The sequence below is a fragment of the Cellulomonas sp. genome, assembly GCF_017744555.1.
Taxonomy (GTDB): domain Bacteria; phylum Actinomycetota; class Actinomycetes; order Actinomycetales; family Cellulomonadaceae; genus Cellulomonas.
Map to the genome: position 1 here is coordinate 1 of NZ_JAGIBD010000030.1, position 43,545 is coordinate 43,545.

Below are 43,545 nucleotides of genomic sequence, written 5' to 3' on the forward strand. Positions count from 1 at the left end.
GAGCTGCCCGGCGGACACACGAACGGCCCCGAGCCGAAGCTCGGGGCCGTTCGTGCTCGCTGTCTCAACGAGTGTCCGGAGGGGGACTTGAACCCCCACGCCCTTTCGGGCACTAGCACCTCAAGCTAGCGCGTCTGCCATTCCGCCACCCGGACGGGTGGGACCGTCGGAAGCCCGTGGGCTCCCTCAGGTGCGGCATGAAAGATAGCACGGTGCGGCGCGCAGGCATGCATCGGCCCAGCGGTGCAGACTGGCGGCTACGGCACCCCGGAGGCCACCGGCTGCCACCACCTCACGCACAGCCGGGAGCCCAATGTCCGACCTGAGCAGCATCTCCGCCAGCCGGCCGCCCGCGGGCCGGAAGGTGGCGGGTGCTCGCCGGAACCCGAACGCGTACGGGATCGAGCACACGGCTCCGCGGTGGCTGCGGAACATGGCGGGCGTCTCGTGGCGGCTGCTCGTCGTGGTCGCCGCCGTCGGGCTGATCTTCTACGCGACGTCGCGGGTGCAGCTGCTGTTCATCGCGGTGTTCCTCGCGTTCGTGTTCACGGCGGTGCTGCGGCCGTTCGTCGAGGTGCTGTCGCGCTTCATGTGGCGCGGGCTGGCCACGGCGTTGTCGATCCTCGGCGGGATCCTGTTCTTCGTCGGGCTGCTCACCTACGTGGCGTACTCGATCGCGAACCAGTGGAAGGACCTCACCGAGCAGTTCAGCGACGGCATCGGTCAGATCACCGACTTCCTGGAGAACGGTCCGCTGCCGTTCAAGATCACGAACGAGCAGATCGCCGAGTGGATCAGCACGGCGCAGCAGTGGGTACAGGACCACGCGGGTGACCTCGCCGGTCAGGCGGCCGCCGGGGCGGGGTCGGTCGTCGAGATCTTCACGGCGCTGGCGCTGGCGATCTTCTGCACGATCTTCTTCCTCGCGCGCGGCCGCGAGATGTGGACGTGGTTTCTCAACCAGCTGCCCGTCCGGGCACGCGAGACGTGGAAGACCGCGGGCGGGGCGGGCTGGTACACGTTCTCGGGCTACACGCGCGGCACGGTGATCATCGCGGTCACGGACGGCATGCTCGCGTTCATCCTGCTGACGGTCCTGCAGGTGCCCCTGTCCGCACCGCTCGCGGTGCTCGTCATGATCGGTGCGTTCATCCCGCTGGTCGGTGCGCCGGCGGCGATGATCATCGCGATGATCGTGGCGCTGGCCGCGAACGGGCTGCTGTCCGCGGCGCTCGTCGGTCTCGGCATCGCGCTCATCGGCCAGCTCGAGGGGCACGTGCTGCAGCCGTTCGTCATGGGCAAGCAGGTGTCGTTGCACCCCGTGGTCGTCGCGCTCGCCGTGACGTGCGGGACGCTGACCGCCGGGATCCTCGGCGCGATCATCGCCGTGCCGCTGGTCGCGGTGGTGTGGGCGATCTTCTCCCGGCTGCGGACGCTGGAGCCGCCGATGGAGGAGGACGAGGCGGACGACGACGTCGAACCCGTCGACGACACCGAGAAGATCGACGACAAGGCCTCCGTCAAGGAGCCCTGAGGGTCACTGGAAGTCGCGCGACGAGCTCCGCACCCGCAACGACATCGGGACCAGGTGCTCCGCGACGAGGTTCGTCGCGCCGTCCTGCCGCTCCAGCCGGCCCCGCACGACGAGCGCCTTCGACGTGCGTGCGACCCGCCGGAACCGCTGCCACAGGCCCGCCGAGCAGACGATGTTGAGCAGCCCCGTCTCGTCCTCCAGTGACAGGAACGTCACCCCGCCCGCGGTCCCTGGCCGCTGCCGGTGCGTCACGACCCCGGCGACGGCCACCCGGCGGCCGATCTCGTGGCGGTACGCCTCCTCGACGCGCAGCACCCCTGCGGCGTCGAGGCCCTCCCGGACGAACTGCGTCGGGTAGGAGTCGACGGACACGCCAGTCGCCCACACGTCAGCCGTCGCGACCTCGACGTCGCTCAGCCCCGGCAGCATCGGCGCCGCGACCCCCACCGAGACGCCGTGCAGCGTGTCCGGTCCCTCCTGCGCGAGCGCCCCGGCCGCCCACAGAGCCTCCCGGCGCGTGACGCCGAGGCAGTCGAGCGCCCCGGCGGTGGCGAGCGCCTCGAGCTGACCGGTGGTCAGCTGCACCCGGCGCACCAGGTCCCGCAGGTCCGCGAACGGGCCGCGCTCCCGGCGCTCGTCGACCAGGCGCTGCGCGACGTCCTCCCCCACCGACCGCACCGAGGCCAGCCCCAGCCGCACCGCGAGCGACCGGCGGACGTCGGACGCGACCGACGTCCGCACACCCGCCGCCGGCGCCCGGCCCGTGCCGCTGGGTGACGGGACCAGCAGCGGCTCGCCACCCTCGGGCGTCGGTCCGGTGCGCTCCACGCACGCCTGCACGTCGGACACCTGCACGTCGGGACGCAGCACCTCGACGCCGTGCCGGCGGGCGTCCGCCGACAGGCTCTGCGGCGAGTAGAAGCCCATGGGCTGCGCCGCGAGCAGCCCCGCGTAGAACGCGGCCGGGTGGTACACCTTCAGCCAGGCGCTCGCGTACACGAGGAAGGCGAACGAGTACGCGTGCGACTCCGGGAAGCCGAAGTCGGCGAACGCCTTGAGCTTGTCGAAGATCTGCAGACCGACGTCGCGGCTGATGTCGTGCTTCGCCATCCCCGACAGCAGCCGCTCCTTGAGCGCCTCCATCCGTTCCGTCGACCGCTTCGAGCCCATCGCCCGGCGCAGCTGGTCGGCCTCCGCCGGGGTGAAGTCCGCGACGTCGATCGCCATCTGCATGAGCTGCTCCTGGAACAGCGGCACGCCCTTGGTCTTCGCGAGCGACTTCTCCAGCAGCGGGTGCAGGTAGCTCACAGGCTGCCGGCCGTGCGCACGCTCGATGTACGGGTGCACCGAGCCGCCCTGGATGGGCCCGGGGCGGATGAGCGCGACCTCGATGACGATGTCGTAGAACGTGCGCGGCTGCAGGCGCGGCAGGGTGCCCATCTGCGCGCGGGACTCCACCTGGAACACCCCGACGGTGTCCGCGGCGCTCAGCAGGTCGTAGACCTTGGGGTCCTCGTCGGGCAGGTCGTGCAGGTCGAGCTTGCGGCCCTCGTGCTGCTCGATGGACGTGAACGCGATCCGCAGCGCGGTGAGCATGCCGAGGCCCAGCAGGTCGAACTTCACCAGCCCCGCGTCGGCGCAGTCCTCCTTGTCCCACTGCAGCACCGTGCGACCCGGCATCCGCGCCCACTCGACGGGGCACACCTCGATGACCGGGCGGTCGCACATCACCATGCCGCCCGAGTGGATGCCCAGGTGACGCGGCAGGCGCAGGAACCGGTCGGCCAGGTCGATGACGTGCGCGGGGATCTCGTCGAGGTCGCTCGCCGCCGGGGGCAGGAGCGCAGGGACGACGTCGTGCCCGTCGGCCGTCGCCAGGCCCGGCACCTCGGTGCCCTTGGGGGCGCGCAGCACGGTGCGCTCCGCCGGCCTCGGGGCCAGCGGCGCCGGGGGCGGCTCCCACGTGTGACCCCACATCGACGCCCGGTTGCGCGTGCGCTCCTGCCGCGGCGTGGTGATCGAGGTCGGCGGCGCCGTCACCGGACCGACATGCCCGGCGTGCGGGCGGGACCGTCGTCCGCCGTAGCCCAGGGTCGGGGTCCACGTCGCCTCGCTCGCGCCATGCGCCGGGTCGGGTTCTGGGGGCGCCGCCGCCTGCGTCACCGCGGGCGACGGGCGCAGGCTCCCCCAGCGTTCGATGGACGACGCCCACGCGTCCTGCTGCCCGGCGTCGTAGCCCAGCGCTCGTGCGGCGTCCCGCACGGCCGACCGCGGCCGGTAGGAGATGACGTTCGCGACCTGAGCGGCGTGCGTCCGGCCGTGCTTCGCGTAGACGTACTGGATGACCTCCTCGCGGCGCGCGGACTCGATGTCGACGTCGATGTCCGGCGGCCCGTCCCGCTCGGGGGCGAGGAACCGCTCGAACAGCAGCCCGTGCTTGACGGCGTCGACCGCGGTGACGCGCAGCGCGTAGCAGACGGCCGAGTTGGCGGCCGACCCGCGGCCCTGCGCGAGGATCCCGTTGTCCCGGCAGAACTTCACGAGGTCGTAGACGACGAGGAAGTACCCGGGGAACCCGAGGTCCTCGATCACGGTGAGCTCGTGCGCGAGCTGCCGGTACGCCCCGGGCACACGTTCGTCCTCCGGCGGCCCGTACAGCTCGAGCGCCCCCTGACGGACGAGCTCGCGCAGCCAGGTGGCCTCGGTGTGCCCGGGGGGCACCGGGTACGGGGGCAGCTCGGGGGCGACGAGCGACAGGTCGAACGCGCACTCGGCCGCCAGGTCCGCCGCCGTGGTCACTGTCGACGGGTACCGGCGGTGCAGCGCGAGCATCTCGGCGGCCGACCGCAGGTGCGCCATCGGGCCGCCGGGCAGCCAGCCGTCGAGGTCGTCGAGCGACGAGCGCGCCCGCACCGCCGCGAGCGCGGCCCCCAGGTCGGCGTCGCGCGGGGTCGCGTAGTGCACGTTGCCGGTCGCGACGAGCGGCAGGCCGGCGTCGGTGGCGAGCCGGGCGAGCGCGTCGGCCCGCTCCGAGTCGTACGCGTCGCCGGTCGCGGTGACCTCGACCGCGACGTTGTCACGCCCGAACAGCGCGACGAGCCGGTCGAGCTCGGTCCGGGCCGCGTCGAGCCCGCCGGGTGCGACCCCGGCGACGCTCGACGGGTCCCCTCCGGCGAGCGCCCGCCGCACCGCGCCCTTGCGGCAGCCGGTGAGGACGAGCCACTGCCCGTTCGCGTTCGCAGCGAGCTCGTCGAGCCGGTAGTCGGCCGCCCCCTTCTCCCCCGTGCGCAGGTGCGCCTCGGCGATCGACCGGGACAGCGCCCGGTACCCGTCCGGCCCGCGAGCCAGCACCAGCAGGTGGGACGCACGCGCGTCGGGGATGCCCGTCGGCAGGTCCAGGACGGGCAGGCCCGGCGTGGCGCGCGTGCGCTCGTTCGGGTGGCGACGGCCGTCCGGTGCAGGCAGGTGGAGCTCCGCGCCGAACACCGTGGGCATGCCGACGGCCTTGGCGGCCTGGCTGAACCGGACGATGCCGTAGAGCCCGTCGTGGTCGGTGACCGCGAGCGCGGTCAGGCCCAGGCGTGCGGCCTCGGCGGCGAGCTCCTCGGGCTGGCTGGCGCCGTCGAGGAAGCTGAACGCGGAGTGCGCGTGCAGCTCGGCGTAGCGGGGCCGCCCGTGCGACGAGCCCGTGGCCCGGTCGGTGGCCCGGTCGGTGGCCCGGTCGGTGGCCCGGTCGGTGGCACGGTCGGTGGCACGGTCGGCAGCCGGACGGTCAGTCATAGGTCGCCTCGCACGTCCACCCCTGGGCGCCGCAGGCGAGGAGCAGCGCACGCCCGTCGTCGAGCATCACCTGCACGTGAGCCCGCAGCACCGTGCCGTTGCCCGCCTCCGCGGTCCACCACCGCGCGCCGAGCAGCCACGGCCCGGCCCACCCGACGACCGTCCCGACCTCCCGCTCGCCGTCGGCCGGCGACCAGCGCACGGTCGCCGGCTCTCCCTGCAGCCCGGTGCGGGCGTCGATCCGGACGGGCGCACCGAGGGCGTCCCGGACGTCGGCCTGCCGGGGCGGGCTGAGCACGGTCGCGGGTGCAGGTTCGGGCAGCCGTCCAGGCCAGGGGCGGTCCAGCGGGCGTGGCGGTTCGGTCTGCTCGCCCCACGGGCGCAGGTGCACCTGTTCGTGCACGTCGCGACCGCCCTGCAGCGTCGCGGTGAGGATGCCGGCGCCCCCGACGATGCCCTGCACGCGGTCGAGGGCGCGGTGCGCGCGCAGGTCGCCCCCCGACGGGCCACCCCACAGGCGTCCCTGCTCGGCACCGGCAGCCGCGACGTCGAGCGCGGTGACGACGAGCCGGACGAGCGTGACGGCGTGCGTGTCGTCGTCCTGCCACGGGTCCGTCACGGGGAGGTCGTCGTGCGCCCACGGGTCCTGCGAGCGGGGCCGCCGCCGCCGGGTGGCCGAGTCGTCGCGCGCACGGGCGCGGGCGGTCTCGACGGCCGTGGTGGACAGCCAGCTCTCGAGCTGCCAGCGGATCCGGTCGGTGATGCGGGCGGGGGTCAGGCCGCCCCAGCCGCCGAGGTCGGTGCGCCACGTCCGCACCAGGTCGGTGCCCTCGTCGGTGCGCGCGGCGATCTGCAGGCGGCCGCACGTCACGGACTGCCGGACGAGCAGCTCGTGCAGCTCCTCGGCGAGGCGGCGGCCCGCGAACGTGGCGGTGTCGACGCGGTCGACGGGCGGGTCGAGCTCGGTGCCGACCTCGAGGTCGGGCTCGGGCCGACGACGGGCGGGCGGTCGCTCGTCGTCCCCGCGCGCGAGCGTCTGCGCCCACGTGCCGAGCCGGCCGAAGCGGGCGTGCACGTCGGCCGGAGGCAGCGCGGCGAGCTGGCCGAGGGTGCGCAGGCCGAGCCGGTGCAGCAGGTCGACGAGCTCGGCGACCTGCGCGGCCACCTCGTCCGTGACGGCGGCGTGCACGAGCTCGGTGACGCCGAGCGGCGCGAGGAACGCGGGCGACGACCCGGGCGGCACCACGGCACCCGTGCGCGCGGCGAGGACGGCCGCGAGCAGCCCGTCGGCGGTCCCGACCGCGCACTCGTGCCCCGACCCGGCGGCGACGGCGTCGACCAGCCGCTCGGCCAGGCCGTCCTCCGACCCGTGGTACCGGCTGGCCCCGCCCGCGGGGAGCAGCAGCAGCCCGGCGCGGACCACCTCGATGCCGGCCACGACCGTCTCGGCGGCGGCCGCGACGGGCTCGAACAGCCGCACGTCCCGCGCGTCGTCGGCCGCGAGCAGGACGAGCTCGGGGCAGCAGCCCTGCGCCTGTCGCCGGCGCATGCCGCGCCGGACCCCCTCCGCGCGGGCGAGGGCGGAGACGGCGGTGACCCGCTGCCCGTCGTGCACCGCGGCGGGCAGGTGCGCGGGCACGTCCTCGGCGGTGACCGCGGCGACGACCGGCCAGTCGGGCACCCACAGCACGGTGGTGCGCGTGCTCATCCGACGAGCCTCAGCCCTGGGGCCTGCGTCGACGGCGTGTCGGCGTCGGCCCGCCCGACCGCCACGAGGTCGTCCGCCGCCCCGAGCGGCAGCGTGAGGTCGGTCGACACGGGCGGCGCCGAGCTTCCCCGGCCCGACCGCGTGACCCGCAGCTCGTGCGTGCGCAGCCGCCCGTCCCCCGCCCCCGCACCGGTCCAGCGGCCGGCCTCGACCGTGAGGACCGTCGAGGCGCCCGGCCACTCGACGGTCGACAGCAGCACCGCGCCGCGGTCCCGGGCCCGGGCGGACAGCCGACGGCGGTCCGCGTCCGTCAACGCCGCCTCGGGTCCGACGACCACCACGTCCATGCCGTCGACGAGCGCCGCCACGACCGTGGGGGCGTCGGCACCGGGACGCGGGACGACCGCGAGCCGGTCGAGCGCGACCCCGGCCTGTGCGGCCGCGAGCAGCCCGACGGTCGGCTGACCCACCACGGCCGCCCAGGACCCGCCGGCGCACGCGTGCGCGAGCACGGTCAGCACGAGCGACGTGGACCCGAGCACCGCGGTGGTGGCGCCGCGCCGCAGGCCGTCGGGCAGCAGCGGCAGCAGCGGCGGCGGGACGGGCATGGCCGGACGTTCGGTGGTGATGAGGCTCGTGGGCCGGGCGGTCGGTGCGTCCTCGTCCGGGAGCGGCTCGACGAGCGCGAGGACGGGGTGCTCGTCCTCCGCGGTGGGGCCCTCCGCGACCGGACCGGCAGCCGGCTCGACGGCGGGACGAGCAGCGGGCTCGATCGCGGGACGGGCACCGGCGGCGACCGCAGGACGGGCAGCGGCGGCGACCGCGGAAGTGGCGACCGGCGCGTCTCCCCCGGTCCCCACCCGGGTGCTGCGTGCCCCGGTGCGCAGCTCGGCCCGGGCCAGCACGGCACGCGCGAGAGCCGTGCGGTCCTCGCGGGACAGCGTGCTCGTCGACATGTCGGCCTCCTCCCGGTCCTCACCTGCGACAACGCTCTGACCTGCGGATTCACCACGATCCGGCACGATGATCGAACGTTTGTTCGAGTATCTCAGTGAACGCTGACACTCCCGCCGCTGTCAATCCGGCGGACGCCGCTCACCCGGTCAGCGGCACGCCGCTCGGCCCCACCGGGCCGCGACCTGCACTACCGTCGGTCCACGCCCGGCAGCGTCGCCGGGCACGGCCGTGGTGGGTGCACCACGAAGGAAGGACACGCATGACCGTCGTCGTGGGTCTCTACCGGCTCGCGCTGGCCGCGATCACGCTCGTCGCCCTGTTCTGGAAGCCCAGCACGGGGCTCCACCTCACCGTCGAGGACTACGTCTACTTCACCAACCAGTCGAACCTGCTCATGGCACTCGTGATGCTCTGGGGTGCGGCGACGGCGTTCACGCGACGCCCCGACCCGCCGTCGTGGCTGTTCGGCGCGGTGACGCTGTTCCTGCTCATCACCGGACTGGTGTCGTACTTCATCCTCGACCCGTCGCCTCCCGGCGAGGAGATCGTCGCGCTCGGCCTGACGAAGGCGGAGATCGTGCACCGCCTCACGCCGATCGCCACGACGCTGCACTTCGTGCTGATGGTCCCCCACCGCCGGCTGCGGGTCCGCGACGCGGCCTGGTGGCTGCTGTACCCGGTGGCGTACTGCGCGTTCACGACGGTGCGCGGCGTGGTGAGCCCGAGCAGCGACTACCCGTACGGGTTCATCGACGTGTCCGAGCTCGGCTACGGCGGCCTCCTGCTCAACGTGCTGATCTACGGCGTCGGCTTCTTCGTGCTCGGGCTCGTCGTCGTGGGCGTCGACCGACTGCTGCCCGCACGCGCTCTGCTGGGGCGTCGGGACGAGGAGGCGCCCGTGGCCTCGCCGAGCGACGTCCCGGAGCCCGCGCGATGATGTCGCGATGACCGCCTCCCTCACGCGACCGGTGGCTCCCGACCCCTACTCCCTGCTCCCGGCGGTTCCCTCGTTCGACCTGCGCAGCGACGACGTCCAGCAGGGCGAACGAGTGCCCGACGTGCACACGAACACCTCGGCCGGGCGCAACGTCTCGCCGCACCTGGCGTGGTCGGGCTTCCCGCCCGAGACGCGCTCGTTCCTGGTCACGTGCTTCGACCCGGACGCACCAGGGCCGGCCGGCTGGTGGCACTGGACGCTCGTCGACGTGCCCGCGTCCACGACCGAGCTGGCGCAGGGCGTCGGCACGCCGGACGGCGCGCGGCTGCCGCACGGGGCGTTCCAGCTCAAGGGGGACGACGGCGTCGCCGCCTATCGGGGGGCCGCGCCGCCGCCCGGCGACCAGGTGCACCGGTACTTCTTCGTGGTGAGCGCGCTCGACGTGCCGTCGCTGGGCCTCGACCGGGACACCCTGCCCGGCAAGGCCAGCACCGCGGCGGTCTTCCACACGCTCGCACGCGCGGTCCTGGTCGGCACCTACCAGACGTCGTGAGGTCGCCGGCGCGTGACGGACGTCGCGCCGCGCCCTCCCCACGGCGCGGACCGCGGTGTGCACAATGACGCCCATGCAGTTCTCCGGAGGCCTCCCCAACCACGCACGCCTGGCCGAGGACGTCGCTGCGCTCGAGTCCCTGGCCGAGTGGCTGGCGCACGTGCAGCTCGACAGCAAGACCGACCAGGAGCTCCTCGAGCGGGGCACGTTCGCGCTGGACCGCATCGCGTTCTCGTCGGGCGTGCTGATGCGCAGGCTGGCCGAGCTGAGCGAGGAGCGCGGCGCGGTGCTCGACGACGAGAACCGTGCGGTCGTGGCCCTGGCGCGCGAGCGCGGCCTGCTCGCGGCGCTGCACCAGCTCGTCGACGAGGCGGACGAGCGGCACGGCCACCGGCGCGGGCTCGTGCGGACCGCGGACCTGCGGCTGATCCTTCCGGCCGTCGACCAGTCCCGCCGGCCCACGGACGACGCGTGACTGCCGAGCCCGGCCCCACGACGTTCCTCGTCGGCGGCGCGCTCACCTGGGCGCCGGCCCTCGACCACCCGGACCTCCTCGCACCGAGCACGCTCGCGTTCCTGCGCCGCTGGGCGCAGACCGAGCCGGCCGCGGCCGAGCGGGTGCTCGTCACCGAGATCGACCCCGGCCTGGCCGACACCGCCGCCCTCACCGAGGCGTACGGGCTCCCGGCCGCGGCATCCGCGAACTGCGTGCTGGTCGCGGGTCGCCGCGAGGGTGACGAGCGCATCGCCGCCGCCGTCGTCCGGGCGACGACCCGGGCGGACGTGAACAACGCGGTCAAGCGGCTGCTCGACGTGCGCAAGGCGTCGTTCCTGCCGATGGACCGCGCGACCGCCGAGTCGGGCATGGAGTACGGCGGCATCACCCCCCTCGGACTGCCCGACACGTACCGCGTGCTGGTCGACGCCCGCGTGACGGTAGACGACCCCGACGCGGGCGGTGACGTCGTCATCGGCAGCGGCGTGCGACGCTCGAAGATCGCCCTTCCGGGGGCCCTGCTGGGCCGGGCGCCGGGTGTCGAGGTCGTCGACGGGCTCGCGCTGGCCTGAGGCCCGGCTGCCAGACTGGGCGACGTGATGCGATCCGTGCTCCCGGCAGGGGTCGAGGTCGTGGAGCACGTCGGACCCGCCCACGTCGCGCCACTGTTCCCCGACGAGGCCGTCGCGGTCGCCGGCGCCGTCCCCGCCCGCCGCGAGGAGTACGCGGCCGTCCGGGCCTGCGCCCGCGCGGCGTTGGGTCGCCTTGGCCTGCCGCCGGTGTCGGTCCCGTCCGCTCCGGACCGGGCGCCGATCTGGCCGCCGGGCATCGTCGGGTGCATGACGCACTGCGAGGGCTATCGCGCCGCCGCCGTCGCGCGCGCCGACGACTGGGCCGGCGTCGGGATCGACGCCGAGACCCTCGCCCCGCTGCCCGACGGGGTCGGCCCGCTCGTCATGAGCGACGGGGAACGGGCCGCGCTCGCCGACGTCGACCCGGCCACCTGTCCGGACCGCGTGCTGTTCTCGGCGAAGGAGTCCGTCTACAAGCTCTGGTACCCGCTGGTGCGCTGCTGGCTCGGCTTCGAGGAGGTCGAGGTGCGCCTCGGCAGCGGCACGTTCGTCGCCCGGGTCGGGCCCGACGGGCTCGGGGTCCACGAAGTGCACGGGCGGTGGGCGGTGCACAACGGGTTCGTGGTCACCGCCGTCACGCTCGGACGGGACCTCGGATGACCGTCGTCGTGCGCGTGCCCGTGCTGCAGGACGTGCCCGAGCTCGCTCGCGTCCACGTCCTGTCGTGGCGCGAGACGTACCGCGGCCTCATGCGCGACGAGGTCCTCGACGACCCGGGTCTGGTGACCTGGCGCGAGCGGTTCTGGACGGCGGCGCTCGCCGATGACCGCTACCGCGCCAACACCACCGCGGTGGCCGAACGGGACGGCGAGGTGGTGGGGCTGGCCATGGCCGGACCGCCGCTCGACGACGACGCCACGTGGGACCGGCAGCTCTACGTGCTGTACGTGTGCGCCGCGGCGCACGGGTCCGGCGCAGGCGCCGCGCTGCTGGGTGCGGTGCTCGACCCCGGCGTCCCCGCGGCCCTGTGGGTCGCGGACCCGAACCCGCGCGCGCAGGCGTTCTACCGGAAGCAGGGCTTCGCGCCCGACGGCGCGAGCCAGGTCGACGACGGCGTGCCCGAGATCCGGATGGTGCGCCGGCACCCGACGCCCTGAGCCGCACGGCCGGGAGATCGCCCGCTCGCGGTCTTCTGCGGGCGGAACCACCCCCGTAACGTGGACATTCCGGACATCGCGCTCGCGGTGCCCGTCGTCTCGTCCAGGGGGTCCTCATGTCACGTCTGCGCCGTCCGCTCGCCACCGCCGGCCTCGCCGCCACGCTGGTGCTGGGCTCCGCCGGGGCGGCCCTCGCCTGCCCGCCCGACCCGCGCTCCGACCCGACCACGTGGGAGTACGGCGGCGTCTACGACTGCTCGAGGACGACGGTCCGGCACGGCCAGCGCACGTACACCAAGCCGTCCGCGGTCGCGTTCGTCGTCATCAGGACGGGGTCGACGTACTTCGTCAGCGACCTCGGCGACGCCAACGAGGGCGACCGCACCTACACGTTCGACAAGCCGATCCGCCTCGTCATCACGTGCCTGTTCACGGACGCCTGACGCCCGGGCTCACTCACGGACCCGCGTCGCCCAGAACGCCACCGCCGCGGCGGCCGCGACGTTGAGCGAGTCGACCCCGCCGGCCATCGGGATGCGGACCACGAGGTCCGACCCGGCGACCGTCACCGGCTTGAGCCCGTGCCCCTCGGCGCCGAGCACCATCGCGAGCCGCTCGGGCGGGTCCGCGACGAGCGCGTCGAGGGTGATGGAGTCGTCGGACAGCGCGAGCGCGGCGGTGACGAAGCCGGCGTCACGCAGCTCGGAGATCCCGTCCGGCCACGGGTCGATGCGCGTCCACGGCACCTGGAACACGGTCCCCATCGACACCCGCACGGACCGCCGGTACAGCGGATCGGCGCACCGCGGCGTCACGAGCACGGCGTCGACGCCGAGTGCGGCCGCGGACCGGAAGGCGGCCCCGACGTTGGTGTGGTCGACGATGTCCTCGAGCACCGCGACCCGCCGCGCCCCGGCTCCTCCGCGCGCGCGGCGCAGCACGGACTCGACCGAGGGCAGCGCGGGGCGGTGCATGGCCGCGAGCGCACCGCGGTGCACGTGGAACCCGGTGATGGCCTCGAGCACGGGCTCCTCGGCGACGTACACGGGCACGGCGACGTCGTCGTCCGGCAGTGACGCGAGCATGCGTTCGAGGTCGGGCACCCAGCGCGGCGCGAGCAGCACGGATCGGGGGCGGTGGCCGGCGGCGAGCGCGCGGCCCAGCACCGTCGAGCTCTCCGCGATGTACAGGCCCTTGGCGGGCTCGTGCCTGGACCGCAGGGCGACGTCGGTCAGGGAGACGTAGTCGGCGAGCCGCTCGTCGGAAGGGTCGGTGACGGGCTGCAGGTCGAGACGTGGCACCGGCCTATCCTCGCAGGCGACACCATCAGCTCGACCGGGCCTCCACGCGGGCGTCGTCCCGCTGCAGCGTCGTCTCCCGCCCGGGGTGCCGCCGCCCGACGACGACGAACGCGACGAGCGCACCGGTCAGCACCACGAGCGAGGTCCACACGTTGAGCCGGACCCCGAGCAGGTGGTGCGCGGGGTCCACGCGGAGCAGCTCGATCCACAGCCGCCCGCTCGTGTAGACGACGACGGCCAACCAGAACGCACGCCCGTGCCCGAGCCGGAACTGCCGGTCGGCCCACACGACGAGCGCGGCACCGCCGAGCGTCCACACCATCTCGTAGACGAACGTCGGGTGGAACAGCGTCCCGGACGCGACCCCGGGCGGTAGGTGCGCGTCGTCGATCCGCAGCCCCCACGGCAGCGTGGTCGGACCGCCGTAGACCTCCTGGTTGAACCAGTTCCCCAGACGACCGAGGGCCTGCGCGACGAGCCACGCAGGCGCGGCGGCGTCGGCGAACGGCGGCAGCCGGACGCCCGCCCGTCGGGCGCCGATCCAGGCCCCGAGGGCGCCGAGCGTGATCGCGCCCCAGATCCCGAGCCCGCCCTCCCACACCGCGAACGCGCGCCACGGGTGGCCGCCGGGCCCGAAGTACTCGTCGGGCGACGTGACCAGGTGGTACAGCCGCGCGCCGACGATCCCGAACGGCACGGCCCAGAACACGATGTCGAGCACCGTGTCCGGGTCGCCGCCGCGGGCCTGCCAGCGGCGCCGCGCGATCCAGACGGCGACGACGATGCCGACGAGGATCGAGATCGCGTACCCGCGCACGGGCACGGGACCGAGGTGCCACACGCCCTGCGACGGGCTGGGGATCGCCGCGATGACCACGACGGGTCAGGCTAGCCGGGCGGACACCGTCCCCGCACCGGCCGTCGTCAGCGCGAACGTCGCCGACCGGTCCCCGGCAGTCACCGCGTAGTCGCCGAGGAACCCGCTGACCGGCACGCGACCGTCGGCGTCCGTGACGAGCGTCGTCGGTGCGAGCCACCAGTCCTCGCGCACGAGCTTGCGCAGCGCGTGGTAGGCGGGCTTGGGCGTCCCGTCGGGCCGGATCAGACCCGCGGGTGCGTTGAGCCACGCACCCGTGTCGGGCAGACCCCAGTACGTCGACCCGTGCACCGACGGGTGCGACATCAGGGTGCGGTAGTGCCGGACGATCTCGTCGGCCTGCCGCTCCTCCCCCTCGGGCGTCGACGGCCAGGAGTCGACCTGGTGGTCGTTGAGGTCCTCGATCTCCGGGGGCATGAGCTCGCCGGACAGCAGCGTCGACTCCGTGAAGTGGATCGGCAGCCCGAAGCGGGAGAACCGCTCGAGGATGCGTAACGTCTTCTCCTCGCCCCAGTACCCCTGGTGCATGTGGCTCTGCAGACCGAGCACGTCGACCTGGATGCCGGCCTCGATGACGCCCTCGATGAGGCACTCGTACGCGGTCGACATGTCGAAGTCGTTGAGCAGCAGCGTCGCACCCGGGTTGGTCTCGCGTGCCGACTCGAACGCGAGCTTGATCATGTCGAGGCGTCCGCGCTCCCACGCGAGCCGCGTGATCCCGTTGTCCTCCTTGTCGAAGACGGGCATGATCACGACCTCGTTGATCGCGTCCCACGTGTCGATGAGGCCGGCGAAGTCGCGGACGTCGCGGTGGATGCGGTCGCGCTGCGCCTGCTCGATCTCGTCGACGGACAGCTCGAGGAGCCACTGCGGCTGCACGGTGTGCCAGACGAGCGGGTGCCCCTTGAGGCGCACGCCCCGGTCGGCGAACCACTGCGCGGTCCGTAGGAGGCCGGCGGTGCGGGGCTTGCCGCGCTCGGGCTCGAACCGTCCCCAGTAGAACGGCAGCGTCGCGGCGTCGAACAGGTCGAGCCACTGGTCGGCGAGCTGCTCGGTGGCGGCGTCCGACGCGCCGTTCGCGTGGCCGATGAGCTCGAACCCGGTGCACCCGAACAGGAACGCGTGCCGACGCTGCTCGACGACGACGGGCGTGTCGGCGAGCGGCCGCCCGTCGGGCCCGAGCACGGTCAGGGTGACGTCCGCGACGCGGTGCTGCAGGGTCGGGTCGGCCGCGCCCAGAGGGGCGTGGTCCAGGTGGTGGTGCATGCCGTGCTCCTCCAGGTGTGGTCGACGCCTCACCTTGCCAGACGTGGAAACCGTTATCGAACCGCGTCCGGCACCGGGGTGGTCTCCGCCGCCCCCGCAGCGAGCAGCCGACGCTGCGCCCGCCCGCCCACGGATGCAGCGGCGGCGCCGAGCAGCGCGACGACCGGGACCACCACGAACGCCTGGTGGGCGCCGACGGCGTCGGCCAGCGCCCCGAGCGCGAACGGCGCGACGCCGACCGCGACGCTCCCCGCGAAGGTCGCACGGCCCTGCGCCCGGTCGCCGGAGCCCGAGGCGGTGGCGAGCAGGAGCGAGATCGACAGCGGGTACTGCGCTCCGTAGCCGAGGCCGGCGACGACCAGCCCCGCGATCGCGACACCCGGCGACGTGGCGGTCCACAGCACCGCCCAGCCGACGATCGAGACGAGGAACGACCCCGCGAGCAGCAGCGCGGGTGACACCCGGAGCGACACCGGCCCGACGACGAACCGGATCGCCGCCATGCCGAGCACGAGGCCGGCCGTCGTGGCCGCCGCGATCCCGGCACCGGCGCCCGTCTGCTCGCGCACGAGGTCGGTGGACCAGTAGGTCGTGGCGAACTCCAGCGAGACGCCCGCGACGAGCGACGCGAGGAAGCACCAGGCGGGGATCCGCGCCAGGCGCCGCGACCGCTCGGCGGCATCGTCGACGACCTGGGCGTCGAGGGACACGCCGTCGGGCGGCGTCGCGGCGGGCAGGTCGACGACGACCGCCTCCTCGGACGCCCGCCGTCGGTCGCGCGGCGGCGTCATCGCCCCGCCGACGGGCAGCCGGGAGTAGAGCAGGGCGCTCGCCACGGCGAGCACAGCCGTCACCGCGACCGCGGGCCGCCACCCCCAGCCGAGCGCGACGGTCGCACCGACCGCGAGCGGACCGACCAGCCCGACGCTCGCGCCGACCCCGTTCGCCTCGGTCACGGCAGCGGACGCGGCGGGTCCGTGGTGCACGACCAGCCCGGGCTGGGCGGACGCGATCGCGACGTTGCCGCCGAGGGACAAGAACAGCATCGCGGTCAGGCTCCACGCGAGGCCGGGGGCCGCGAGGATCGCGACGATGCCGGCCGCGACGAGCAGGCACGACGACACGAGCGCGGACCGTCGGCCCCGGGTCCGCACGAGCCAGGGAGCGACGAACGCGGCGGCGATCCCGCCGACCGCCATGGCCGTCCCGTGCAGGCCCGCCTGCGCGCTGCTGATGCCGAGGTCGTCGGCGAGCAGCGGCACGCTCGGGTTGAAGCTGTAGAGCAGCCAGCCCCACACGATGAAGCTGCCGTACAGGGTGACCGTGAACCGGTCACGTCGCAGGCGCGGGGTGGGTGGTGCCATGCGCGCAGACTACGTGCCGTCCGGCGCCGTCCCGAGGCCCGAGGTCCCGGGGTGGCGCCGGACGGGTGAACGTCACTCGACGGGCGACACCGCCGCCGCGAACTGGCTCGCGTACAGCCGCGCGTACGCGCCCTCGGCGGCGAGGAGCTCGTCGTGCGAACCCTGCTCGACGATCGCGCCGTGCTCCATCACGAGGATCACGTCGGCGTCCCGGATGGTCGACAGCCGGTGCGCGATGACGAACGACGTCCGCCCGGCCCGCAGCGCGTTCATGGCCTGCTGGACGAGCACCTCGGTGCGGGTGTCGACCGAGGACGTCGCCTCGTCGAGGATGAGGATCGACGGGTCGGCCAGGAACGCGCGCGCGATGGTGAGCAGCTGCTTCTCCCCCGCCGACACGTTCGAGCCCTCGTCGTCGACCACCGTGCCGTAGCCGTCGGTGAGCGTGCGCACGAACCGGTCGACGTGCGTCGCCTCGGCCGCCGCGACGATCTCCTCGTGCGTGGCGCCGTCGACGCCGTACGCGATGTTCTCCGCGAGCGTGCCGCCGAACAGCCACGTGTCCTGCAGCACCATGCCCATCTGCGAGCGCAGCGCGTGCCGGGTCATGTCGCGCGTGTCGACGCCGTCGAGCGTGATCCGCCCGGAGTCCACCTCGTAGAACCGCATGAGGAGGTTGACGAGCGTCGTCTTGCCCGCGCCCGTCGGCCCGACGATCGCGATCGTCTGCCCGGGCTCGGCCACCAGCGACAGGTCCTCGATGAGCGGCTTGTCCGGCGAGTAGCTGAACGCCACGTTCTCGAACGCGACCCGCCCCCGCACGGGCTGGTCGGGCGTGACCGGCTCGGCCGGGTCCGGGTCCTGCTCGGGCGCGTCGAGCAGCGCAAACACCCGCTCGGCGGACGCGACGCCGGACTGCAGCAGGTTCGCCATCGACGCGATCTGGTTGATCGGCTGGCTGAACTGCCGCGAGTACTGGATGAACGCCTGCACGTCACCGAGCGACATCGTGCCGGACGCGACCCAGAGGCCGCCGACGACGGCGACGATCAGGTAGTTGACGTTCGACACGAACCCGAGCGCCGGCTGGATCGTCCCGGAGATGAACTGCGCCTTGAAGCTCGACTGGTACAGCTTCTCGTTGCGCTCGGCGAACACCTCGGCGGCCTCCTGCTGCCGGCCGAAGACGGTGACGAGCGAGTGCCCCGTGTACATCTCCTCGATGTGCGCGTTGAGCTGACCGGTCTGCGCCCACTGGTCGATGAACTGCGGCCGCGACCGCTTCGCGATCATGGCGGCGATCCACACCGACAGCGGCACCGTGACGAGCGCGATGAGCGCGAGGAGCGGCGAGATCCAGAACATCATCGCGAGCACGCCGACGACGGTGAGCACCGACGTGATGAGCTGCGACAGCGTCTGCTGGAGCGACTGGGCGACGTTGTCGATGTCGTTCGTGACCTTGCTCAGCAGCTCGCCGCGCGGCTGGCCGTCGACGTAGCTGAGCGGCAGCCGCGACAGCTTGGCCTCGACCTTCTCGCGCAGCGTGTAGACGGTCCGCTGGACGACGCCCGCGGTGAGCCGGCCCTGGATCCAGCCGAACAGGAACGCCCCGAGGTACACGAGGAGCACGACGAGCAGGATGGTGCGCAGCTGGTCGAAGTCGATGCCCTGGCCGGGCACCACGTTCATGCCCTGGAGCATGTCGGCCTGCTGGTCCTGTCCCTGCGCCCGCAGTCCGGCGACGGCCTGCTCCTTCGTGATGCCCGCGGGCAGCAGCCGCCCGGCGACGCCGTCGAAGATCACGTTGGTCGCGTTGCCCAGCAGCTTGGGCCCGATCACGGACAGGGTCACCGACGCCACGGCGAGCACGACGACGCCCACGAGGACGAGCCGCTCGGAGCGCAGCTCGCGCAGGAACCGGGCACCGGAGCCGCGGAAGTCCATGGACTTCTCGGTGGGCATGCCCGCCGCACCCATCCAGGCCGCGGGGCCGCCGCGAGGACCGGGTCGGCCGCCGGTGCCGGGGCGGGGTGCCACCGGGGCGGCGGGACGCTGGCCGCTCATGCTGCCTCCTCCGCGCTGACCTGCGAGTACACGATCTCGCGGTACGTCTCCGACGACTCCAGCAGCTCGCGGTGCGTACCGACGCCCACGACGGCGCCGTCCTCGAGCACGACGATCTTGTCGGCGTGCCGGATCGTCGCGACGCGCTGCGCGACCACGAGCACCGTCGCGTCGCGGGTCTCCGGGACGAGCGCCGCCCGCAGGGCCGCGTCGGTCGCGTAGTCGAGCGCCGAGAACGAGTCGTCGAACAGGTAGATGTGCGGTCGTCGGACGAGCGCTCTCGCGATCGCGAGCCGTTGCCGTTGGCCGCCGGACACGTTGGTGCCGCCCTGCGTGATCGGCGCGTCGAGCCCGCCGTCCAGCTCCTCGACGAACGACCGTGCCTGCGCGACCTCCAACGCGTGCCAGAGCTCGTCGTCGGACGCGCCCGGCCGGCCGTACTCGAGGTTCGAGCGTACGGTCCCGGCGAACAGGTACGGCTTCTGCGGCACGATCCCGACCTGCGACCACAGGTCCTCGGGATCGAGGTCCCGCACGTCGACGCCGTCGACGAGCACCGCACCCTCCGTGACGTCGAACAGGCGCGGCACGAGGTTGAGCAGCGACGTCTTCCCGGATCCCGTGGACCCGATGATCGCGGTCGTCTTGCCGGGCTCCGCGACGAGGTCGACGGAGTGCAGCACGGCCTCCTCGGCCCCCGGGTAGCGGAACTCGACGCCGCGCAGCTCCAGCAGGCCCGGCCGCACGCGCCGCAGCGGCTGCGCCTCGACGGGCGGGAGGACGGACGTGTCCGTCGTGAGCACCTCGCCGATGCGCTCGGCGGACACGACGGCGCGCGGCACCATCACGAACATCATCGTCGACATCATCACCGCGAAGAGGATGTAGGCGATGTAGCTGAGGAACGCCGTGAGTGCCCCGATCTGCATCGAGCCGTCGTCGATGAGCCGCGCGCCGAACCACAGCACGAGCACGCTCGTCACGTTGAGCACGAGCATGACGACGGGAAACATCAGCGCCATCAGCTGTCCGGTCTTGAGCGAGGCGTCGTACAGGTCGCGGTTGGCGGTCGCGAACCGCGCCGACTCGCGCTGCTCCCGGACGAACGCCCGCACGACCCGGATGCCCGCGATCTGCTCGCGCAGCACCCGGTTGATCGCGTCGATGCGCTTCTGCATGGACCGGAAGTAGGGCACCATCCGCGACACGATGAGGCCGATGACGACGGCCAGCACCGGCACGGCGAACAGCAGCGTCGCCGAGAGCTGGGCGTTCTCCCGCAGCGCCATCACGACGCCGCCGACCAGCATGATCGGCGCCATGATCATGAAGGTGAACGTCATGAGCGTCACCATCTGCACCTGCTGCACGTCGTTCGTCGTGCGCGTGATGAGCGTGGGTGCGCCGAACTTGCCGACCTCCTGCGCCGAGAACGTCTGGACGTGCCCGAACAGCCGCGCGCGGACGTCACGGCCGAACGCCATGGCGGCCTTGGCGCCGAAGTAGACGGCGACGATCGCGCACACCACCTGGACGAGGCTCACGGCGAGCATCACGCCGCCGAGCCGCATGATCTCGCCGGTGTCACCGGTGACGACGCCGTCGTCGATGATGCGCGCGTTGAGGCTGGGGAGGTACAGCGTCGCCATCGTCTGCACGAGCTGCAGGACGACGACCGCGGTCACGGCGCCGCGGTACGGGCGCAGGTGCTCGCGGAGCAGCCGGAGGAGCATCAGGAGGTCCTCTCGAGAACGGGTGCGGACGGGGGTGCGGTGCGGTCGCGGACGGGGCCGGGAGCCAGGACGCCGTGCAGGAGGAGGTCGACGAGGTCGGCGGGGTCGTGCGCGGGGGGCGGGACGCCGCGGCGCATCGCCTGGCCAGACTGCATCGCGCTGCCGAGGACCACCACGTCGAACAGCTCGGCCACGCGCTCGACGGGGATGCGGAACGACGGGGCGTCCGCCCGCAGCATGTCGATGACGGCCGCCTTGACGGCCGCGGCGCCGGCCTCCTGGTTCGCCATCCACTCCTGCCGCCCGCGCTCGGCCTCCGCCTCGGCCCGCTCGGGCATGGCGCGGGTGACCTCGTGCATCAGGGCGAACCACCGGACCATCGAGCCCACACGGTCGAAGCCGATGGCGACGAGGGTCAGCAGCCGGTCGCGCAGCGGCAACGAGCGGTCGATGGCCTCGATGTCCGGCAAGGCCGACGCGGGGTCGAGCGCGGCGAACACGGCGGCCCGCATGAGGGTGGCCTTGTCGTCGAAGACGCGGAACAGCGTCCCCTCGGCGACACCGGCTGCCTCGGCCAGCTCGCGGGTGGTGGCGGAGATGCCACGTTCGAGGATCACGGGCCCGACGGCCCGGAGGATCGACCGGCGACGCTCCTCGGGCGGGAGCGGAGAGGCCCGGCCCGCTCGGGGTGACTCCTGCACGGCGACGTTCATGCGGCGAACGTAACTGAGTGAGCACTCACTCCGCCACGGAAAACGGCGACGCCCCCGTTCGCTCTGGGTGAACGGGGGCGTCGCTGCTGCTCACTGCTGCGGGGCGTCCTCCGGCGGAGCGGCCTGCGGGTTCGGCGCGGGCGGGTTCGGAGGCACCGGCGGCTGCGCCGCGCGCTGCGGCACCGCGGGCGCCCCGGGCCGCTGGCCCAGCTCGACGGTCGGGTCGAACGGCACGCCGCTCAGCGTGCCGGCGCTCGTCGCGTCGGCCGTCGCGGCCGCCGACTCACGACGGGCCTCCGCGAGCGCCTCGGCCGGGTCGGTCAGCGCGACCGGCGGCAGCTCGTCGCCCAGCGGCGACGCGCCCGGCTCGCGCACGGGCTCGCCACCCTCGGGCACGAACCCTCCCCCGAAGCCCTTCGCGAGCTGGCCGAGCGCACCGGACAGCTCGGACGGCAGGAACCACATCTTGTTCGACGGGCTCTGCGCGATCTTCGGCAACGTCTGCAGGTACTGGTAGGCCAGCAGCTTCGGGTCGGCGTCGCCACGGTGCACGGCGTCGAACACCTGCAGGATGGCGCGCGCCTCGCCCTCGGCCGTGAGGATCGTCGCCTGCGCCGAACCCTCGGCCCGCAGGATCGCGGCCTGCTTCTCGCCCTCGGCGGTGAGGATCTGCGACTGCTTGACGCCCTCGGCCGTGAGGATCGCGGCACGCCGGTCCCGCTCGGCGCGCATCTGCTGCTCCATCGAGCCCTTGATGCTGTCCGGCGGGTCGATCGACTTGAGCTCGACGCGGTTCACGCGGACACCCCAGCGGCCGGTCGCCTCGTCGAGCACGCCGCGCAGCTGGCCGTTGATCTGGTCGCGGCTCGTCAGCGTCTGCTCGAGGTCCATCGACCCAACGACGTTACGCAGCGTCGTGACGGTGAGCTGCTCGATGCCCTGGATGTAGTTGGCGATCTCGTACACCGCGTACCGCGGCTCGGTGACCTGGAAGTAGATGACCGTGTCGATGCTCACGACGAGGTTGTCGGACGTGATCACCGGTTGCGGCGGGAACGACACGACCTGCTCGCGCAGGTCCACGCCGGCGCGGACCCGGTCGACGAACGGGATCAGCAGATGAAGCCCGGCGTCGAGCGTCTTCTTGTACCGACCGAGCCGTTCGACGATGAGCGCGGCGGCCTGCGGCACGATGCGCACCGACCGGACGAGCCCGACGATCACGAACAGCAGAGCGAGCCCGAGCACGAGGTACAGCGCGATCTGACCCGCGTTGGTCGTGTCGTCCATGGATCCTCCTGGGAGTCACGCGCCGACGAGCTCGCCGGCGCGGCGATGCGGGACCGGCGAGGGGCCGGTCAGGCGTGCGGGGCGGTGCCGCCGACGCCGGGAACTGCGCCGGGCCCGGTGACCGACTGCGTCACGACGGCGGTGGCACCGTCGATCCGGGCGACCCGGACGGACGTGCCGGGCGGGATGGCGGCGCCGGCCTCGGCGCGCGCGCTCCACACCTCGCCGTTGAGCTTCACGCGGCCGGCGTCGACCGTCACGGTCGACACGACGACGGCGTCACGGCCGACGAGCGCGGCCGAGTTGGTCTCGACGAGCGGGCTGCGCTGGCGCAGGTGCCGCAGCAGCCAGGGGCGCAGCGCCCCCAGGAGCAGGGCGGAGGTCACGCCCGCGACGAGGATCTGCACGGGGACGGAGGCGCCGAGGGCGTATGCCAGCGCGCCGGCGAGCGCCCCGCCGGCGAACATGAGGAACACGAGGCCGAGCGTCAGCATCTCCATGATGCCGAAGAGCAACGCCGCTCCGAGCCACCACAGCCAGTCCATCAGGGCGACCTCCGTACCTGGTGAGGCCCGCCGAGGACCTCGATGTACACACCGATCCTAGACGTCGGCTTTGCCTTCGTCTGGTGTTCTACCGACCAGAAACGTGGATCAGCCGGCGGCGCGGGCGGACCAGCGGCCGTCCCGGTGGTCGACCACGAGGTCGACGCCGAACGCACCGGTGAGGTTGTCGGCCGTGAGCACCTCGTGCACCGGACCGGCCGCGTGCACCGTGCCGTCGCGCAGCAGCAGCACGTGCGTGAAGCCGGGCGGGATCTCCTCGACGTGGTGCGTCACGAGCACCAGCACGGGCGAGCGCGGGTCGGCGGCCAGCTCGGCGAGCGCGGCGACCAGCTCCTCGCGGCCGCCCAGGTCGAGGCCCGCCGCGGGCTCGTCGAGGAGCAGCAGCTCGGGGTCGGTCATGAGCGACCGGGCGATCTGCACGCGCTTGCGCTCGCCCTCGCTCAGCGTCCCGAAGTACCGGTCCGCGAACCGGTCGACGCCGAACGCGCGCAGCAGGTCGGCGGCCCGGGACTCGTCGACCTGCTCGTACGACTCCCGCCACCGCCCCGTCATCCCGTACGCGGCCGTGAGCACCACGTCGCGCACCGTCTCCCCCGCCGGGATCCGGTCCGCGAGCGCCGCGCTCGACAGCCCGATCCGGGGCCGCAGCTCGAACACGTCGACCCGACCGAGCCGCTCGCCCAGCAGGTCCGCGGTGCCGCTCGTCGGGTGCATCCGACCGGACGCGACCTGCAGCATCGTCGTCTTGCCGGCGCCGTTGCGGCCCAGGACGACCCACCGCTCGCCCTCGCGCACCGTCCAGCTCACGCGGTCGAGGATCGTCGTCGTCCCCCGCCGGATCGTCACGGCCTGCAGGTCGAGCACGTCGGTCATGGGGACGACCCTAACCGGCGTCGACGTCACCGCGGGCCGCTCGACCGGCGTCGTGGCGTGGGCTGGGTCACGTGCGCGCGCCGCCTACGGTGGTGCGGTGGACGCGACCCTCGAGCTGCCCCGATCCGTGCTGCTGGCGCTGTGGCTGTCGGAGCCCGCCGCGGACCGCGGGGCCCTGCTGCGGGCCGTGCAAGGCGACGACGAGCCGCACACGGTCCTCGACGGTGAGGACCCGCCCGGCCCGCTGAGCCGTCTGCTCGAGGCCTGCCGCGACCAGCCCCGGGACGTGGCGGCCGCGGTGCCCTCCCCGGGCGACCCGGCTGCCGTGCCTGCGCCGGTGAGCAGCGCCGCGCTCGACGCGGGCGAGTGCGTGCTCGTCCGCACGCCGACCGCGTGCCTGGCCGCCGTGCCCGACGTCGAGCGCTTCGGCTCCGCCGTCGAGCCCGGGCACCTCGTCACCTGGCGGGTCCAGGAGGTGGCCGACTGGCGCACCGCCGTGCTGGGCACCACGGGCTCGCTCGCGGAGGCCGAGCTCGCGCTGCGGCAGGGCCTCATCGACGCGACCGAGGCGCTCGTCAAGCTCGACGTCGCTCGCTGGCGCCCGGAGGCGGCCGAGCAGATCGTGGCGCTGCGGGACGCCCAGGTGCCCGGCTGGCGCCTGCCCGACGGGCTCGACGGACGGCGGGTCCGGGTGCTCGCGAGCGCGGCACGGCTCCGCGGGATCGTCGCGCTCGCGGCGAGCGACGACGGAGGGGCCGTCAACCTGTGGCAGGCGGACCAGCGGTCGACGGCGCTGCGCGAGGTCGACCGGGTGGCGCGGCGGGCGATGGGGGCGGCGGCGACGACCGTCGCGCGCTGAGCCCGCCCGTCGGCCCGGTCAGCCCAGCACGCTGCGGTACACGTCGAGCGTCCGCTCGCCGATGGCCTCCCACGAGAAGTGGTCCTCGACGCGTCGCCGCGCGGCCTGACCCCAGCGGGCCGCCCGCTCCGGGTCGGTGACGAGGTCGGTGAGCGCCGCGGCGAGGTCCGCGACGAACCGCTCGGGGTCGACGGGCGTGCCGGTGCCGTCCTGCAGCTGGTCGATGGGCACGAGCGTGCCGGTGACGCCGTCGTCGATGACCTCGGGGATGCCGCCCGTCGCGGTCCCGACCACCGGGAGCCCCACGGCCATGGCCTCGAGGTTGACGATGCCGAGCGGCTCGTAGATCGACGGGCACGCGAACAGGGTCCCGGCGTCGAGCACGGCCACGAGCTCGTCCCGGGGCAGCATCTGCTCGATCCACACGACGCCCGACCGCTTCTGCCCGAGCTGGTCGACGAGCCCGGAGACCTCCGCGGCGATCTCCGGGGTGTCCGGTGCGCCGGCGCACAGCACGACCTGGACGTCCTGCGGCAGGCGCTCGGCGGCGCGCAGGAAGTACGGCAGGCCCTTCTGCCGCGTGATGCGGCCGACGAACACGATCGACGGGCGGTCCGGGTCGATGCCCAGCCGGCGCACCGTGGCGTCGGCCGCGACGCGGGCCGCGTCGTCCACCGGGCGCTTCCAGCCGTCGAGGTCGATGCCGTTGTGCACCACGTGCACCTTCGCCGGGTCGACGCTGGGGTAGGACCGCAGGATGTCGTCGCGCATGCCGCCGCTCACCGCGATGACGCCCGCGGCGCCCTCGTACGCGGTCTTCTCCGCCCAGCCCGACAGCGCGTACCCGCCGCCGAGCTGCTCGGCCTTCCACGGTCGCAGCGGCTCGAGGCTGTGCGCCGTCACGATGTGCGGCACGCCGTGCAGCAGGCTCGCGAGGTGACCCGCGAGGTTGGCGTACCAGGTGTGCGAGTGGACGAGGTCGGTCGCGACGCCGTCGTCGCCGGTCCTGCCGACCGCGTCGACCATCTCCAGGTCCACGCCGAGCGTCTGCAGGGCGGCGTTCGCGGACGCCAGCTCGCCGGGCACGACGTAGCCTCTGACGCCCGGCTCGTCGCGCGGGCCGTCGAAGCAGTGCACCCGCACGTCGACGCTGCGACGCAGCACGTGGGACAGCCCGGCGACGTGCACGCCCGCACCCCCGTACACGTGCGGCGGGTACTCGCGGGTCAGCAGGTCGACGCGCACAGGAACCTCCGGTTCACGGCCTGTCCCGGCGGACTCGGCACCTTCCGACACGCTAGCGCGTGAGGCGGGTCACGCCTCGCCGTGACCGTCGCAGGGGCCTAGGGTCATCCCCATGGCAGCGCCCCGTGTCCTCGCAATCGTCCTCGCAGGTGGCGAGGGCAAACGACTCATGCCGCTCACGGCTCACCGGGCCAAGCCGGCGGTCCCGTTCGGGGGCATCTACCGCCTGATCGACTTCGCGCTGTCGAACGTCATCAACTCGCGGTACCTGCACGTCATCGTCCTGACGCAGTACAAGTCGCACAGCCTCGACCGGCACGTCTCGAAGACGTGGCGCATGTCGCCGCTGCTCGGCAACTACGTCGCCGCGGTGCCCGCCCAGCAGCGGGTCGGCAAGCACTGGTACCTCGGCAGCGCCGACGCGATCTACCAGTGCCTCAACATCATCGAGGACGAGCGCCCCGACATCGTCGTCGTGGTCGGCGCCGACCACGTGTACCGCATGGACTTCTCCCAGATGGTCGACGCGCACATCGCGTCCGGCGCCGAGTTCACAGTCGCCGCCATCCGCCAGCCCATCGCGGAGGCCGACCAGTTCGGCGTCATCGAGGTCGACCCCACCGACGCGACGCGCATCAAGGCGTTCCGCGAGAAGCCGACCGACCCCGTGGGCCTGGCCGACTCCCCCGGAGAGATCCTCGCGTCGATGGGCAACTACGTGGCCGACGCCGACGCGCTGGTCAAGGCCGTCACCGCCGACGCGGAGAACCCCGACTCGCGGCACGACATGGGCGGCGACATCGCGCCCTACTTCGTCGAGCGCGGCACCGCGGGCGTCTACGACTTCCTGCGCAACGACGTCGCCGGCTCCACGCCGCGCGACCGCGACTACTGGCGTGACGTGGGCACCATCGACGCCTACTACGAGGCGAACATCGACCTCATCTCGATCGAGCCCGTGTTCAACCTCTACAACCACGAGTGGCCCCTCTACACCGGCTACATCGGCCTGCCGCCCGCCAAGTTCGTGCACGCGGGTGCCGGCCGCCTGGGACACGCCGCGGACTCGATCGTGTCCCCCGGCGTCCTCGTGTCGGGCGCGACCGTGTCGGGCTCGGTGCTCTCGCCGCACATCAAGGCGCACTCGTGGGCGCAGATCACCGACTCCGTGATCATGGACGACGTCGAGATCAACCGGTACGCGCAGATCCACCGGGCGATCCTCGACAAGAACGTCGTCGTCCCGGAGCGCGCACGGATCGGGCTCGACCGCGAGCACGACCTGGCGCGCGGGTTCACCGTGACCGACTCCGGGATCACGGTGGTGCCCAAGGGCACGATCATCACCGACTGAGGTTCGCGTCCCGGAGTCCGCCCGACCGCAGACCGTCCGACGCCGACCTCCGGCGCCGGACGGTCCCGCGTGGTGGGCTCGTCCGCGCCCGCCGCGGGCGCCGCACTAGCCTGCGAGCCGTGACCACCGACCCGCAGTCCCGCCACCTCGTCGTCATGGACGTCGACTCGACGTTCATCACCGGCGAGGTCGTCGAGATGCTGGCAGCCCGTGCCGGCTCCGAGGAGCTCGTCACGGAGATCACCGAGCAGGCGATGCGCGGCGAGATCGACTTCGCGGAGTCGCTGCACAAGCGCGTCGCGACGCTCGCGGGCCTGCCCGAGCAGGTGTTCGCCGACGTCCTCGACGAGGTCGTCCTGACACCGGGCGCCGTGGAGCTCGTGGCCGAGCTGGACCGACGCGGATGGCCCGTGGGCCTGGTGTCGGGCGGGTTCATCGAGATCGTCGAGCCGCTCGCCGCCCGGGTCGGCATCCGGCTCGTGCGGGCGAACACGCTCGAGGTCGTCGACGGACGGCTCACCGGTCGGGTGGCGGGTGCGGTCGTCGACCGGGCCGCCAAGGCCGTCGCGCTGCGCGACTACGCCGCCGCGTCCGGCATCCCGCTGGAGCGGACCGTGGCGATCGGCGACGGCGCGAACGACCTCGACATGCTGGCCCTCGCGGCCGTGGGGGTTGCGTTCAACGCCAAGCCGCTCGTGTGCGAGGCCGCCGACGCCGTCGTGCGGGACCGCCTCGACGCCGTGCTCGAGCTGCCGGTCTTCGCGCAGCACGCCTGAGCCTGGGCCTCCGCCGCGGCCCGGGCGCCGTGAGCCCGGGCCGTCCTCCGCGGCCCGCGCAGTGCACCGGCGGGCACGCGGAGCGTCACTCCGGCAGCGTGAGGCGCAGCAGCGCCGCCGACCCCGGCCCGAGCTCGGACCACGGCGCCCCCGTCTCCAGCCAGCTCCACGACGCGGTCGGCACGCCGACGCGGACGCGCGCGAGCGTGGTCGGGTCCGACTCCGGGCTCGCGAGGGCCGCGGCCGTCTGCGACATCGTCGGCTCGTGCCCGACGACGAGCACGGTCCGGGCCTCCGCCGGCACGCCCTGCAGGAGCTCGACGAGCGAGCGCACGCCCGCGTCGTAGACCTCGTCGAGCAGCTGCACCTCGGGGTCCGCGTCGAGCGTGGTCCGAGCCAGCTCCCACGTCTGCCGGGTGCGCAGGCTCGACGAGCACAGCACGAGGTCCGGCACGAGACCGGCGGCCGTGAGGGCCGTACCCACGCGCGGCGACTGTCGGCGGCCGACCAGCGACAGGGGGCGCTGATGGTCGCTGATGCGTTCCGGGTGCTCGGCCTTGGCGTGGCGCAGCAGCAGGAGCCTGCGCGGGTCCTGGGTCGAGTCGGTCACCGGCTCAGCGTGCCATCACAGGCCCATGGCATGCACGCCACCGTCGACGTGCACGATCTCGGCGGTGGTCGCCGGGAACCAGTCCGACAGCAGCGCAGCGACGGCGCGGGCCGTCGGCTCCGGGTCCGACACGTCCCAGCCGAGCGGTGCGCGCTCGGGCCAGCCGCCCTCCATCGTCTCGAAGCCCGGGATCGACTTCGCGGCGGTCGTGCGGATCGGACCGGCAGACACGAGGTTCACGCGCACGCCCGAGGGGCCGAGGTCGCGGGCCAGGTACCGCGCGGTCGACTCGAACGCGGCCTTGGCGACGCCCATCCAGTCGTAGACCGGCCAGGCAAACGACGCGTCGAACGTCAGACCCACGATCGAGGAGCCCCGGTTCAGCAGCGGCTGCGCTGCGACCGCGAGCGACTTGAGCGAGTACGCCGACACGTGCAGCGCGGTCGCCACGTCGTCCCACTCACCGGCGAGGAAGTTGCCGCCCATGACGGACTGCGGCGCGAACCCGATCGAGTGCACGACGCCGTCGAGCGAGTCGAGCCCCGCCTCGCGCACACGGTCGGCCAGGGCAGCGAGGTCGTCGGCGTCCGTGACGTCGAGCTGCACGACCTCGGCGGGCGCGGGCAGCCGGCGGGCGATCGCCTGGGTCAGGCGGAACTGGCGGCCGAACGAGGTGAGCACCACCTGGGCACCCTGCTCCTGCGCGAGACGCGCCACGTGGAACGCGATCGAGCCGTCGGTGAGCACACCGGTGATCAGGAGCTTCTTGCCGTCGAGCAGACCCATGGTTGTCTCTTCTTCCTTCGGTGGTGCGGGGTGTCAGTGGCCCATGCCGAGGCCGCCGTCGACCGGGATCACGGCCCCGGAGACGTAGGCGGCGGCGGGCGAGCCGAGGAACTCCACGACGGCGGCGACCTCGTCGGGGGTGGCGAACCGTCCGAGCGGGATCGCGTCGACGTAGGCCTGCTGCTGCTTCTCGGGGAGCGCGCGCGTCATGTCGGTGTCGATGAAGCCGGGCGCGACGACGTTCGCGGTGATGCCGCGGCCGCCGAGCTCGCGCGTGATCGAGCGGGCCATGCCGACGAGGGCCGACTTCGACGCCGCGTAGTTGACCTGCCCGGGCGAGCCGTACAGGCCCACGACCGACGAGATGAAGATGATGCGCCCCGTGCGCAGGCGGATCATGCCCTTGCTCGCGCGCCGCGCCACGCGGAACGAGCCCGTGAGGTTGACGTCGAGGACCTCGGCGAACTCCTCGTCGCTCATGCGCATCAGCAGCTGGTCGCGGGTGATGCCGGCGTTCGCGACGAGCACCTCGACGGGGCCGTGCGCGGCCTCGACCTCGGTGAACGCGGCGTCGACGGCGGCCGTGTCGCGCACGTCACCCTTCACGCCCAGCACGCCGTCGGGGAGGTCGCCCGAGCGGTAGATCGTCGCGACCTTGTCGCCGTTCGCCACGAACCGTTCGGCGATCGCACGGCCGATGCCGCGGTTCGCGCCGGTGACCAGCACGCTGCGGGGGGTCGATGCGGGAGCGTTCACGTTGTCGGAAGTCTCAGGCACGGGACACGACGCTATCCGACTCGACCCGTTCACCGGCGCATGCGCTCGGCACACGTTCGCCCGTGAGGCTTGTCGGTATCGGACAACGCATCGTCGGGGCGAGGGGTGCACGGCGCCGGACTAGGATCAGGTGGTGAGCAAGAGCGAGCGCCCGGGCAGCCCCGACGGGGTGCACCGGATCACCTCGGCCCCCGAGCCGCTGGCCGTCGACGTCGCACGCCGCCAGAAGCGCTACCTCATTCAGATGGGCATCCGGATCGTGTGCTTCGCGCTCGCGGTCCTCACGTGGGGGCACCTGCCGATCGCGTTCTCGCTCGTCTTCATCGTGGGCGCGGTCGTGCTGCCGTACGTCGCGGTGATCTTCGCCAACGCGGGCCGCGAGCGTCGGGACACGGACGTCACGTTCGAGACGCAGCGGGAGATCGGCCCCGGCACGGGCACGAGCGGACAGATCGGAGGCCACCGGTGAGCCTGTTCGGTCCTGTGCCCGACGCGGTGGACGAGCTCGTCTGCTCCGCGCGCGGCTGCTCGCGCGAGGCGGCGTGGGGGCTGCTGTGGAACAACCCGAAGCTGCACACGCCCGAACGGCGCAAGGTCTGGCTCGCGTGCGACGACCACCGTGAGCACCTCAGCCAGTTCCTCGACGTGCGCGGGTTCCTGAAGGACGTCGTGCCGGTGTCCGACCTGGAGAGGGTCGCCGCGCCATGAGGTCGGCCGTCCGCCGGGCGGTCGGGCTGCTCGTCGTGGCCGTGGTGCTCGCCGTGGTGTGCTCGCTGCTGGGGCGGTGGCAGTGGAACCGGCACGTGTGGCGCGACGGGCAGATCGCGATCGTCGAGGCGAACTGGTCCGCCGCGGCCGTGCCGCTCGACACGGTGCTGGACGGGCCGGGCGCGACGATCACGGGCGACGACGAGTGGCGTCAGGTCATCGCGACCGGGCACTACGACGCGGACGCGACGGTGCTGCTGCGCAACCGGCCGGTCGACGGGAACCCCGCCTACCACGTGCTCGTGCCGTTCGTCGTCGACGACGCGTCCGCGGGCACGTCCGCGTCCCCGACGCAGGCCGGCACGGTCCTGGTGGTGGACCGCGGCTGGGTGCCGCTCGGGGCGAACGGGAGCGACGACGTGGCCGCCCCTGCTCCCCCGTCCGGCACGGTCACCCTGACGGCGCGGCTGCGGCTCGACGAGAAGCCGTCCACGCGGCCGGCCCCGGACGGGCAGGTCCACGCGATCTCGACCGAGCAGGTGCTCGCCGCGGGCGGCCTCGACGGGTCGGACACCTACGCGACCTACGGCCAGATGGTCGACGAGGACCCCGCCGCGGCGGTCGCGCTCGGCACGCTCGAGCCACCCAGCACCGACCCGGGGTCGCACCTGTCGTACGCGTTCCAGTGGTGGACGTTCGCGCTCGGCGGCCTGGTCGCGTTCTCGGTCGCCGCCCGGCGTGAGCTGCGCAGCGACGCGCCGGCCGCGTCGGCGTCTGCGCCCGGCGGCTCGGGCGCACCGCCTCCGCCGCGACAACCGGGTCCGCGGGTCGACCGGCCGCACCGGCGCGGCGGGCGCGACGAGGACGACGAGGACGCGCTCATCGACGCCCAGCTATCGCCGGACCGCCCGCGCTGACCCTGGTCACCCCTGCCGGATCGCCTCCCCCGCGATCTCGACGCGCACCCGCTTGCCGACGAGCCACCCGCCGTTGTCGAGCGTGACGTTCCAGACGAGCCCGAAGTCCTCCCGGTTGATCTCGGTCGTCGCCGAGAAGCCGAAGATCTCCCGCCCGTACGGGTCGGTCCGCGCGCCGCCGAAGTGCATCTCGAGCGCGACCTCGTGCGTGACGTCGCGGACGGTGAGGTCACCGACGATCGTGAACCGTCCTCCGACGCCGACCGTCCGCTCGATGAGCTTCTCGGACACGTGGGACCGGTCCGGCAGGTGGTGGCGCAGGCGCGCCCAATGCGCGATCGCGTCGTCCTCGACGAGCCGCTCGACCCGGCGGCTGCGGAACTCGAGGGCCGGGAACCGCTCGACGTCGAGGAAGTCCGGGCTCTTGAGGTGGGTGTCCCGCTCCTCGTTGTGCGTCGTGAGCGACGCGGACCCGATGATCGCCGTGACGCTCGACCCGAGCGGGTCCTCGCCGACGACGATCGTGGCAGCGGCGGCCTCGAACTCGCCGCGGACCTGGCTCACCATCATGTGCGAGGCGACGAAGCCGACCCGCTTGTGCGCCGTGTCGAGCTCGTACCGGCCTGCGACCGGCAGGTCGAGCCCCTTCCACCGGCGCGTGGCCGTGCGCGTGCTGTCCGACTCCATCGTCCTGCCCCTCGTCGTCACCGGTCCCGGCTGCCGCACGGGATGGCGGAACGACCGTCGGCGTACCCCTGGAGTGAGCGCGCTGGCGAGCGGCGACGACGTCTCGGTGGCCCGATGCGTCAGGCGGACATCGTGAACGAGTGGGTGAAACTTGGACGATCTCGCCCGGATCGTGGACATCCGTCCGGATCCGGATCGTCCCTACGCGAGGGCGATGAGGTCCAGGTACGCCGGGCCCCAGAGGTCCTCGTCGCCGTCCGGCAGCAGCAGCACGCGCTCGGGATTGAGCGCGGAGACGGCCCCCTCGTCGTGCGAGACGAGCACGACGGCCCCCTGGTACCCGCGCAGCGCCGCGAGGATCTCCTCACGCGACGCCGGGTCGAGGTTGTTCGTCGGCTCGTCGAGCAGCAGCACGTTCGCGCTCGACACCACGAGCGCCGCGAGCGCGAGCCGCGTCTTCTCCCCGCCCGACAGCACCCGCGCCGGCTTGTCCGCGTCGTCGCCCGAGAACAGGAACGACCCGAGCACCGAGCGGACCTGGGTGTCCGTGAGGTCGGGTGCGGAGGACCGGAGGTTCTCGACGACAGTCCGGTCGAGGTCGAGCGTCTCGTGCTCCTGCGCGTAGTAGCCGAGCTTGAGCCCGTGCCCCGGCTTCACCTCGCCCGTGTCCGACGTCTCGATGCCGCCGAGGATCCGCAGCAGCGTCGTCTTGCCCGCGCCGTTGAGGCCCAGGACCACGACCTTGCTCCCCCGGTCGATCGCCAGGTCGACGTCCGTGAAGACCTCCTGAGACCCGTACGACTTCGACAGGCCCTCCGCGGTGAGCGGGGTGCGGCCGCACGGCGCAGGGTCGGGGAACCGCAGACGAGCGACCTTGTCGGACGCGCGGACCTCCTCGAGCCCCGACAGCAGCCGCTCGGCGCGGCGCGCCATGTTCTGGGCCGCGACCGCCTTCGTCGCCTTGGCGCGCATCTTGTCGGCCTGCGCGACCAGCACCGCCGCCTTCTTCTCGGCGTTCGCCCGCTCGCGGCGGCGGCGCTTCTCGTCCGTCTCGCGTTGCAGCAGGTACGCGTCCCAGCCGAGCGAGTACTGGTCGAGCTGCGACCTGTTCGCGTCGAGGTGGAACACCTTGTTGACCGTCGCGCGCAGCAGGTCGGCGTCGTGCGAGATGACGATGAACCCGCCCGAGTACGCCTTGAGGTAGTCGCGCAGCCACGCGATCGAGTCGGCGTCGAGGTGGTTGGTCGGCTCGTCGAGCAGCAGCGTGTCGACGCCGGAGAACAGGATGCGGGCGAGCTCGACGCGACGGCGCTGACCGCCCGAGAGCGTGCCGAGCGTCTGGCCGAGCACCCGGTCGTCGAGCCCGAGGTTCGACGTGATGCGGTGCGCCTCGCTCTCGGCGGCGTAACCACCGGCCGCCGTGAAGCGGGCCTCCAGACGGGCGTAGCGCTCCATGGCCGCCTCGCGCGTCTCGTCGTCCGCGCTCGCCATCGCGCCCTCGGTGTCGCGCATCGCCCGGACGACCTCGTCGAGGCCGCGGGCCGACAGGACGCGGTCGAGCGCGAGCTGCTCCAGGTCGCCACTGCTCGGGTCCTGCGGCAGGTAGCCGACCTCGCTCGAGCGCGAGATGTGGCCGCCCGTCGGCTGCGTCTGGCCCGCGAGGGTCTTGGTCAGCGTCGTCTTGCCCGCGCCGTTGCGGCCCACGAGACCGATGCGGTCCCCGGCGGCGATGCGGAAGGTCGACGGTTCCAGCAGCACACGCGCGCCGATGCGCAGCTCGACGGCCTGGGCGGTGATCACGTGGTGGGTTTCCTCCGAGAAAGGCGTCCGGGTCTTGGCCACGGGCGCAAACGACCGCAATTCTACGACCCGCTAGCGTCGTCAACGGTCGCTGGCACCGCCCGCCGAGAGCATCCGGCAGGGCGCACCGACCGCCGCAGCGGGAGCAGCCGCATCCGTCACGACGCCCGAGGGGGCCCCATGTCCAGCACCGCACCCGAGCACGAGCCCATCGCCCTGCACGCGGCCGATGCCACTCCCGAGGCCGCTCCCGCCCCCGTCGCGCGCCGGTCCGTCGCGACCGACGTCGCGCTGATCGCCACGTTCGCCGCGTTCATCGCCGTGTGCGCGCTCGTCCCCGCCATCCCCACGGGCACGCCCGTCCCGATCACCCTGCAGACGTTCGGCGTGGTCCTCGCCGGCCTGGTGCTCGGCTGGAAGCGCGGTGCGCTCGCGGTCCTGCTCTACCTGGCGGTCGGTCTGGCCGGCCTGCCCGTCTTCGCCGAGGGCACCGGTGGCGTCGCCGTGCTGTCGAAGCCGTCCGTCGGGTACCTGCTCGCCTTCCCGTTCGCGGCTGCGCTGGCCGGGTTCCTCGCCGGCTACGCCCTGCGCCTGCCGACCGCCTGGCGCTACGTGGGCCTGTTCCTGTCGGGGCTCGTCGCGAGCATCGTCACGATCCACCTCGGCGGCATCGTCGGCCTGCACCTCACGCTCGGCCTGTCGTACGCCGAGGCGTTCGTGTTCGACCTCAAGTACTGGCCCGGCGACATCGCGAAGAACCTGCTCGCCGCCGGCGTGGCGCTCGCGGTGTTCCGCGCGTACCCCGACCTGCTGCGCACGCGCCGCTGAGCCGACCCGCTGACCGACCGCCATGGCCGTCCTCGCCCTCGACGACGTCGTCGTCACCGCCTACAGCCCTGACCCGGCGGGCGGTGCCGACCGTGTCGTCACGCTCCTCGGACCCGTGGCGCTGCGGATCGAGGAGCGTCGGGTCGCCGTCGTCGGGGCGAACGGCTCGGGCAAGTCCACGCTCGCGCGGCTGCTCAACGGGCTCGTGCTGCCGTCGTCGGGCCGGGTCACGGTCGACGGGCTCGACACGGCCCGCGACGGCGCCGCGGTGCGGCGGCGGGTCGGGTTCATGTTCACCGACCCGGACGCGCAGCTCGTCATGCCGACGCCCGTCGAGGACGTGGCGCTGTCGCTGCGGCGGCTGCCTCTCCCGCCGTCCGAGCGAGACGCCGCGGCACGTGCCGCCCTCGCGCGGTTCGGGCTCGCCGACCGGGCCGAGGTACCGGTGCACGCCCTGTCGGGCGGCCAGCGGCAGCTCCTCGCGCTCGCGTCGGTGCTGGCCACCGAGCCCGACGTGCTCGTGTGCGACGAGCCGACGACCCTGCTGGACCTGCGGTGGCGACGCGTGGTCGACGACCTGCTGGCCGGCCTCGACCAGCAGGTCGTGGTCGTCACGCACGACCTCGACGCCGCCCAGCAGGCCGACCGGGTGCTCGTCGTCGACTCCGGCCGGGTCGTGTTCGACGGCGACCCCACGACGGGCGTCGCGCACTACCGCGACCTCATGACGAACCCACGCGTCGGGGACGTCCGATGAGCCGGACCCCCGCCGGCGCGCCGCTGCGGGCGCCGTGGGCCGGCCCGCTCGGCCTGTACCACCCCGGCACGAGCCTGCTGCACCGCGCGCCCGCCGGCGCGAAGCTCGCCGGCTTGGCCGTCGCGGGGGTGGTGATCGCGGTCGCACAGGGGCCGTTCTCGGGCCTCGTGGCGCTCGGCGTCGCCGTCGTCCTCCAGGTCGTCTCGCGCGTCCCGTGGCACCGGGCGGCGCGCGGCGTGCGTCCCGTGCTGCTCACGGCCCTCGTCGTGGGCGCCTACCAGTGGTGGGCGCGCGGGTGGGCCACCGCCGTCGAGGTCGTCACCGACCTGCTCGCGCTCGTGATGCTCGCCGCGGTCGTCACGGCCACGACGCGCGCGGACCGTCTGCTCGACGTGCTCGCCCGGCTCGTGCGGCCGCTGCGGCACGTCGGCCTCCCGCCCGAGACGTTCGCGCTGGCCGTCGCGCTCCTCCTGCGGACGATCCCCGTGCTCGCCCAGACGACCCACGAGTCGTGGGACGCCGCTCGCGCCCGCGGCCTCGAGCGCGACCCGCGCGCCCTGCTCGTCCCCGCGGCCGTCCGCATGGTCGGTCACGCGCGCGCCACCGGCGACGCGCTCGCCGCCCGGGGCATCGGCGAGGACTGACACCCGCTCGGACGAACGTCCAGCGCCCAGCGGGCGGATCGGCGCGCCCGCGGCTACCTTTCCGGGATGACCTTCCAGGAGGGCGGGAGCTTCGAGGGCGGCCGCGTCCGCACGGGCGGCGGCCGGGGCAAGATCGCGGCGGGCGGCGGGGGCATCGCGGCCCTCGTGGTCGCGCTCATCTACGTGTTCAGCAACGGGCAGGTCGACCTGTCCGGTGTCACCGGCGGTGGCTCGGGCGCCGAGACCACCGAGGGCACCATCGGCGACTGCACCGCCGAGCAGGCCAACACCGACCCGTCGTGCCGGCTGTCCGCAACCATCCAGTCGCTCGACGCCTACTGGGGACCGACGGTCACGACCGTCGGCGTCACGTTCGCGCAGCCCGAGGTCCTCTCGTTCACCGGCGCCGCCGATACGGCGTGCGGCACGGCGTCGTCGAGCACCGGCCCGTTCTACTGCCCGCCGGACGCGACGATCTACCTCGACCTCGGGTTCTTCGACGAGCTGCAGACCCGGTTCGGCGCCGAGGGCGGGCCGCTCGCCGAGGAGTACGTCGAGGCGCACGAGTACGGGCACCACATCCAGCAGATCACCGGCGTCATGGACAAGGCCCAGCGCGGCGGCACGGGCGCCGACTCCGACTCCGTCCGCATCGAGCTCCAGGCAGACTGCTATGCGGGCATGTGGGCGGGCAAGGCCGCGACGACCGCCGACCCCGACACGGGCGTCCCGTTCCTCGACCCGATCACACCGCAGACGCTCGAGCAGGCGCTGTCCGCCGCCCAGGCGGTCGGCGACGACCACATCCAGGCGCAGTCCGGCGGAGGCGTGAACCCGGACACCTGGACCCACGGGTCGAGCGAGCAGCGTGCCCGCTGGTTCACGACCGGGTACGAGCAGGGCACGTTCGAGGCGTGCGACACGTTCTCGGCCGACACCCTGTGACGACATTCCTCTGGCGCGCGGCGTCGCGGTGCGGCACGGTCCACCCGTGAGCCCGATCCGAGACCCCGGCCCGTCCGCGCAGCATCCCGCCCTCGGCCGACCGGTCGTGACGATCGGCGTCGAGCGACCCGACGACGTCGAGGCCGTGCGCGGCGTCGTGGCCCGCGCGTTCGAGGCGGACGCGGCCAAGGTCGTCGACATGGTCGACGCCTTGCGAGCCACGCCGGAGGCCTGGATCCCGGGCCTGTCGTTCGTGGCGCGCCTGGACGACGAGCCGGTCGGGCACGTGCTGCTCACCCGCTGCTGGATCGAGACGGAGCGTGGACGCCTCGACGCGCTCATGCTGACGCCGTTGTCGGTCGTGCCCGAGCACCAGGGCCAGGGCATCGGCACCGCGCTCGTCGCGCACGCGCTGGACGTCGCGACCGCCGGAGGCTGGCCCCTCGTGCTGCTCGAGGGCGACCCGCGCTTCTACGGGCGACGCGGGTTCGCCGCGGCCGAGCCGCTCGGCTTCCCGTCGCCCGCCCCGCAGCACATCCCGCCGGGTGCGCACCAGGTCGCGCTCCTGCCCGACCACGAGCCGTGGATGACGGGCACCCTCGTAAACTCCGCACCGCTCGCCGCGCTGAACGAGCTGCCGCGGTTCTGAGAGACGCCGAAGGCCCTGGCCGGCACGCCGGCCAGGGCCCGTCGGTGCGTCGGGCGGTTCTCAGATGTTGAAGCCGAGCGCCCGCATCTGCTCGCGGCCGTCGGTCGTGATCTTCTCCGGGCCCCACGGCGGCATCCACACCCAGTTGATGCGGAAGCCGTCGACGATCCCGTCGAGCGCCTGGGCCGACTGGTCCTCGATGACGTCGGTCAGCGGGCAGGCAGCCGACGTGAGCGTCATGTCGATGACCGCGGTGTTGGTCTGGTCGATGACGACGCCGTAGACGAGGCCGAGGTCGACGACGTTGATGCCGAGCTCGGGGTCGATGACGTCGCGCAGGGCCTCCTCGACGTCCGCGACGGTCGTGGGGCTGGCTTCGGTGCTCATGCGTCCTCCGTGGTGCGCGTCGCGCCGGTCTTGATCAGGGCGTCGGTCAGGGCGACCCAGCCGAGCAGCGCGCACTTGACGCGCGCCGAGTACTTGCCGACCCCGGTGAAGGCGGCGGCGTCGCCGAGCTTCTCCTCGGCGTCCTCGTCGAGGCCCGCCCCGCGCGACTGCATCAGGGCGCGGAACGTGTCGGCCAGGTCGTCGACGGCGGTGAGGTCGTGGTCGACCACGAGGTCGTGCAGCACGGACACCGAGGCCTGGGAGATCGAGCAGCCCTGGCCCTCCCAGCGGACGTCCCGCACCACGCCGGCGTCGTCGAGATCCACCTGCAGCGTCACCTCGTCGCCGCACGTGGGGTTGACCTGGTGCGACTCCCCCGTGCGCAGGTCCGCGGCCGCGACCCCGAGCCCCCGCCCGTGCGGGAACTTCGCGTGGTCGAGGATGACCTGCTGGTAGAGCTGCTCCATCGATCCGGTGCTCATGCGTCACTCCCGTCCGTCAGTCCGAAGAACGTCCGGACCCCCGCGAGTGCTTCCCGGAACACCGCGATCTCCTCCTCGGTCGTGTACACGGCCGCGGTCGCGCGGGCCGTCGCGGCGACGCCGAAACGGCGGTGCAGCGGCTGCGCGCAGTGGTGGCCCACACGGACCGCGACGCCGGCGTCGTCGAGCACCTGCCCGACGTCGTGCGCGTGCACGCCGTCGACGACGAACGCGACGGTCGCGAGCCGGTCGACGGTGTCCGTCGGGCCGATGACACGGACGCCCGGGACGGACGCGACCGCGTCGAGCAGGAGGCGCGTGAGGTGCGCCTCGTGCGCCGCGACCGCATCCATGCCGAGCTCCGCGAGGTACGACGCGGCGGCACCCATGCCGACGGCCTGCGAGACCATCTGCGTGCCGGCCTCGAACCGCTGCGGCGGCGGCGCGTACGTCGTGGACTCCATGGTGACGACCTCGACCATCGAGCCGCCGGTGGTCACGGGCGGCATCGCCTCGAGCAGCTCGCGCCGCCCGTACAGCGCGCCGACGCCGGTCGGTCCGAGCATCTTGTGCCCGGAGAACGCGGCGAAGTCGACCCCGAGCGCATGCAGGTCGACGGGCAGGTGGGGCACGGACTGGCAGGCGTCGAGCACGGTCAGGGCCCCCACCTCGCGCGCACGCCGGACGAACTGCGTGACCGGCGTGATCGCGCCGGTGACGTTCGACGCGTGCGTGAACGCGAGCACCTTCGTCTGGTCGGTCACGACCCTGTCGAGGTCGTCGGCACGGATGCGACCGTCACCGTCCACCCCGAGCCAGCGCAGCGTCGCACCCGTGCGCGCGGCGAGCTCCTGCCACGGCACGAGGTTCGCGTGGTGCTCGGCCTCGGTGACGACGATCTCGTCGCCCTCACCGATCGCGAAGCGCCGTGCGGCCGCTCCGCCGCGCCCGAGCGTCGCGTTCGACATGGCGTACGCGACGAGGTTGATGCCCGCGGTCGCGTTCGACGTCCAGACCACTTCACCGGACGAGACGCCGACGAACCGTGCGACACGGTCGCGGGCGTCCTCGAACGCCTCCGTCGCCTCCTCGGCGAGCTGGTGCGCGCCGCGGTGCACCGCGGCGTTGCGCTGGACGTAGAAGTCCTGCTCGGCGTCGAGGACGACCTCGGGCTTCTGCGACGTCGCCCCCGAGTCGAGGTAGACGAGCGGCCGGCCGCCGCGCAGCGTGCGGGACAGCAGCGGGAAGTCGGCGCGGACGGCGGCGAGCTCGACGTCGTCGAGCAGCCCCCCCGGACGCGCCGAGTCACGCCTCTGGTCGAGCGTGCTGGTCACTTCCGCCTCCTGGTCGAGCTGATGGTCGCCGCGGGTGCCGCCCGGCGACGGGCCGGCACCCACGGCGGGTGCTGTCGGGGACCGTCAGGCGACGGTGCTGGACAGGAACCGGTCGTAGCCCTCGTTCTCGAGGCGCTCGGCGAGCTCCGGCCCACCCTCCTCGGCGACCTTGCCGTCGACGAAGACGTGCACGAAGTCGGGCTGGATGTAGCGCAGGATGCGCGTGTAGTGCGTGATGAGCAGCACGCCGACGTCCGAGTTCGAGCGGACCCGGTTGACGCCCTCCGACACGACGCGCAGCGCGTCGACGTCGAGGCCCGAGTCGGTCTCGTCGAGGATCGCGAAGCGCGGCTTGAGGAGCTCCATCTGCAGGATCTCGTGGCGCTTCTTCTCACCGCCCGAGAAGCCCTCGTTGACCGAGCGCTCGGCGAACGCCGGGTCCATGCGCAGGTCGTCCATCGCGGTGCGGACGTCCTTGACCCACGTGCGCAGCGGCGGCGCCTGGCCGTCGATCGCCGTCTTCGCGGTGCGCAGGAAGTTCGACACCGACACGCCCGGCACCTCGACCGGGTACTGCATCGCGAGGAACAGGCCGGCGCGCGCACGCTCGTCGACCGACAGCGCGAGGACGTCCTCGCCGTCGAGCGTCACGGTGCCCGACGTGATCTGGTACTTCGGGTGGCCCGCGAGCGAGTACGCGAGCGTCGACTTGCCGGAGCCGTTCGGGCCCATGATCGCGTGCGTCTCGCCGCTGCTCACGGTGAGGTCGACACCGCGCAGGATGGGCTTGGCGCCCTCCTTGGTCTCGACGCTGACGTGCAGGTCGCGGATCTCCAGGGTGGCCATGCGGGGTACTCCTAGGTCAGAGGGGGGCGTCGACGTCGACCAGCACGCGCTGGCCGTCGACGGTCAGGGGATAGACGGGGACGGGGCGGACGGCGGGAGGGCCGGTCGGCTTGCCGGTGCGCAGGTCGAACCGCGACCCGTGCAGCCAGCACTCGATCGTGCAGTCCTCGACCTCGCCGTCGGACAGCGAGACCGCACCGTGCGAGCAGATGTCGCTGATGGCGTGCAGCTCGCCGGCCTCGTCGCGGACGATCGCGACCTCGACGGGGCCGGACTCGCCCTCGAGCTCGACGCGGAACGTGCCGGCGGCCGGCACGTCCTCGTCGTAGCACGCGAGCTGTGCGGTCATGCCTGCTCCGAACCGGCGGCGGCGAGGGCGTCGAGCGCGCTCATGGACGCCTCGAGCTCCTTCTCGATCGCGCCGATGAGGCGCTCCTCGACGTCCGGCACGCCGATCTCGTGGATGAGCTCGGCGAAGAAGCCACGCACCACGAGCCGGCGGGCGTCGGCCTCGGGGATGCCGCGCGCCCGCAGGTAGAAGAGCTGCTCGTCGTCGAACCGGCCGGTCGCGCTCGCGTGGCCGGCGCCCTCGATGACGCCCGTCTCGATCTCCAGGTTCGGCACCGAGTCGGCCCGCGCGCCGTCCGTGAGGACGAGGTTGCGGTTGAGCTCGTACGTGTCGGTGCCCTCGGCGGCCGCGCGGATCAGCACGTCGCCGACCCACACGGTGTGCGCGCCCTCGCCCTGCAGCGCGCCCTTGTAGGTCACGCGGGAGACGCAGTTCGGGACCGCGTGGTCGACGAACAGGCGCTGCTCCTGGTGCTGCCCGGCGTCGGCGAAGTACAGCCCGAGCATCTGCACCGACGCACCCTCGCCGACGAACTCGGCGTCCGGCGTCACGCGGACGACGTCGCCGCCCAGCGTGACGACGATGTGCTTGACGGTCGCGTCGCGGCCGATGCGCAGGCGGTGCGACGACGTGTGCACCGAGCCCTCGGCCCAGTCCTGCACGGACACGACCGTGAGGTGCGCGCCCTCGTCCGCGACGATCTCGACCGTCTCGGTCAGCGACGCGTGGCCCACGTGGTCGATGAGGACGACGGCCTGCGACAGCGCCTCGGCGTGCACCAGCAGGTGCGTGGCCGACGGGTCGAGCGGCGCCTCGTGCGTGCCCGCACCCTCGACGCCCTCGACGCGGATCGACGTCACGGTCGACGCGACGGCCTCGCGCGGCACCGACACGACGGTCGCGCGGGGGAAGGACGCCCACGCGGTCGCGGCGGTCCGGTCGCCGGGCTTGCCGGCGCGGCCCAGGCGGGCGTCGTCGCGCTCGACGATCTCGACCTTGACCTCGGGCGCCTCGACGACCGTCGTCAGCACTCCGTGGCCGGCGAGGACGCCGTCCGTGGCGCCCGCGAACAGCGGCGCGATGCGGTCGAGCGGCGAGAACCGCCACTCCTCCTCGCGCCCGGTCGGGACCGGGAAGTCGGCGACGTCGAACGAGGTCTTGCGCGACGCGCGCGACGACTCGGGTACGGTGCCGACGCCGTGCGAGTGGGCGGCGTCGGCGGTGGCGCGGGAGTGATCCGTGGACAGACCCGCGTCGTTCGTGGTGGTCGTCATCAGCCGACGGCCCCTTCCATCTGCAGCTCGATGAGGCGGTTCAGCTCGAGGGCGTACTCCATGGGCAGCTCGCGCGCGATGGGCTCGACGAACCCGCGCACGATCATGGCCATGGCCTCGGTCTCGGGCATGCCTCGGGACATCAGGTAGAACAGCTGGTCCTCGCTCACGCGGGACACCGTGGCCTCGTGGCCCATCGACACGTCGTCCTCGCGGACGTCGACGTACGGGTAGGTGTCCGAGCGGGAGATCTGGTCGACGAGCAGCGCGTCGCACAACACGTTGGACGCGGAGTGCGAGGCGCCCTCGAGGATCTGGACGAGGCCGCGGTACGACGTGCGGCCGCCGCCGCGCGCGACCGACTTCGACACGATCGAGGACGACGTGTGCGGCGCGGCGTGCACCATCTTCGAGCCGGCGTCCTGGTGCTGGCCCTCACCGGCGAACGCGATCGACAGCGTCTCGCCGCGGGCGTGCTCGCCCATGAGGTAGATCGCCGGGTACTTCATGGTGACCTTGGAGCCGATGTTGCCGTCGACCCACTCCATCGTCGCGCCCTCGGCCGCGGTCGCCCGCTTGGTCACGAGGTTGTAGACGTTGTTCGACCAGTTCTGGATCGTCGTGTACCGCACGCGGGCGTTCTTCTTGACGATGATCTCGACGACCGCGGAGTGCAGGGAGTCGGACGAGTACACCGGAGCGGTGCAGCCCTCGACGTAGTGCACGTACGAGCCCTCGTCGGCGATGATCAGCGTCCGCTCGAACTGGCCCATGTTCTCGGTGTTGA

At 73.2% G+C, this 43,545-nt stretch carries 45 protein-coding genes and 1 tRNA gene; 19 read left to right on the forward strand and 27 right to left on the reverse strand.

What is annotated here, in order from left to right; translation table 11 throughout:
* Positions 1 to 72 precede the first annotated feature (72 nt).
* Positions 73 to 155: transfer RNA gene (locus J7523_RS16135), tRNA-Leu, on the reverse strand.
* 158 nt (positions 156 to 313) lie between these two features.
* Here J7523_RS16135 and J7523_RS16140 point away from each other — a divergent pair.
* Positions 314 to 1,534: an AI-2E family transporter gene (locus J7523_RS16140; RefSeq protein ID WP_291888851.1), complete on the forward strand. Its 1,221-nt coding sequence runs from the start codon at positions 314 to 316 to the stop codon at positions 1,532 to 1,534.
* Positions 1,535 to 1,537: 3 nt separating this feature from the next.
* On the opposite strand, the gene J7523_RS16145 is transcribed toward J7523_RS16140, so the two are convergent.
* The 3 genes from J7523_RS16145 to J7523_RS16155 are packed head-to-tail and all read right to left on the reverse strand — an operon-like array spanning position 1,538 to position 7,978.
* The gene (locus tag J7523_RS16145) at positions 1,538 to 5,314 is read right to left on the reverse strand and encodes an error-prone DNA polymerase (protein ID WP_291888854.1); all 3,777 of its coding nucleotides are present in this window, start codon (positions 5,312 to 5,314) and stop codon (positions 1,538 to 1,540) included.
* Positions 5,307 to 7,022 carry a DNA polymerase Y family protein gene (locus J7523_RS16150; protein ID WP_291888856.1) on the reverse strand — a complete coding sequence of 572 codons (1,716 nt, stop codon included), beginning with the start codon at positions 7,020 to 7,022 and terminating at the stop codon, positions 5,307 to 5,309. Before J7523_RS16150 ends, J7523_RS16145 begins: the two co-directional genes overlap by 8 nt.
* Positions 7,019 to 7,978 (reverse strand): hypothetical protein, encoded by a 960-nt coding sequence (locus tag J7523_RS16155; protein WP_291888859.1) that lies wholly within the window; start codon positions 7,976 to 7,978, stop codon positions 7,019 to 7,021. The genes J7523_RS16150 and J7523_RS16155 overlap by 4 nt, the downstream gene beginning before the upstream one ends.
* A 260-nt stretch (positions 7,979 to 8,238) precedes the next feature.
* Between J7523_RS16155 and J7523_RS16160 the strand changes: the two genes are divergently transcribed.
* The 7 genes from J7523_RS16160 to J7523_RS16190 all read left to right on the forward strand — a co-directional run bounded on the left by J7523_RS16160 (position 8,239) and on the right by J7523_RS16190 (position 12,137).
* The gene (locus J7523_RS16160; RefSeq protein WP_291888861.1) at positions 8,239 to 8,916 is read left to right on the forward strand and encodes a Pr6Pr family membrane protein; all 678 of its coding nucleotides are present in this window, start codon (positions 8,239 to 8,241) and stop codon (positions 8,914 to 8,916) included.
* Between the two features lie 7 nt (positions 8,917 to 8,923).
* Positions 8,924 to 9,469 (forward strand): YbhB/YbcL family Raf kinase inhibitor-like protein, encoded by a 546-nt coding sequence (locus tag J7523_RS16165; RefSeq protein ID WP_291888864.1) that lies wholly within the window; start codon positions 8,924 to 8,926, stop codon positions 9,467 to 9,469.
* A gap of 73 nt (positions 9,470 to 9,542) precedes the next feature.
* Positions 9,543 to 9,944, forward strand: coding sequence for a hypothetical protein (locus tag J7523_RS16170; RefSeq protein ID WP_291888866.1), 402 nt, complete (start codon positions 9,543 to 9,545; stop codon positions 9,942 to 9,944).
* Positions 9,941 to 10,537, forward strand: coding sequence for a YbaK/EbsC family protein (locus J7523_RS16175; protein WP_291888869.1), 597 nt, complete (start codon positions 9,941 to 9,943; stop codon positions 10,535 to 10,537). The genes J7523_RS16170 and J7523_RS16175 overlap by 4 nt, the downstream gene beginning before the upstream one ends.
* 27 nt (positions 10,538 to 10,564) lie before the next feature.
* Positions 10,565 to 11,197: a 4'-phosphopantetheinyl transferase superfamily protein gene (locus J7523_RS16180; RefSeq protein ID WP_291888950.1), complete on the forward strand. Its 633-nt coding sequence runs from the start codon at positions 10,565 to 10,567 to the stop codon at positions 11,195 to 11,197.
* Positions 11,194 to 11,694, forward strand: coding sequence for a GNAT family N-acetyltransferase (locus tag J7523_RS16185; RefSeq protein ID WP_291888871.1), 501 nt, complete (start codon positions 11,194 to 11,196; stop codon positions 11,692 to 11,694). The genes J7523_RS16180 and J7523_RS16185 overlap by 4 nt, the downstream gene beginning before the upstream one ends.
* 116 nt (positions 11,695 to 11,810) lie before the next feature.
* On the forward strand, positions 11,811 to 12,137 hold the full coding sequence (locus J7523_RS16190; RefSeq protein WP_291888874.1) for a hypothetical protein: 327 nt from the start codon (positions 11,811 to 11,813) through the stop codon (positions 12,135 to 12,137).
* 9 nt (positions 12,138 to 12,146) lie between these two features.
* Here the strand turns inward: J7523_RS16190 and J7523_RS16195 are convergent, their stop codons facing one another.
* The 10 genes from J7523_RS16195 to J7523_RS16240 all read right to left on the reverse strand — a co-directional run bounded on the left by J7523_RS16195 (position 12,147) and on the right by J7523_RS16240 (position 23,744).
* Positions 12,147 to 12,995 carry an RNA methyltransferase gene (locus J7523_RS16195; protein ID WP_291888877.1) on the reverse strand — a complete coding sequence of 283 codons (849 nt, stop codon included), beginning with the start codon at positions 12,993 to 12,995 and terminating at the stop codon, positions 12,147 to 12,149.
* 25 nt (positions 12,996 to 13,020) lie between these two features.
* Complete coding sequence (gene lgt / locus J7523_RS16200; protein WP_291888880.1) at positions 13,021 to 13,872, reverse strand: prolipoprotein diacylglyceryl transferase; 852 nt, start codon at positions 13,870 to 13,872, stop codon at positions 13,021 to 13,023.
* A gap of 6 nt (positions 13,873 to 13,878) precedes the next feature.
* Positions 13,879 to 15,138, reverse strand: coding sequence for an endo-1,4-beta-xylanase (locus J7523_RS16205; protein WP_291888883.1), 1,260 nt, complete (start codon positions 15,136 to 15,138; stop codon positions 13,879 to 13,881).
* Positions 15,139 to 15,191: 53 nt separating this feature from the next.
* A complete protein-coding gene (locus J7523_RS16210; RefSeq protein ID WP_291888885.1) occupies positions 15,192 to 16,502 on the reverse strand; it encodes an MFS transporter in 1,311 nt (436 codons plus the stop codon).
* A gap of 72 nt (positions 16,503 to 16,574) precedes the next feature.
* Positions 16,575 to 18,569, reverse strand: a complete 1,995-nt coding sequence (locus tag J7523_RS16215; protein ID WP_291888888.1) for an ABC transporter ATP-binding protein — start codon at positions 18,567 to 18,569, stop codon at positions 16,575 to 16,577.
* A complete protein-coding gene (locus tag J7523_RS16220) occupies positions 18,566 to 20,302 on the reverse strand; it encodes an ABC transporter ATP-binding protein (RefSeq protein WP_291888891.1) in 1,737 nt (578 codons plus the stop codon). Before J7523_RS16220 ends, J7523_RS16215 begins: the two co-directional genes overlap by 4 nt.
* A complete protein-coding gene (locus J7523_RS16225; protein WP_291888893.1) occupies positions 20,302 to 21,015 on the reverse strand; it encodes a TetR/AcrR family transcriptional regulator in 714 nt (237 codons plus the stop codon). The genes J7523_RS16220 and J7523_RS16225 overlap by 1 nt, the downstream gene beginning before the upstream one ends.
* A gap of 90 nt (positions 21,016 to 21,105) precedes the next feature.
* Positions 21,106 to 22,305 carry an SPFH domain-containing protein gene (locus tag J7523_RS16230; RefSeq protein WP_291888895.1) on the reverse strand — a complete coding sequence of 400 codons (1,200 nt, stop codon included), beginning with the start codon at positions 22,303 to 22,305 and terminating at the stop codon, positions 21,106 to 21,108.
* Between the two features lie 68 nt (positions 22,306 to 22,373).
* Positions 22,374 to 22,850: an NfeD family protein gene (locus J7523_RS16235; RefSeq protein ID WP_291888898.1), complete on the reverse strand. Its 477-nt coding sequence runs from the start codon at positions 22,848 to 22,850 to the stop codon at positions 22,374 to 22,376.
* Positions 22,851 to 22,958: 108 nt separating this feature from the next.
* Complete coding sequence (locus J7523_RS16240; RefSeq protein WP_291888900.1) at positions 22,959 to 23,744, reverse strand: ABC transporter ATP-binding protein; 786 nt, start codon at positions 23,742 to 23,744, stop codon at positions 22,959 to 22,961.
* Between the two features lie 97 nt (positions 23,745 to 23,841).
* Between J7523_RS16240 and J7523_RS16245 the strand changes: the two genes are divergently transcribed.
* Positions 23,842 to 24,603 carry a hypothetical protein gene (locus J7523_RS16245; RefSeq protein WP_291888902.1) on the forward strand — a complete coding sequence of 254 codons (762 nt, stop codon included), beginning with the start codon at positions 23,842 to 23,844 and terminating at the stop codon, positions 24,601 to 24,603.
* 18 nt (positions 24,604 to 24,621) lie between these two features.
* Here J7523_RS16245 and glgA read toward each other — a convergent pair whose 3' ends face one another.
* A complete protein-coding gene (glgA, locus tag J7523_RS16250; RefSeq protein WP_291888904.1) occupies positions 24,622 to 25,848 on the reverse strand; it encodes a glycogen synthase in 1,227 nt (408 codons plus the stop codon).
* 112 nt (positions 25,849 to 25,960) lie between these two features.
* On the opposite strand from glgA, the gene glgC reads away from it, so the two are divergent.
* Together glgC and serB are read left to right on the forward strand one after the other, a co-directional pair.
* Complete coding sequence (gene glgC / locus J7523_RS16255; RefSeq protein WP_291888905.1) at positions 25,961 to 27,202, forward strand: glucose-1-phosphate adenylyltransferase; 1,242 nt, start codon at positions 25,961 to 25,963, stop codon at positions 27,200 to 27,202.
* Positions 27,203 to 27,321: 119 nt separating this feature from the next.
* Positions 27,322 to 27,978: a phosphoserine phosphatase SerB gene (gene serB / locus J7523_RS16260; protein WP_291888907.1), complete on the forward strand. Its 657-nt coding sequence runs from the start codon at positions 27,322 to 27,324 to the stop codon at positions 27,976 to 27,978.
* Positions 27,979 to 28,063: 85 nt separating this feature from the next.
* Here serB and J7523_RS16265 read toward each other — a convergent pair whose 3' ends face one another.
* The 3 genes from J7523_RS16265 to J7523_RS16275 are packed head-to-tail and all read right to left on the reverse strand — an operon-like array spanning position 28,064 to position 30,151.
* Positions 28,064 to 28,588 (reverse strand): histidine phosphatase family protein, encoded by a 525-nt coding sequence (locus tag J7523_RS16265; protein WP_291888908.1) that lies wholly within the window; start codon positions 28,586 to 28,588, stop codon positions 28,064 to 28,066.
* A 15-nt stretch (positions 28,589 to 28,603) separates the two neighbouring features.
* Positions 28,604 to 29,374 carry an enoyl-ACP reductase FabI gene (gene fabI / locus J7523_RS16270; RefSeq protein ID WP_291888909.1) on the reverse strand — a complete coding sequence of 257 codons (771 nt, stop codon included), beginning with the start codon at positions 29,372 to 29,374 and terminating at the stop codon, positions 28,604 to 28,606.
* Positions 29,375 to 29,407: 33 nt separating this feature from the next.
* Positions 29,408 to 30,151 carry a beta-ketoacyl-ACP reductase gene (locus J7523_RS16275; RefSeq protein ID WP_291888910.1) on the reverse strand — a complete coding sequence of 248 codons (744 nt, stop codon included), beginning with the start codon at positions 30,149 to 30,151 and terminating at the stop codon, positions 29,408 to 29,410.
* A 133-nt stretch (positions 30,152 to 30,284) separates the two neighbouring features.
* Between J7523_RS16275 and J7523_RS16280 the strand changes: the two genes are divergently transcribed.
* From J7523_RS16280 to J7523_RS16290, 3 genes are read left to right on the forward strand one after another with little or no spacing between them, the layout of a single operon-like run.
* Positions 30,285 to 30,620, forward strand: a complete 336-nt coding sequence (locus J7523_RS16280; RefSeq protein ID WP_291888912.1) for a DUF3099 domain-containing protein — start codon at positions 30,285 to 30,287, stop codon at positions 30,618 to 30,620.
* Positions 30,617 to 30,859: a hypothetical protein gene (locus J7523_RS16285; RefSeq protein WP_291888914.1), complete on the forward strand. Its 243-nt coding sequence runs from the start codon at positions 30,617 to 30,619 to the stop codon at positions 30,857 to 30,859. Before J7523_RS16280 ends, J7523_RS16285 begins: the two co-directional genes overlap by 4 nt.
* The gene (locus tag J7523_RS16290) at positions 30,856 to 31,776 is read left to right on the forward strand and encodes an SURF1 family protein (RefSeq protein ID WP_291888915.1); all 921 of its coding nucleotides are present in this window, start codon (positions 30,856 to 30,858) and stop codon (positions 31,774 to 31,776) included. The genes J7523_RS16285 and J7523_RS16290 overlap by 4 nt, the downstream gene beginning before the upstream one ends.
* Positions 31,777 to 31,782: 6 nt before the next feature.
* Here the strand turns inward: J7523_RS16290 and J7523_RS16295 are convergent, their stop codons facing one another.
* Entirely contained in the window at positions 31,783 to 32,463 is a 681-nt protein-coding gene (locus J7523_RS16295) for a YceI family protein (protein ID WP_291888916.1), read from the reverse strand.
* A 201-nt stretch (positions 32,464 to 32,664) separates the two neighbouring features.
* On the reverse strand, positions 32,665 to 34,263 hold the full coding sequence (locus J7523_RS16300; protein ID WP_291888918.1) for an ABC-F family ATP-binding cassette domain-containing protein: 1,599 nt from the start codon (positions 34,261 to 34,263) through the stop codon (positions 32,665 to 32,667).
* A gap of 180 nt (positions 34,264 to 34,443) precedes the next feature.
* On the opposite strand from J7523_RS16300, the gene J7523_RS16305 reads away from it, so the two are divergent.
* The 5 genes from J7523_RS16305 (at position 34,444) to J7523_RS16325 (ending at position 38,086) form a co-directional block, all read left to right on the forward strand.
* Positions 34,444 to 35,091: a biotin transporter BioY gene (locus tag J7523_RS16305; RefSeq protein WP_291888920.1), complete on the forward strand. Its 648-nt coding sequence runs from the start codon at positions 34,444 to 34,446 to the stop codon at positions 35,089 to 35,091.
* Positions 35,092 to 35,113: 22 nt separating this feature from the next.
* Positions 35,114 to 35,848, forward strand: a complete 735-nt coding sequence (locus tag J7523_RS16310; protein WP_291888922.1) for an ABC transporter ATP-binding protein — start codon at positions 35,114 to 35,116, stop codon at positions 35,846 to 35,848.
* Entirely contained in the window at positions 35,845 to 36,492 is a 648-nt protein-coding gene (locus J7523_RS16315; protein WP_291888924.1) for an energy-coupling factor transporter transmembrane protein EcfT, read from the forward strand. The genes J7523_RS16310 and J7523_RS16315 overlap by 4 nt, the downstream gene beginning before the upstream one ends.
* 66 nt (positions 36,493 to 36,558) lie before the next feature.
* Complete coding sequence (locus J7523_RS16320) at positions 36,559 to 37,437, forward strand: neutral zinc metallopeptidase (RefSeq protein ID WP_291888927.1); 879 nt, start codon at positions 36,559 to 36,561, stop codon at positions 37,435 to 37,437.
* Positions 37,438 to 37,483: 46 nt separating this feature from the next.
* Positions 37,484 to 38,086 (forward strand): N-acetyltransferase, encoded by a 603-nt coding sequence (locus J7523_RS16325; RefSeq protein WP_291888930.1) that lies wholly within the window; start codon positions 37,484 to 37,486, stop codon positions 38,084 to 38,086.
* A gap of 60 nt (positions 38,087 to 38,146) precedes the next feature.
* Here J7523_RS16325 and J7523_RS16330 read toward each other — a convergent pair whose 3' ends face one another.
* The 7 genes from J7523_RS16330 to sufB all read right to left on the reverse strand — a co-directional run.
* Complete coding sequence (locus J7523_RS16330; RefSeq protein ID WP_291888933.1) at positions 38,147 to 38,473, reverse strand: metal-sulfur cluster assembly factor; 327 nt, start codon at positions 38,471 to 38,473, stop codon at positions 38,147 to 38,149.
* Positions 38,470 to 38,955, reverse strand: a complete 486-nt coding sequence (sufU, locus tag J7523_RS16335; protein ID WP_291888936.1) for a Fe-S cluster assembly sulfur transfer protein SufU — start codon at positions 38,953 to 38,955, stop codon at positions 38,470 to 38,472. The genes J7523_RS16330 and sufU overlap by 4 nt, the downstream gene beginning before the upstream one ends.
* Entirely contained in the window at positions 38,952 to 40,241 is a 1,290-nt protein-coding gene (locus tag J7523_RS16340; RefSeq protein WP_291888953.1) for a SufS family cysteine desulfurase, read from the reverse strand. The genes sufU and J7523_RS16340 overlap by 4 nt, the downstream gene beginning before the upstream one ends.
* 132 nt (positions 40,242 to 40,373) lie before the next feature.
* Positions 40,374 to 41,135 carry a Fe-S cluster assembly ATPase SufC gene (sufC, locus tag J7523_RS16345; RefSeq protein WP_291888938.1) on the reverse strand — a complete coding sequence of 254 codons (762 nt, stop codon included), beginning with the start codon at positions 41,133 to 41,135 and terminating at the stop codon, positions 40,374 to 40,376.
* Positions 41,136 to 41,151: 16 nt separating this feature from the next.
* Positions 41,152 to 41,484 carry a non-heme iron oxygenase ferredoxin subunit gene (locus J7523_RS16350; protein ID WP_291888942.1) on the reverse strand — a complete coding sequence of 111 codons (333 nt, stop codon included), beginning with the start codon at positions 41,482 to 41,484 and terminating at the stop codon, positions 41,152 to 41,154.
* A complete protein-coding gene (gene sufD / locus J7523_RS16355) occupies positions 41,481 to 42,758 on the reverse strand; it encodes a Fe-S cluster assembly protein SufD (RefSeq protein WP_291888945.1) in 1,278 nt (425 codons plus the stop codon). Before sufD ends, J7523_RS16350 begins: the two co-directional genes overlap by 4 nt.
* On the reverse strand, positions 42,758 to 43,545 hold a 788-nt coding region (gene sufB, locus J7523_RS16360), incomplete at its 5' end, for a Fe-S cluster assembly protein SufB (RefSeq protein WP_291888948.1). The genes sufD and sufB, both read right to left, overlap by 1 nt.

What these genes read in the sequence shown, in the direction of transcription:
- J7523_RS16140 (WP_291888851.1), top strand. Translation starts at nt 314, where the DNA reads ATGTCCGACCTGAGCAGCATCTCCGCCAGCCGGCCGCCCGCGGGCCGG.
- J7523_RS16145 (WP_291888854.1), bottom strand. Translation starts at nt 5,314, where the DNA reads ATGACTGACCGTCCGGCTGCCGACCGTGCCACCGACCGTGCCACCGAC.
- J7523_RS16150 (WP_291888856.1), bottom strand. Translation starts at nt 7,022, where the DNA reads ATGAGCACGCGCACCACCGTGCTGTGGGTGCCCGACTGGCCGGTCGTC.
- J7523_RS16155 (WP_291888859.1), bottom strand. Translation starts at nt 7,978, where the DNA reads ATGTCGACGAGCACGCTGTCCCGCGAGGACCGCACGGCTCTCGCGCGT.
- J7523_RS16160 (WP_291888861.1), top strand. Translation starts at nt 8,239, where the DNA reads ATGACCGTCGTCGTGGGTCTCTACCGGCTCGCGCTGGCCGCGATCACG.
- J7523_RS16165 (WP_291888864.1), top strand. Translation starts at nt 8,924, where the DNA reads ATGACCGCCTCCCTCACGCGACCGGTGGCTCCCGACCCCTACTCCCTG.
- J7523_RS16170 (WP_291888866.1), top strand. Translation starts at nt 9,543, where the DNA reads ATGCAGTTCTCCGGAGGCCTCCCCAACCACGCACGCCTGGCCGAGGAC.
- J7523_RS16180 (WP_291888950.1), top strand. Translation starts at nt 10,565, where the DNA reads ATGCGATCCGTGCTCCCGGCAGGGGTCGAGGTCGTGGAGCACGTCGGA.
- J7523_RS16185 (WP_291888871.1), top strand. Translation starts at nt 11,194, where the DNA reads ATGACCGTCGTCGTGCGCGTGCCCGTGCTGCAGGACGTGCCCGAGCTC.
- J7523_RS16190 (WP_291888874.1), top strand. Translation starts at nt 11,811, where the DNA reads ATGTCACGTCTGCGCCGTCCGCTCGCCACCGCCGGCCTCGCCGCCACG.
- J7523_RS16205 (WP_291888883.1), bottom strand. Translation starts at nt 15,138, where the DNA reads ATGCACCACCACCTGGACCACGCCCCTCTGGGCGCGGCCGACCCGACC.
- J7523_RS16210 (WP_291888885.1), bottom strand. Translation starts at nt 16,502, where the DNA reads ATGGCACCACCCACCCCGCGCCTGCGACGTGACCGGTTCACGGTCACC.
- J7523_RS16215 (WP_291888888.1), bottom strand. Translation starts at nt 18,569, where the DNA reads ATGAGCGGCCAGCGTCCCGCCGCCCCGGTGGCACCCCGCCCCGGCACC.
- J7523_RS16220 (WP_291888891.1), bottom strand. Translation starts at nt 20,302, where the DNA reads ATGCTCCTCCGGCTGCTCCGCGAGCACCTGCGCCCGTACCGCGGCGCC.
- J7523_RS16225 (WP_291888893.1), bottom strand. Translation starts at nt 21,015, where the DNA reads ATGAACGTCGCCGTGCAGGAGTCACCCCGAGCGGGCCGGGCCTCTCCG.
- J7523_RS16230 (WP_291888895.1), bottom strand. Translation starts at nt 22,305, where the DNA reads ATGGACGACACGACCAACGCGGGTCAGATCGCGCTGTACCTCGTGCTC.
- J7523_RS16235 (WP_291888898.1), bottom strand. Translation starts at nt 22,850, where the DNA reads ATGGACTGGCTGTGGTGGCTCGGAGCGGCGTTGCTCTTCGGCATCATG.
- J7523_RS16240 (WP_291888900.1), bottom strand. Translation starts at nt 23,744, where the DNA reads ATGACCGACGTGCTCGACCTGCAGGCCGTGACGATCCGGCGGGGGACG.
- glgC (WP_291888905.1), top strand. Translation starts at nt 25,961, where the DNA reads ATGGCAGCGCCCCGTGTCCTCGCAATCGTCCTCGCAGGTGGCGAGGGC.
- fabI (WP_291888909.1), bottom strand. Translation starts at nt 29,374, where the DNA reads ATGGGTCTGCTCGACGGCAAGAAGCTCCTGATCACCGGTGTGCTCACC.
- J7523_RS16290 (WP_291888915.1), top strand. Translation starts at nt 30,856, where the DNA reads ATGAGGTCGGCCGTCCGCCGGGCGGTCGGGCTGCTCGTCGTGGCCGTG.
- J7523_RS16295 (WP_291888916.1), bottom strand. Translation starts at nt 32,463, where the DNA reads ATGGAGTCGGACAGCACGCGCACGGCCACGCGCCGGTGGAAGGGGCTC.
- J7523_RS16305 (WP_291888920.1), top strand. Translation starts at nt 34,444, where the DNA reads ATGTCCAGCACCGCACCCGAGCACGAGCCCATCGCCCTGCACGCGGCC.
- J7523_RS16310 (WP_291888922.1), top strand. Translation starts at nt 35,114, where the DNA reads ATGGCCGTCCTCGCCCTCGACGACGTCGTCGTCACCGCCTACAGCCCT.
- J7523_RS16315 (WP_291888924.1), top strand. Translation starts at nt 35,845, where the DNA reads ATGAGCCGGACCCCCGCCGGCGCGCCGCTGCGGGCGCCGTGGGCCGGC.
- J7523_RS16320 (WP_291888927.1), top strand. Translation starts at nt 36,559, where the DNA reads ATGACCTTCCAGGAGGGCGGGAGCTTCGAGGGCGGCCGCGTCCGCACG.
- J7523_RS16330 (WP_291888933.1), bottom strand. Translation starts at nt 38,473, where the DNA reads ATGAGCACCGAAGCCAGCCCCACGACCGTCGCGGACGTCGAGGAGGCC.
- sufU (WP_291888936.1), bottom strand. Translation starts at nt 38,955, where the DNA reads ATGAGCACCGGATCGATGGAGCAGCTCTACCAGCAGGTCATCCTCGAC.
- sufC (WP_291888938.1), bottom strand. Translation starts at nt 41,135, where the DNA reads ATGGCCACCCTGGAGATCCGCGACCTGCACGTCAGCGTCGAGACCAAG.
- J7523_RS16350 (WP_291888942.1), bottom strand. Translation starts at nt 41,484, where the DNA reads ATGACCGCACAGCTCGCGTGCTACGACGAGGACGTGCCGGCCGCCGGC.
- sufD (WP_291888945.1), bottom strand. Translation starts at nt 42,758, where the DNA reads ATGACGACCACCACGAACGACGCGGGTCTGTCCACGGATCACTCCCGC.